Below are 57,671 nucleotides of genomic sequence, written 5' to 3'. Positions count from 1 at the left end.
GTTCCTAAATTATTTACTGCAACTGGCGGATTATTATTAACCGTAAGTTTTGCTGATGGTGCTGAAGTAATACTACAAGCATAATCTGTCTTAGATATAATTACTTGGTATTCGTAATTATTTTCTGTTGTAGATAAATTAGAAATTGTAAGTGTGTTTGTTGTTGCTCCTGCATATTTACCTCCGTTTGTAACATTTGTAAAAGTTACTCCTGCATCTGTACTTTCTTGCCATTGGAAAACAGATCCTGTAGATGTAACTTTAAAAGTTGCACTTCCTGCAATAAAACCAGATTGATCTTGAGGTTGTTGGCTAATTACTACTGGTGTTCCTGCAGTAGTAACATTTGCGTTTGTACCTGTATAAGCTGTTGTAAAACCGGTTACTTTACCGTCTGTAGCATAACCTGTACCAGCAACTTCTCCTGCTTTTGTTGTACTTACTATATGTCCTGCTTCTGTAACATCCGGACAAGAATCATTATCTGAATCTGTATCTTGATGATTTGGAATACCGTCTGAATCTGTATCGAAAGTAGCTACAATTCCGTTGGCATTTAAAGTACCAATATCTGCATCTTTATAGTCTGGTATACCATCATTGTCTGTATCTGCATCCGGATTAACGTTTCCAGGTGTTTCTGATGTATCTAAAATACCATCATTATCATCATCTAAATCTAATGCATCTGCTATACCATCTTTATCTGCATCTAAAATATCTCTATAATCTACATCACCACCAGTGTTAAGATCACCATCTTCATCTGAGAAATCTGTTTTAGGGTCATTATAAATTCCGTTTGTGTCATTATAATCATCTGCCGTTTCAGAATTAGCATCTAAACCATTAATACCTGTAGCATTATTTGTTCTACCATCTCCGTCTGTATCAGATGCTCCATTTCCAACCTCAACAATATCTTTTATTGTATCATTATCTGAGTCTACATCTAAATAATCTGGAATTAAATCTCCATCTGTATCAACTGGTTGAATTGCTGTTCCAACTCCGTTTGTAGAGTCATAAGCATCATTAAGACCATCTTTATCCGTGTCTGTTGCAGCATGAGAAACATAACCTAAAGTACTTTGTGCTTCTACATTATCTGGAATTGAATCATCATCTGAATCTAAATCTAAGTAATTTGGTAAAGCATCATTATCTGAGTTAGGAATTGTAAGTTTTTTCCCAGGGTTTAAGGCTGTATCTGCATTACCATCTCTATCATCATAAGGATCAATAGCATCTGCTAAACCATCTGAATCTACATCATTTGCAATTCCTGTTCCGTATTTACCATCTCCATCAGGGTCTATTCCTCCACCTTCAATAGCATCTACAATACCATCATTATCTGAATCTAAATCTATAAAATTTGGATTATCTGCTCCTGCAGTATTTGGTATTGCTAAATTAGAAGTTTCACTTGTTCCTGCAGTAGTAGTATCTGGTGAAACTGCTAAAGGAATACCTTTAGAGTTTACTTCTGTATTATCTAAAACACCTGTACCTGGTTGTCCATTTCCATCAGGATCATCTGTTCCTCCCGCTTCAATATAATCTGTAATACCATCATTATCAGTATCTAAATCGAAGTAATTAGGAATACCATCTCCATCTTTATCAGACGGATTTGTTCTTGGATCATTGTCTCCATCTTCATTAAAGTCTTCATCGGTATCTAAAATACCATCATTATCATCATCTAAATCTACAATATCATTTATACCATCACCATCATTATCTTGGGCAGAAGATTCTCTCCAATCTCTATTTCCTCCAGAAGGATCTACATCTGGATGTGTTTGCGGATTTTGACCTCCATTTGTAGCATTATTTGCTGTAGAAGTTCCAGAAACAGTATCAAAAATATCTGCTAAACCATCGCCGTCTGTATCTACAAAATTTGCAGGATCTATAATTCCGTCATTATCTGTATCTAAAGCTGCATCAATTAAATCTGAAACATTATTTTCAGAAATGTCATTAATTCCATCATTTTCAGAATCTGTATCTGCATAATCTGGTGCAGAACCACCATCTGTATTTGTATAACCTATACCAGAACCTCCATTATCTACATCATAATTATCATCTAAACCATCTTTATCTGTATCAACTCCAGAAGGAGCAATATATGCTGTTGTAGATTGTCCTTCAATATTATCTATAATACCATCATTATCAATATCAATATCTAAGTAATTCTTAACACCATCACCATCTCTATCTTGGTTAAAACCAAAACCTCCTAAAATATTACCTGCTGCATCTGGGTCATTTGAATCTGCTAAACCATCTGCATCTGCATCTGCTGGTATTCCTGTACCAACAATACCATTATTATCTCCATCTGTAACTTGAAAATTTCCTTCAAACGTATCTGGTAAACCATCTCCATCTGAATCTAAATCTAAATAGTTAGGATAAATGTCTTCATCTGAATTTAAAAATACAGGAAAAGTTCCTTCTGCATCAATTGTATCATGCCAACCATTATTATCCGAATCTACAAAACCATCTATAATACCATCATTTGTTGTGTCATTATATGTTGCATTATTAGAAAATGCTTCTTCTGTGTCTGAAATACCATCATTATCTGAATCTCTATCTAAAAAGTTTAATAATGTTACTTTTATGTCTGAACTAGCATCTGTGTTTATTGGGTCATTTGCTGCAACACCACTTTCTGCTGCTGTTTCTAAACCATCTGCAAAACCATTTGTTCCTGTACTTACTGCTGCTGCATCTGCAATACCATCATTATTTGTATCTGCATAACCTGCTTCAAGAACATCTGGAATTCCATCATTATCTGCATCTAAATCTAAATGATTAGGTACACCATCTCCGTCAAAATCAAAACCTGCTGCAATTCCGTTACCGTCTAAGGTTCCAGAATCTGCATCTAAATAATTTGGTGTTCCATCATTATCAGCATCTGCAGTTGGATCTATTCCTTGACCTTCAACAATATCTAAAATTCCATCATTGTCTGAATCTAAATCTGCAACATCTGCAATACCATCATTATCTGAATCTGGATTTATTGTTAGTGTTAATGTTGATGATGCTGTTCCTCCATCTCCATCTGAAATATTATAAGTTGTTACAGGAATTGCACCTGTATAATTTGCTTCAGGAATAAATGTGTAACCACCAAGAGCATTTATTTGTAAAGTACCAACTCCTGCAATAGTTGCTATTTCTCCTGCATTTTTTGTAATACCATCAACAGTAAATGTAGTAACAGTTATTGTGTTACCTGCATCTACATCAGAATCATTATTAAGAACTCCGTTTGCATCTGAAACAGTTAATGTTGTATTTTCTGTTGTAGAATTTACATCTACAACTGCAATAGGATTATCATTTACTGGTGTAATTGAAATATCTAATACCGCTTCATTTGAAGCAAAACCACTATCGTCTTTTATTGTATACTTAATATCTGCATCTCCATTAAAATTTAATTCTGGAGTAAAAACTACAGTTCCTGCAACATCTACCGTATATGTTCCTTTTCCTGCAATTACTAAAGGTGTTCCTGTTTTACCAGTATTTGCAGCGTTTGCTGGGTCTATTAAAAGTATTGTTGATGGAACTACGTCTCCATCTTCATCTGTATCATTACCTCCAATAGTTGTTAATGTTACTGGGTTATCTTCTAAAGCTGTACCTGCTTCTCCAATGGCAACCGGTAAATCATTTACTGCTGTAACTGTAATATCTGCTGTACCTGTTACTGGTGCTGCAATACCATCTGATACTGTATATGTAAAATCTCCTGGATCTGGTTTTGCTACTCCATCATAAACTGTTGGCGCATCATATGTTAAACCTGCAATTTCTGCAGATGTTAACGTTGCTCCATTTGTAACAACTGTACCGTTTGCTTTTTTAACAACACCTATGGTTGGTAAACCTGTTACTGTAATTGTTAATGTATTATTATCTGGATCTGTTGGAGCTGTTAAACCTAAAGAAGTAGCTACACTTTCTTCTGCAACGGTAATTGCATTACTACTTGCAACTGGTGGATCATTTGTAAAAACGGTTAATGTTCCTGCATCTGATGTTGTTGGACAAGCAAATGTAGATTTTGAAATTACAACTCTATATTTATAATTATTTTGAGCAGAAGTTACTCCTGTAATAGTTAATGTACTTGTAGTTGTACCTCCGTACACAGAACCGTTTAATATTGTATTATACGAAGTACCACCATCTGTACTTAATTCCCATTGAAAAATTGTACCATCTGTAGTTACAGCAAAAGTTGTGTTTTGCCCAACTAAAATATTTCTATTTGGTGGCTGAACCGTAATAACTGCTGCTGTACCTGCTGAAGATACATTTGCATTTGTACCTGAATAAGCCGTAGTAAAACCTGTTACTTTACCGTTAACAGCATCGTAACCTGTTCCTTGAACTTCTCCTGGTTTTGTTGTACTTTCTTTATGGTTTGTTTCTGTAACATCTAAACAACCATCACCATCTGTATCTGTATCAAACTGATCTATAATACCATCTTTATCTACATCATACCTATCATCTATATTATCTGAGTTTGTATCTACAAAACCTGTAAGTGCTGGATCTTGATAATCTAAAATTCCGTTATTATCTGTATCTACAAATGGGTCTCCACTTACTGCGTTTTCTGCACTATCTAAAATACCATCATTATCATCGTCTAAATCACAACCATCTGCAACACCATCATTATCATTATCTGCATTGTCATCAAAACCATTACATTTATCTACAGAGTCTAAAACGCCATCTTTATCTGCATCTCCATCTACTTTAACCTTTACTGTTGCAGTATCACAATTGGTAGTATTTCCTTTCTCACAAATTTTATATGTAATTGTATAAGTTCCTGTTGCAGAATTTAAAGGTACTTTAATATTACCTGAAGCATCAATAGTTACACCTGTAAGACCTCCATTATTTTCTACTGTTATATTAATATCTGCATCTGTTATAGCAACACCATTTAATAAATCATTTCCTGTAACATCACCAGCTGTACCTCCGGTAATACCATTTACTGCAGTTGCAGCAAAGTCATCATTTATAGCATCTATATCATTAACTGCAAAAACACTTGCAAAAGAAATATCATCTTCATGTATTGTTTCTGTATGCAAAAATGTTTGCGCTGTAGTAATTTCTGTACTTGTAACGCTAAAAGTATTATCTACTTTTGTAGCAGTAACATCTGCTGCCACTATTGTATGTGAGCCAATGTAAACCCAACATTCATCTGCGTCTAGTATTGTATTATTATTAACATCACCACTATCTAAAGTTAGTGTTGTACTCATACTACTCGAAATAGCTACGTTATTTAACGGAGTTACCCCAGTATTAGCAACCGCTACAGAATAATTTATTACATCGCCTACATTTTTAGTTCCGTCGGGAGCAGTAGCATTTACTACAATAGTTACTCCTTGTGCATACGCTGCACTTGTGGTTAAAAATGTGAATGCAATTAGTAGAAAACTAAATCTAATTTTCCTACTAATTCTATTCTCTAAGTTGAAAAGTGTGTACATTTTTTTCATCTTTTTATATTTCTTGTTAGTTATTGCTGTTAGGTGTAGAATCTGTATCAGTTTGATTACTAAAAAAGATTTCTGTTTTATTTGTAATAATTGCACCAGCTGTTGTAACTGTTCCTGCAATTTTTATTTCTATTGTTTGATTTTTTGAAATGGTAATAGCACTTAAATCCCAAATACCAGTAGCTGCAGTATAAGTAGTGTTTATTGGTATGGTTGAAGCACCCGCATTATAAGTTAAACCAACAGGTAATAAATCTTTTACTTTTACGTCTGTGGCATCCACAGGGCCATCATTTTTTAAAGTTAAAGTAAAAATTACCGTAGCTCCTTTTTTAGGAACTGCTTTATCTACTGTTTTAATAATACTTAAATCTGCTGCACATGCTGTTTTATCATTTGCATCTAAAACGGCTGCAGTTGTTGCTTGCCCTGTTGTCTCTGTACCTGTTACTGCACCACCTGTTACAGTAGTTGGTACTCCTTTTGTATTAACAATTGTACCAAAATTTAGTAGACTACCACCAGCACTTCCTCCTGTAAGAGAGCTTGTTACTTGTGCAGGTGTAAAAGTTCCTGCTCCTTCTATTGCATCTGGACAACCATCATTATCTGAATCTGTATCTAATTTATTTGGTATTCCATCCGCATCTGTGTCTGGGCATTTTGAAGCTTTTATACCTAACCATAACACTGGACCTACTCCATCTCCAATACTATCAAATGTTAAACTTGTTACATTTTTACCTATTAATGAAGGAAAGGAAATTGTACCGCTGGCTTGATTGCCATTTGCTGTTTTATCTGTTATATATGTTTTTCCATTTATAACTGTTTGACCTACTAGTTCGGCCTGTCCAACAGGGTTTACTGATATTGATACCGCAAGATTAGACATAACTGTCCCGTTTGCTAAAGTGGCTGAAAAATTTCCAAAAAGAGCTTGTCCTGCAAAATCTATTCCAGCTGTTGCTGTATTAAGATTACCTACCATTTCTGTTCCAACACTGTCGGATAATAAATTTATATTAGAAACTCCTTCTCCAAAACTTATAGTATAAGTACCGTTACCACTAGTTGTTTCATTAAACCCGAACCTACTGAATGCACCGCTTAAAAACACACCTGTATCTGTACTAATAGTAACAGTTGTTGCAGGTGTTGCTACAAATTGATATGTCTGAGGGTTGTTAATATTACCGCTTCCTACTCTAGTGGCCTGCTTATCAGTAAATATACATTCATCTGTATCTAAAATACCATCATTATCATCATCTAAATCTACCGCATCTGGCACACCATCATTATCATTGTCGTTACATGTATTTACAGTTGTATTTAAATAAAAATTATTTGGTGCTGTATAAGGTGCTGTTGTAACTTTACCTGTAGTGTCTACAGCTGGTGTACCAGAACCATAAGTACCATTATTATCTGAATCTGCATTTGCAACTGAACCAAAATAAGCTTCATCTGCATCACTACATCCATCTCCATCACTATCTGTGTCTAGGTGATTAGGGATTCCATCATTATCAAAATCATTTGCTGTACAGTATTTTAAGTCATAAAATTGCATAGTAACATTTCCTAAATTTCCATTTTGTTTACCTACTCTAATTGAAATTTGTGTAGTAGCACCTAAAACTGAAACTTGAATTGCATTGTTTGGAGCATTAGATCCTCCAGCAGAACTAATTACAGTCTGATTACCAAATTTTGCATTAGAACCTAAATTTATATCTGATAAGGCCACAAATCTATTTTCACCGTTATTGCTGGCTGTAAAATCAGCCCTATCTTGAACATCTAACCCTCCAAATTTAAATTCAATGTTATATACTGGCTTAGAAAAAGTATAGGTATAAACAACAACATTTCCATCTGGAAAACTTGTATTATTGGGTTGTGTATTAATATAAGACCCAGTTATACCTGCAGTAGTTTTACTTTCTACACCAGAGTTCCAAGTACTTGTACCTACTAACTCAAAACTAGCGTTTACATCCACACCATCAAATGCATAAATATTATTTACATTAAAAGGACTTAATGTTGCGTTTGAAAACACTTTACCTAAATCAATAAAGCCTGCTGAACAGTTAAAATCTTCATTAGTATCTAAAATACCATCATTATCATCATCTAAATCTACACTATTTGGCACTCCATCATTATCTGTATCATTACAAGCTGCAACAGAAGCATTTAAATAATATGGGTTTGGTGTATTATAAGATGCACCAGATACATTACCTTGCCCATTTACAGATGGTGTTCCTGTTCCGTATAAACCATCTTCATCGTTATCAACTCTATTTACCGATCCAAAATAAGCTTCATTAGCATCTGTACAACCATCATTATCTGAATCTAAATCTAAATGGTTTGGAATACCATCACCATCTGAATCTAAATTAGCGCAAACTCCATTGGCTAAAGTACAAAAATCTGCATCTTGATAATTTGGAACTCCATCATTGTCTGCATCTGCCGTAGGATTTAATCCATTAGACTCTATTGTATCTAAAATACCATCATTATCATCATCTAAATCTACACCATCTGGGACACCATCATTATCATTGTCGTTACATGTATTTACAGTTGTATTTAAATAAAAACTATTTGGTGTTGTGTAAGGTGCTGTTGTAACTTTACCTGTAGTGTCTACAGCTGGTGTACCAGAACCATAGGTTCCGTTATTGTCTGAATCTGCATTTGCAACTGAACCAAAATAAGCTTCATCTGCATCACTACATCCATCTCCATCACTATCTGTGTCTAATGTATTTGGAATACCATCATTATCAAAATCACAATCGTCATTTAAAATTGGAATTAATTCACTTTCTACTGTACCTGTTGGTCCTAACCAAAATTCTGCTCTAATATCTATATAATCTAAAGCACTAATTACTGTATTAAATTGTGCTTGTGTAACGCCAAAATTATCAGCTGTTAAAGCTACTGAAATAGTAAAATCACTTCCTGTAGGCTTTGTTTGCCCAAATGGTGCTTCTGTTAAATCTAAGGTTAACTGTGTTGCGCCACTACCTAAACGAATATCTGTTGTTCCTCCAAAAAAATCTTCTCCTGGGTCATCTACAAACAACCTAAAGGTTAAATTATTTCCGTCTATATAAGATAAATCATTCCCTTTAGTATTTAATCTATAGTAAGATGGATTAGCAGCTAAATCAATATATCTTAGACCTGATTCGTTATCATTTGGACCTGCATTTGTGACAAAAGGAGTTCCTGAAGCACCACCTTCTACAACAGTTATATTACCTGACCTTGCATTTCCAATAATTAAGTCTTTACTAAAATTAACATTAGGGCATTCTACATAATCTAAAATACCATCGTTATCATCATCTAAATCATTTACATCCTCTACACCATCATTATCTGTATCTATTAAAGGTTGCGTTGTAATACTTATATTATCAATTGCAATATCACTTGCAAAATCAGTACCCCTTATAGATTCGAATCTAACAATAATCGTTTGGTTTACAAAGTCTGACAAAACCGTGCTTTGCACATTCCAAATATCTCCCTTATCTCCATTGGCTGTAAAAATTTGAGAAAAAGTTGCTCCATTATTTGTACTTATAAAAACATTAAAAATCCCCATGGTAACACCAAACATGTGAAAATCGAAACTTAACTTTGCGTTTACATTAGCAGGAATAGTAAATTCTTTTTGTACCCAAGCTCTGTCTCCTGGTGTACCACCCGTTGCTTCATAATACAAATAAGAGTTACCAACAGAACCTGAACTTGGGCCTGTATTTGTTGATGGAGTTGCTCCTGATCCTCTTGACCAATTACTTTGGTCTCCGATTACATTATCCCAACCATCGAAATTTGTTTCGAAACTGTCTTGGGCTATTATATTTTGAATTCCGAATAAAACGAATAAAGAAACTAAAACAACAGAAAACTTAAACTTTGTAATATAAGTATAAGAATGTTCTAAAGAACCTAAAGTTAAGGGTACGTATTTTTTCATCATATTAAAGAATATTTATATGGTGCAACGTTTATTTTATTAAAAGAAATGTATAATAAAATAAACAGCAAGTGTTTTATAATTGCCTTACTTAAATGTGTTTCAGCAGAGAAACTAAGACGGCTCGTCTTTTTAAGAAAAAAAGGTTTTGAAAGATTTTTTTTTATTAACATACTTTTTTGGGGGTTAAAAAGGTATTAACACAAATTTAACTATTTTTTTTAACAAAAATTAACGAATGTTAATCTTTTTTTTTAAAATTAATAAAACTCTGGTATTCAATGTATTTATATTCGATAAAATGCTTTAATCCTTCGCTAGATAGACTTTTTAACTAGTTGTTAGAGTTGGGTATAGAGTCCTTATCTGTTTCATTTGCCATAAAAACCTCTGCTTTATTTGTTATTATTAATTCTACTATTGTTACGGTTGCAGCTAATTTTAATTCTATTATTTGATCTTTAACAATTGTTAAAGCACTCAAATCCCAAATACCCGTTGCTGCTGTATATGTTGTATTTGTTGGTATTATGCTTGATGCAGCATTATACGTTAAACCTGCAGGTAACAAATCTTTTACTTGAACACCTGTTGCATTTAAACCGCCTTCATTTTTTAATTGTAATGTAAAAACAACTATTTCTCCTTTTTTTATTACTGATTTACCTACCGTTTTTACAAGGTTTAAGTCTATAAAACAAGCATTAGAGTTACTAGAATCTATTACAGCCGGTGTTGTTGCTTGCTCAAAACCGGTACTGTTTACTATTGGGTTTCCTTCTGCATCTGATGTAGTTCCTAAATTATTTGAACTTCCACCGTTACTTCCTCCTATAAAATTTAGTACTTGTGTAAGCTGTATATTTCCTGCACCTTCAGCTGCGTCTGGGCAACCATCGTTGTCTGTATCTGTATCAAATTGATCTATTATTCCATCTAAATCAACATCAAATCGATCATCAACATTGTCTGAGTTTGAATCTAAAAAACCGGTTGTATTCGAATCATTATAATCTAAAACCCCATCATTATCGGTATCTAAAAGTGGGTTTGTAGCATTATTTTCTACAGTATCTAAAATACCATCATTATCATCATCTAAATCTGTTGCATCTGGTACACCATCATTATCATTATCACTATCTGTAGTATCTCTATAATCTACATCTCCTCCTGCAACACCTAAATCATTATCTTCATCTGGTAATGCGCTTGGTGTAATATTACCATCTACATCTGTTCTATCTGTAGTTGCATCTGTAGCATTATCTAAACCATCGTTATCTGTATCTGTATTAGATAATGTAATTCCTGCTTCAATAGTATCTGTTATAGAATCTCCATCTGAATCTGTATCTAAATAATCTGCATTTGCATCTCCATCTGTATTAACAGGTGTAATACCTCCTGCAAAATTAACAGGAACACCATTACTATTTACTGCTGTATTTACTGCAACAAAACCAGTAGTAGATTGTGCCTCTACATTATCTGGAATTCCATCTCCATCTGAATCTAAATCCCAATGATTCATTATACCATCTAAATCGAAATCGAAACGATCATCTACACCGTCTGAATTTATATCTACAAAACCAGGAAATTGAGGATCTATATAATCTGGAACTGTATCGCCATCATGATCTCCATTCGGATCAAATGAACCTAATTCTACTGTATCTAAAATACCATCATTATCATCATCTAAATCTACGTTATCTGAATACGTATCATTATCTACATCACAATTTGGAACCGTTATTGATGTACTTGGAGACGTAATTTCTTCTCCATAAAACCACGTATTTAACACCCTTTCATTACCATAATCATCTAATGTAGAACCTGTAGCACTACCTTTAGCTCCTGGTAAGGCTGGGTTATTTACGGTATTATCTCCCGGAGGATTGTCTCCGTTCCATTTATGAGTAGGACCTAACTGACCATCTTCTGGCGCAGATTTATCTAAACCTCCAACGGTATTATTGTTCGTTGTTACAACAATATTAGAATCGTCCCAATACATTTTTCTATTAGACAAAACAGGTGCTACAGAGTTAATTACCAATCCATTAGGGTTTAACTCAGCATCTATCATAGGCACACTTGTTCTACCTCTTAAACTTGTTAATGTTGCAGAAGATGTTGTATTTCCCAAAACAGGGTTACCAAGACCATCTATACCGTCCCATGGTATTACGATATTACCTTTTGGTTGATTGAAAGCTTGTACAATGACATCTTTAGTATTTTCTTGATAACCAAATACACCATTTAAATCTAATATAATATCTACATCTCCTACCGCTTGTGTTTTTACCGGAATTAAATAATTACCAGGACAACCAAATATTTGGCCTACAGAAACCGGAGGAACCGTAGAGCCAATAGGAAAAGCAGCTGTATCTGGCTGGGTAATAAAAACAGGATACCCGTTTAATAATGCTGGTACAGAATTACCTGTAGTACCACCATAAGAAATAGATTTTCTAGTAGTTTCCCAAACATTACCCGTAGCATTATCATCATTTACAATTCCGAATTTATTCATAGATAATAAATAACCAAAAGGTCTAAAACCTTCCTGAAATTCTACCGTTACAATTATTTTATCATCTGTATATCCAAAAAATGTTCCTTTAAAATCGAAACCAATTGCAGGTACAAATGTTGCAGGATTATAAGTTATAAAACCCCATTTCTGAGAAAAGATACGCCCTTCTACTCTGTTATTTGAAGCATCTGAAACCGTAAAATCAAAATAAGGAATTACAATATCTACACCAGCTGTAGTTCGTGTAAGACCATTGTCATTACTTTTATATATTTCTATATAATAATCTCCGTCTGCCGTAGGGTTAAATGTTATAGGCGTATAACCAGCAGGTACTAACCCTCCTATATTTGGTCCTGCAACTGCTTGGTTATAAGTACTAATATAACCTGTGCCAGATGTATTAAACCTAACTGGAGCGCCAATAGCTGTACCAGCAGCATTCTTTATTTGATAATATAAATTAGTACTTAACGCTAACGGACTTCCGTTTCTTTGTCTCGGGTTAATACCAAAATATAAATTTTCTGTTGTGTGATCTAAAATTCTAAATTGTAATCTTTGAGATGAAGGTGCATTTAGATATGGCCCATATTGCCCATTATCTGTAATATACATTGCTACACCATTATTAGCATCTGGCATAACTTGTTTTGTACCGTCTGCAAATAAGTTACATAAAAATAAAAAATAAAAAAGTATTAAAAGTAATATCCTTTTACTCATGTTTTAATTTGTTTTTTCTTAAAATAATCTTCAAATATAATTAATTAACCGTGTAAAAACGTTTACGTATAACAGAATTCGATTAAACGCTTTATTTCCACGTTAAACGACCTCTTCTATTAATTATTAGAGTTAGGAACAGAATCTTTATCCGTTTCATTTAAGAAAAAAACCTCAGCTTTATTTGTCTTTATAGATCCAACTGTTGTTATTACAGCTGCTATTTTTAATTCTATTGTTTGGTCTTTAACAATTGTTAAAGCACTCAAATCCCAAATACCTGTTGCTACTGTATATGTTGTATTTGTTGGTATTATACTTGATGCAGCATTATACGTTAAACCTGCAGGTAATAAATCTTTTACTTGAACACCTGTTGCATCTAAACCTCCGCTATTTTTTAATTGTATAGTAAAAATTATTATTTGTCCCTTTTTAACAAACGCTTTATCTATAATTTTTAAAACACTTAAATCTACTGCACAAGTATTTGAATTTGTAGCATCTGTAACTGCTGTAGTAGTAGATTGTACAAACCCAGTTGCAGCTATTCTTGCTACAATAGGACTACCTGTTGTATTTGAACTTACTCCTAAATTTTGAGAACTTCCACCTACACTTCCACCAATTAAGGTGGATAAATCTCCAGCTTTTATTGTTCCTGATGCTTCCAATGCATCTGGACAACCATCATTATCTGAATCTGTATCCAAGAAATCTGGAATCCCATCTAAATCTGTACTTATTGCAACTTGCCCTGTACCTGCAGATGTAGGGACGCCATTAGTAGCAAGATTATCTGTATTATTATTTGAATCATCTGCTTTACCATCTTTATTGGCATCTGTACCACCAGATTCTATAACATCTGTAATACCATCATTATCTGAATCTAAATCTAAATGATTCGATTTACCATCGCCATCTGTATCACAAGCTAATTTGTGTTCAAAAACAACATCATCGAATCTTGTAAAAGAAGTTGAGTTTTGATTATTATAAATATAGAATCTAAAATAATATGTTGTTCCTGCAATTAAAAAAGCATCTGAAGGAATATTATAAGATAAATACCCATTGTTTATCATGTCATCTACATGAAAGTCTTGAAACTTTATTGTTGGGTTACCAAAATTAGGATCTGTATCCATTTCTAATGTCATATCAAAATTACCATATGCACCGTCTGGAGAATTGTTACCTGTATACCAACCAAGGGTTAGTTGTTCTGTCCATAAATTTACAGCTGGAGTATATGACACTTCTACATAATTACCAGCAGCTTTAGCAGAAGAGAAATTACTTTCATTTGCATTATTAAACACATATGTATATTGACTTCCTGTTTCATTTAAGGTACCAAAAGAAATATTTGCTGCAGAAGTAAAATTTGAATTATTTACAGATTCTCTATCATTATAAGTCGCATAATCTGAGTTTCCACTATTAGTACCTACTGTTGCATTACTAGGTGTTTCTGGATCATTGTGCATCCATTCTACTCTTGTTTTCAAGCATAACTCTTCTGTATCTAAAATACCATCATTATCGTCATCTAAATCTACCGAATCTAAAAGACCATCTAAATCTGTGTCTAAACAATAGAAGTTATTAGAACTATCTATTACCGCTGCAGAAGTTCCTCTATAGCCGTTACTATTTAAAACAAGACCTTTATTAGAATAACCACTCCCATCTACTTCTCCATTATTATTAGTATCTGTATAACCCGCTTCTTTAACATCTTTACAACCATCATTATCTGAATCTGTATTTAAATAATTTGGTATACCAACTGTAGTTTCTGTTGGCACTAAAACTACACCAGAACAATCCGCTCCTCCTGAAGCTGCAATTGAATATTCTACACCATAAACTAGTAAATTATAATCGTAAGTTTGTATTTTAATATAATCTGTATTAGCATTTATTGTATACGTATAAGTTGACGGTCCAGTACCACTAACACTATATTCTTTATAATTATCAAATCCATTTCCCATAGAGTCAGTTTGTCTTAGTCGAGCATTTGCACTACCAGACGCAGTTCCTAAATACATGGTTAAGACTGTTCCTGAAGGTAATGTGCCTGCAAAATCTAAAACAATAAAAAACGGATTAGATCCTGGCCAGCCAGTTGGCCCTTTTGCAGAACTACTACCAGGAACCCCAATAGCATTACTTATATCTGTAAAATGTTGAAACGCTGTAACAGCTGTAACGTAATTTGTTGACGCAGATGATGCAGGTGTTAGACAAGTATTATCATAAATATCTGCTAAACCATCATTATCTAAATCACTTGTATTATCTACAGTTCCATCATTGTTTGAATCTGTACCACCAGCTTCTAAAAGATCATAAATACCATCATTATCTGAATCTAAATCTAAATAATCTGGAATCATATCTACATCTGTAGTTGTTGGCATTTGTCCTATTCCCGCAGAACTTGGCACTCCATTTGTCGTAGGAGAAGTACCTACAATGCCATCTGCTTCGCCATTATTATCGGCATCTACACCACCAGACTCTATTACATCTGAAATACCGTCATTATCTGAATCTGAATCTAAATAATCTGGAATACTATCTAAATCTGAATCTAGACAAGAAGGCTGAGACAAAGCTACATTATCTATTAAAACACCAGATTGCCCTAAACCTAAACTTGTAGACTGTATAATAATTTTAATAGTTCCTGTTGCGGTAGGTAATAAGTTTGTTGTATAAGTATTCCAGATTACTGCAGACGCCCTAGAACCAACTACACCAGGACTAGCTATTGTAGCAATATTATTTGGTTCTAAGGTTGCTAATAAAATGGGGCCATCACCATAATCTACTAAAACCTCTGCTTTAAATAAATTTTCTACAGAACTATAATCTACCGAAAAAGAAACCCCTAAACCTTCTGTAAAACCTGAATATGTTTTTTGAATACCTGTTGCGTTTGGCGTACCATATAAATCGATACTTTGATTGCCTTTAGAAGCATTAAAAAGATCAAATATAATATCAAAACTATTCGCATCAGTTACCGTCCAACCTTCAATACTATTTTGAGACAAATACGCATCTACTTCACCATCATTATCCCCATCTGGCCTACCATTAAGAGCATCTACACCTAAAATCTGAATAATTGGCGCTTCAAATGAATCATTAAAAGACAGCCCATCTGAACACTCAACAGTATCTAATATCCCATCATTATCATCATCTAAATCATCTATATCATCAATACCATCTCCATCCGTATCTACTCCAACATATATAACCGATTCACTTTTTAATAGTAAATTTTTAATTTCAGTAGCGTCTACTTTTATTATTTCAGAAACAATAGACCACTCTTTTTCTGTTTTTATAGCGTTAAAATATTCTTTTATTGGTAGTGCGAAAAACTCTTTATAAATAACTTCTGGTTCGATTGCTTTATCTACAACCAAAACATTAGAGGCTGCTAAACTATTTAACGAATACACATCATTAATAATAATTTTCTGAGCATTGGAGACAAAGGGGAAAAAACATATAGTGATAAAAAACACCAAGAAATAAATTAAATTAAATCTTTCTGTTTTTATTTTCCTTTGAAGAATAAATAATTTTATAGAAGAAAGGTTGTTCATTAGGCTTTTTTTTTTACAAAAACCTCAAGAGCAAATTAAGAATTATCGAATAATAAAAAGATTTTTTTTTATTAACTATTAAAACCTTGCCATTGGGGGATTAGACAACTTTAAAAATTAACTATTATATTATAAATATAAATACCTGTAAATAAAACAATTAACCATATTATAAATATAGTTAAATAAAATCAGTTTATTTATTTTTATTTAAAGTAAATTAATCTGAACTATTCGGATTAGAATCTACATCTAATTGTTCAGTTTTAAAAACCTCTGCTTTATTAAAGATTAGAGTTTCTATGCTTACAACTTTTGCTTTTATTTTTAAAACAAAAACAGCATCTTTTAGTATCTCTTTTGATGAAAAATCCCAAATACCTGTAGTAGCATTATAAGTAGTGTTTATAGGTATTACAGAACCAGCTGAAACATATTCTAAACCGCTTGGAAGCAAATCTTTTACCTGTACATTAGTAGCTGTATTGGGCCCTTTATTAGTAATTGTTAACGTAAATAAAACAGTCTCATTTAACTTTACTATGGGTTTATCTACCGTTTTAGTAAGTGATAAATCTATCTTTTTTGATACAATTGTAAAACTTTCAACCAAATCGTCTGCAGAATCATTGCTATCTACTTGGTCTTGTGTATTAGAAACTACATTTGTAAAGGTTCCTTCTTGTGGCTTGTTAGGCACTTTAGAAACAAATTTTAAGGTAAACAACTCACCTGCTTCCATGTCTCCAATCGTCCAATCTGGACTAGACCAAGTACCTTGACTTGGCGTAACACTTATTAAATCTAGTTGTGTTGGAAAGATATCTTTAATAACAAGGTTTGTAACTGGGTATAAACCAAAACTTTGCACTGTAACCGTAAAATTAACGATATCTCCATCGGTAATTGGCCCTGTAATATCAGAAGTTTTTTTAATTACAATATCCGGATCACAATTATAAACATCTACTTTTTTAGAAGAATAAGAACAGGTTCCTTCTGTAACTACCACATTATATTCTCCAATTCCTGTAGGTGTAAATATTGGAGAAGTTGCACCCGCAATTAACACATCATTTTTATACCATTGATATGCATCAAAACTCTTAGTATCTTCTTCTAAATCTCCCGCAGGAAAACAGCCACCTCCGGTTATTTGAACTCCTACGACTGGCACTGTATCAAAACCAGAAAAGTAACCTGCTAAACCTGCATTTTGCCCTAAACTCATAAAAGTACCAACTGCAATTGGGCCAGTAGAGGTAACATCTATTTCACCTGTTAGACCTGGCACATAAAAAGTTTTCCAGTCTGACGTTCCTGATGGGAAAATTGGTGTTGGTAGCGCGACTAACACTCCGTTTTCTCTTACCTTTATATTAGTATTCGCTGTTAATGTAGAGGCAATTATAGTAATTGCAGAAATATTAGAAGAAGTTCCTGCTATTTGATCGATGTCAGAAATTTCATCCATTAAATTAGGCAATAAACAATTTACGGGTGCTATAAAATTCATACCAATTGTTTGAATTTTATTACCTGTAGCACCTTGTAAACATTGGTATGCATAAGCATCTCTAGTAGTAGTTACATACATACTTGCACCAACATTAGTAGAAGAATAAAAACTACCAGGTATTTCTAAATACTCACCATCATTAATAGTTCCCACTAAAGTTCCTCCAGCAAATACTTGTGTACTATTTTGCGTAGCTACAATTATAGGAAATTCTGTTTCATTAGTTCCGTTTGCTCTTACAAACACATATTCTCTACCAAGGTTCTCTACAGCAACTGGCTGATCTATACCAGCATCTCTACTTTGGTTACCAATTCTAATACCCACATTTAAACCTCCATTACTAATAACAATAGGTTTAGTAGACTGAATTTTTGCACCCAACCAACCATCTATATTAGCTGCAGTTTCATTTTTTGCTGCTTCTAAAACAAAAGATTGTCCTTTATTTAAGGTAATTGTTTGTGTATCTGCAATAATACCGCCTCTTGCATTTCCTTTTCGAAATTTACATTCGGTATCGTAACCAGAAACAGTTACCACTGTACCATCTTCTGTAGCCATCATTCCTAAGCTTGTAGATAAACTAGAATTTGTAGCTCTATTAGGAATACCTCCCCATCTAAAATCTGTTCCTTTTGCCTTACTTCCTTTTGATGTTAGAGAACCTGCTTGTGCCCCAGATCTTCCTCTATAATTTACATAAAATTTTTGTCCTCCAGGTGAAATTATTCGAAGTCCAGAACCAGATAAAACTTCACCTGTATTTACATTTGTTACTAAGGTAATATTATTGTCTCCACTACTTAAACCATTCGAGTTATCGAATATTTTACCAACACCTTTTGCAAGACCTGTAATTGTTAAAAACGGCGTTGTACTAGTTCCTTTATATATTTCTATAGGAAAAGGAGTAGTTACTGGTGTAGAAAAATAAACTGCTTGGTCTTTAATTGCTTGATTATTAGCCACTTGTTTTAATGGCGGTAAGTAATGTTCGTTATCTAATTGTGCGTAACTATTAGAAAAACTAAGCATTATTATAAATATAACTACAAAGCTATTTAAAGGAATTAACCTAAGAAGTACTATTCTTTTCTTTTTCAAAATAATATTTTTGGGGGAAATTTATTAATCTTGATACATTTGTAATAGAATACTAAATTACATTTTTTTATTTAAAAATATAGATACAGTGATAAAATGATTGTTAGACTCTAAAAAAACATCTTATTTACATACCTCTTTCTTTTTTTATTCTATCATAAGATTCTTGGATACTTTGAAACTTTTCATTTGCTCCTTTTAAGTGTTCTTCACCTAAATCTTGTAATTTATCTGGATGGTATTTTTTAACCATTCTTCTATAACCTTTTTTAACCTCGTCATTAGAAGCTTCTTTAGTAATTTCTAGAATCTTATAAGCATTATCGGACTCGTCATAAAACATTGCTTTTATAGAAGTATAATCTCTATCGTTTATGTATAAATAACCTGCAATTTTTCTTATTTCTTCAACTTCACTTTTAGATACGAAGCCGTCTGATTTTGCAATACCAAATAAGAAATGCAGCAATTGTAAACGAGATGCATGTGGCATATGACTTCTAATTTGCATACAAACTTGTCTTGCAGAAACTTCTTTTTTTACAATACCTTTAAAAAGTTTAAACGCACTCTTTGCGCGCTCTTCGCCATACATTCCTATAAATTGTGTTCTTACAAATTCTAATTCTTTTGGGTCTATTTTACCATCTGATTTTATAACAATAGAGGCTAAGACCAACAAGCTCATTTCGAAATCTCCAGATTGTGTATTACCTCTTTCTGTACCTATGCTGTCTTGGTATTCTCTTTGTTCTTTTGTTAAATCTTCTTCAGAAAAACCGTCTACAAAACTACCTATTGCAAAACCTATTGCTGCTCCTATTGGGCCACCAAAAGTAAAACCTAATCCTGCTCCTAACCATTTTGTAAAACTTGCCATATATTTTTAATTTTATGAATGGTAAAGATACAATGTTTGAAAGTTCTAACCTGAAAAAGGTTGGATTTTGCATGAGGGATTGAAGCATTTGTTTGAGCTCTTTTTGGAGGAACGACAAAAAAGCGAGTGCGGAAAGCCCGACTATTTTTAAAAAAAGTGTAGTGCAACGAAACTTTATTTTTTTAAAAATAGGCATGCCCAAAAATAAGATGTAGAAGAACGCTGTCTTTAAAAGGTTTTTCTAGCATCAGTTTTATTGATGTTTCTATCGAAACTACCTTTTTTAGTTTGTTGAATTTTGATAAACAAATACCTATCTTTGTATTTTAAAAATAATAATTATGTATCCAGAAGAATTAGTAAAACCAATGCGCGACGAGTTAGTAAACGCTGGTTTTGAAGCATTATATACAAATGAAGATGTTGATAACGCAATGTCTAAGAAAGGAACAACTTTAGTAATGGTAAATTCAGTTTGCGGTTGTGCAGCTGGTACTGCTAGACCAGGAGCAATTGCTTCTTTAGGTGCAGAAAAAACACCTACTAACTTAACTACTGTTTTTGCTGGTGTAGAGAAAGAATCTACACAGAAAGCACGTGAGTATATGATTCCTTTTCCTCCGTCTTCACCTGCAATTGCATTGTTTAAAGATGGTAACTTAGTACACATGTTAGAAAGACATCATATAGAAGGTAGATCTGCACAAATGATCGCTCAGAATTTAGCGCAAGCTTATGATGAGTTTTGCTAGAATCCTTTTAAATTAAAAGACTTTAAAAAAAATCCACTCTATTATGAGTGGATTTTTTATTTTTACTAAAAATAATCTCATGTCACTATCTACATATACCAAAGAAGAATTATTAAAAAAATTAAAATCTCAGAAAGCAATGTTTGCTATTAAGAGTATTGTTATTCTTTTAATGATTGTTTTTGCAATCTTTTCTACTGTTGAAAACGGACTTTCTTTTCATACCTTTTTACCTTTATTTTTTATTCCTATGAGTGTTTATATGTATAATGAAATGAAAAAAATAGAAAAGGAATTAACACTAAGAAAATAATTATGAACAAAGAAAAGATTATTACAGCTACTATTGCTTTTGTAAAAGAAGAATTAAAAGGAGCTGAAGGTGGACATGATTGGTTTCATATAGAACGTGTTTTAAAGAATTCTATTTTAATTTCGAAGGAAGAAAAAGTAGATGTTTTTGTGGTTTCTTTAGCGGCACTTTTACATGATATTGCAGATCCTAAATTTTATGATGGTGATGAAACTGTAGGACCAAAAGTAGCTACTAAGTTTCTTAAAGAGCAAGAAGTTACAACCGACATTATAGAACATGTTGTAAATATTATTAATTATATTTCTTATAAAAATTCTTTCGAAAGAGGCGTTAAGAAATTTACCTCTAAAGAATTAGAAGTTGTACAGGATGCAGATAGATTAGATGCAATTGGTGCTATTGGTATTGCACGTTGTTTTAATTATGGTGGTTTTAAAAACAGCGTTTTGTATAACCCAGAGATTATTCCTAATTTAGAAATGTCTAAAGAAGAGTATAAAAAAACAGAAGCGCCAACAATTAATCATTTTTATGAAAAATTATTATTGCTAAAGGATAAAATGAATACTGTTTCTGGAAAAAAAATTGCTGCACAAAGACACCATTTTATGGAATTATATCTAGAACAATTTTATGATGAATGGAATGGTGCTAAATAAGTTTTACTTATACGTATTTTAAATCTATAAGTTAAAGCTATTAAAAAAGAGCTTTTTAAATCGCTTTAAATAGAGTTTAATTTTAATTTAATACAATTACAAGTAGATTAAATTTTAAAAACCCTAAAACACCTTATATTAGTTATTAGGCTTTTTATTATTATTTAGCTGCACTAACTTTGTAATTTTGTTTTTTAAACAAAAAAAATGTCTTAGATGTTAGTTCATCTAAAGACATATTAAAATTTAAGTCAGTATAATTTTTTGACTTCGGAATTTAAAATTTCTTCTATTTTATATTTTACGCTTTTAACTTTAATATTTTTACTGAACAAGGTTTAACATTCCGCTTCTATATTTAGATGCAGATTTACCTGTAAATTCTTTAAACAATTTATTAAAGTGAGAAAAATTATTAAAACCACACTCAAAACAAATATCTGTAATACTCATATTACTTTCTGTTAGTAATTTTGTAGCATGTACAACTCTATACTCATTTACTAATTTTGTAAATGTCTTAGAAGTTGTTTTCTTAAAAAACCTACAAAACGCAGGTACAGTCATACTTACCAAACTTGCAATTTCGTCTAAACTTATATGCTGATTAAAGTTCTCATTTATATGTTTAAAGATTACATCTATTTTACTACTATCTTGCGGTTGTGTTTCAAAAGCAAAACCATCTGCATTTAATATTGTATAATCGTCTGTTAAAGCTAACTCTTTTAATATATGTAAGAAAGAAATAATTCTAGTTGGCCCTTCTAAATCTGCTAGCTCTTCTATTTTAGCACCAATTCTTTTCTTTATCTCTATGTTAAAACGAATTCCTTTTTTAGCGCGTTCAAAAAGCTGCTCTATAGCAACCATTTCTGGAATCTTAAAAAATTCTGCTCCTAAAAATTCTGGTTTAAATTGTATTAATGTTTCAGAACCATTGGTTGTTAAACGATCCATAAAACCTAAGTGTGGTAAATTAGAACCAATTAAAACTAACTGGCTATTATTAAAATAGCTAATATGATTTCCAATATGCCTTTTTCCTTTTCCTTTATTTACATAAACAATTTCAATTTCTGGGTGAAAATGCCAGAAAGCCTTATTCTTCTTTAAAAACTGAACGTGTTTCTTAACTAACAAAGAACTACCAAAATTTGGTGTAATTTTCTCTAATGTCGGTTTTGTTATCATTTCAAAATAATTTTATGGCAAAATTACAATACTAAAAAGAAATAAAATATATAAAATTAACTTTATTATGCACTAAATTAACTTAATGACAATTCAACACCAACTAACATGATAATTTAGCACATATATTTGTCAATATTGATGTATAAAAAAACTTAAATCTGTTATAAATTTGCAGTGTACATTTTTATAAGCTTAAAAAGCTAACATAAATAATTACTTTACAAACGAAAAATGAGACCTTTTTATAGGGTTTAGTAAAAATAAACAACTAGTTAATTGTTCATCATATTACTGCTATAATATGATGTAAAAAGCGAGCCTAATAAGGCTCGCTTTTTCTATTTAAAAAACCTACAACACATATACATAGTATATAAAATTACCAATATTATATACTATATTAACTCATTGTTTTTTTACCATTTTTAATAATGATAATATAGAACACATATTTATTAATCTAGATGTTTTCCGCCTTCTAAATCTGCCATAAATTTGTAGTGTCGAAAACAAAGAAATAAACAAGATGAAAACAATATTTAAAAAGTACCTAGTAGTAACATTTATGATGTTAGTAACATCTATAAACTACGCAAACGAAAACACTGCTGTTAAAATAGTAGACGGTAAGAAAGTAAGAATAGAATTTGAAACAGTAAAAAAAGGACATACATTATCTATTAAAGATAAAAATGGTACTGTAATATATAGCCAAGAGATTGAAAACTCTGGTACATATTCTAAAGTATTAGATTTATCTAAATTAGAAAAAGGATATTATACAACAGAATTAGAAAAAGATTTCGAAATTATTATAAAACCTTTTACTGTTTTAGATGGCCAAGTTTCTTTTGATGAGGAAAAGACCATATTTAAACCAGTTATTAGAGCTGAAAATAATTTAGTACTAATTTCTAAATTAGCTTTCGATAATCAACCTTTAAAAATAGCTATATATTATAATGATGAAGTTATTTTTTCTGAAACTGTAACAGATGAAAAAAACATTTTAAAAAGAGTTTATAAATTATCTAAAGAAGAAAAAGGAGATTATAAAGTTGTTATTAATAGTAATAATAGATCTTATATAAAAGACTTTAATATCTAAAAAACAATTAAGTATTCATTAAACAAACATTTAAATTTAATGTAGAAAGCGAACCATTTATGGTTCGCTTTTTTTGTTTACAAAAAAACCAAATATGTGTAATTACCTTAAAAATACACTAAATTAACATTAAAATAACTTAATGTTTTTTAATAATGATAATATAGAATACATATTCATTAATTCTGATGTTTTCCATTTTCTAAATCTGCCATAAATTTGTAGTGTTGATAACAATAAATTTGAATAAGATGAAAACAACAATTAAAAAGTATTTAGTAGTAATAGTTATGATGTTAGTAACATCTATAAACTACGCAAACAAAAACACTGCTGTTAAAATAGTAGACGGTAAGAAAGTAAGAATAGAATTTGAATCAGTAAAAAAAGGACATACATTATCTGTTAAAGATAAAAATGGTACTGTAATTTATAGCCAAGAGATTGAAAACTCTGGTACATATTCTAAAGTATTAGATTTATCTAAATTAGAAAAAGGAAATTATACAACAGAATTAGAAAAAGATTTCGAAATTGTTATAAAACCTTTTACTGTATTAGATGGCCAAGTTTCTTTTGACGAGGAAAAGACAATATTTAAACCAGTTATTAGAACAGAAGATAATCTAGTTCTTATCTCTAAGTTAGCTTTTGACAAGCAACCTTTAAAAATAGCTATATATTATAATGATGAAGTTATTTTTTCTGAAACTGTAAAAGATGAAAAAAATCTTTTAAAAAGAGTTTACAAATTATCTAAAGAAGAAAAAGGAGATTACAAAGTTATTATTAATAGTAATAATAGATCTTATATAAAAGATTTTAACATCTAAACAAATAGTTAATTGCTCATTAAACGAACGCTTAAGTTTAATGTAGAAAGCGAACCATAACTGGTTCGCTTTTTTTTGTTTACACAAAAAAAAATACACCTAATTACCTTAAAAATACACTAAATTAACATTAAGTAAACACATGTGTTTTTAATTAAGGTAATATAGAATACATATTTATTAATTCTGATGTTTTCCATTTTCTAAATCTGCCATAGATTTGTAGTGTTGATAACAATAAATTTGAATAAGATGAAAACAACAATTAAAAAGTATTTAGCAGTAGCAATTATTATGTTTGTAACATTTACAAACTACGCAAACGAAAAAAACACTACTATTAAAGTAATAGAAGGTAAAAAGGTTAGAATAGAATTTGGAGCAGTAAAAAAAGGGCATACATTATCTATTAAAGATAAAAATGGTACAGTAATTTATAGCCAAGAAATTAAAAACTCTGGTACATATTCAAAAATATTAGATCTATCTAAATTAGAAAAAGGAAATTATACAACAGAATTAGAAAAGGATTTCGAAATTGTTATAAAACCCTTTACTGTATTAGATGGCCAAGTTTCTTTTAACACAGAAAAGACAATTTTTAAACCAGTTATTAGAACAGAAGATAACATTGTGTACATTTCTAGAATTTCTTTCGATAAAGCAGCTTTAAATGTATCTATTTATTATAATGACGAACTTATTTTTTCTGAAACTGCAAAGGATGAAAAAACACTTTTAAATAGAGTTTACAAATTATCTAAAGAAGAAATAGGAAATTATAAAGTTGTAGTAAACAGCAACAACAAATATTATAGTAAAAGTTTTAAAATTTAATAAAATAAAAGTTTAAAATAAAAAGCGAACCTTAATTGGTTCGCTTTTTTTATTTTTACTTGTTAATTTCCAGAGAAATTAGGTTTTCTCTTTTCTAAGAAAGCAGTAGTTCCTTCTTTAAAATCTTGTGTACCAAAACTCGCACCAAATGCTTCAATCTCTGTATTAAAACCATTAACACCATCTTTAAAGTTAGCATTAATAGCAACAATTGCTGCACTTATTGCAACAGGAGAATTTCTTAAAATTTTACTCGCAATCTTTTCTGCTAACGGTAACAATTCTTCTTGTGTTGTCACATGATTTACCAAACCACAATCTTTAGCATCATCTGCAGAAATCATACCGGCAGTCATAATCATTTCCATAGCTTTTCCTTTACCAACTAATTGAGGCAAACGTTGTGTACCACCATAACCTGGTATTACACCTAAAGATACTTCTGGTAAACCCATTTTCGCAGTATCAGCAGCAATTCTAAAATGACAAGCCATGGCCAATTCTAAGCCACCACCTAAAGCAAAACCATTAATTGCGGCAATTACTGGCGTTGCTAAATTCTCTACAAAATCAAATAACATTTCTTGTCCTGCTCTTGCTAACGTACTACCTTCTTCTACAGAAAAATTTGCAAATTCAGAGATATCTGCTCCAGCAACAAATGCTTTTTCTCCACTACCGGTAATAATAATTGCTTTTATATTTTCATCGCTCTCTAAAGCATCAAAAGCATGGTGTAGCTCTTCTATAGTTGCTTTATTTAAAGCATTTAATTTTTTAGGTCTATTAATTGTTATTTGTGCTAAAGCAGCCGTTTTATTTACTAAAATATTTTCAAAATTCATTTCTTATATATTTAAGATGTTACTATAAAAATTAAGGAATCTAGTTTAGGCTAAAATAGATTCTAAATTACAATTACTACATTTTATTTTTTTGGAAGAACAACGGTAAAAACTGTTCCTATACCTTCTTTAGAAGTAAAAGATATATGACCATCATAAGCTTCAATAATATTTTTTATCATTGCCAAACCTAAACCCATACCGCTAGATTTAGTTGTAAATTTTGGCTCGAATATTAAATCTTTTACATCGTCAGAAATCCCTTTTCCATTATCTGAAACTACTATTTTCACTTTACTTCCTTCAGATAAAACTTCAACATTTATTAAAGGATTTTCCTCTTTCTCCGTTGCCTGAAGTGAGTTTTTAATTAAATTAGTTACAATTCTTATAAGTTGAGTTTTGTCTAAAAAAGCATGTAATTCTTGTTCTTTGGGTTGATATTTTACCGATTTTTCATTGAAAATATCTAATGCTAATTTTACAACGCTAATTACTTCTATTTTTTCTTTTTTCTGAGTTGGCATTTTTGCAAAATCTGAAAAAGCTGAAGCAATAGAACTCATAACGTCTATTTGTTGAATTAAAGTCTGGCTATACTCTGCCAACTTCTCTTTAATATTTTCATCTTTCGGATTAAATTTTCGCTCGAAACTCTGAACCGATAAACGCATTGGTGTTAATGGATTTTTAATTTCATGCGCAACTTGTTTTGCCATCTCTCTCCAAGCCTGCTCTCGCTCACTTTTTGCTAATCTAGCTGCACTTTCCTCTAGTTGATCTATCATATTATTATAGGCATCAACTAAAACCTCTATTTCTGAACTTGCTTTATTTAAAATAATCTTCTCATTTCTCTCATTTAAACGCGTTTGTTGCATTTTATCTGAAATAGTTTTTATCGATTGGGTAATATAACTAGACAAGAAATAAGCAAATGAAATTGCTAATAAAAACATCAATAAATAAACAATACTTAATCTGTAAATAAACTCTTTTAGTTCATATTCTATTTCTGAATTGTCTTGTGTAAACTGTAATTCTAAAATACCAATTCTTTTAAATTTAGGATCATTGATATAAGAATAAGATGTCTGATAACTAATACCTTCTATTTCATTGTTTTTTAATATTCTATGGTTAGAATTTTGAGCTAAATCTGACACAATAATATCTGTTAACGGTGTACTGTCTATTTTCTCAAAAGCATTACCAAAAGAGGTCTTTAACAGCCTTCCTTCTAAATTATAAATGGTAATGTTTAATTTGTTTATAGAAGAAATCTCATAAATTCTATTCTGAAAAATTTTAGATAAATTTTCTGTATTTACAGCGTATGTAGTTTTATTTGTAAGCTCTAATTCAATTGTTTTTTTTGCAATTGCTTCTTTTCGTTCAAAACGCTGAATATTGTAGTCTTTTGTCTGCTCATCATATTGATAAACTGTTACTACCAAAATTAAAATTGATGCCAATAACACCAATAATATCATTGATAAAAAAATGCGAATTTTTAAGGAAATATTTTTAAAACGCTTCAAATTTTGTAGTTTTTATAGTTCTCATCAATAATTGTTCCTAAAGAACAAGCTTTTTTAATATTTAGCTAAAGATAACTAAATATTAAAGCCATTACAAATACTGTAATAGCTTTACTGTTTCATCTACTTGTACTTTAACTTCATTATTATTAAATATAAAGAAGAAGTTGCTGTAATACTGTTTGCTAAAATCATTGGCAAACTGTTTAAGTAAATTCCGTAAATTAACCATAAAATTATTCCAATAAAGAAAACTACAAACATTGTTAAAGACAACCCAGAAGTATCTTTTGTTTTCCATGTTTTATAAACCTGCGGTAAAAAAGATATTGTTGTTAAAAGTGCCGCAACTAAACCTATAATTTCATAAAAATTAATCATTTATTTTTTGTTTTTCAAGTGAATAAACTTCTTGTTTTATAAACAGAAATTCTACTATAAATAAGTAAGGAATCTAATGTTTAAATATTAGACTCCTTACTATTAAAATATATTTATTATTGGTTTATTAATTAACCAACGATGTTTACAATTTTACCCGGTACAATAATTACTTTTTTAGGAGTTCTACCTTCTAACTGCGCAATTGTTTTTTCATTCTCTAGTACTGCTTTTTCTATTTCTTCTTTAGATAAATCTAAAGGAAGTTCTAATGTGAAACGCATTTTACCATTAAAAGAAATAGGATAATTTTTAGCACTTTCTACCAAATGACTAGCCTCAAAAACAGGGAAATCTGCTGTAGAAATAGACTCTTTATTACCTAATTTATTCCATAATTCTTCTGCAATATGTGGTGCATAAGGAGACAATAAAACCAATAAAGGTTCTAAAATTTCTTTCTTATTACATTTTAAAGCAGTTAGTTCATTTACAGCAATCATAAATGTAGAAACAGAAGTATTAAAAGAGAAATTCTCTATATCTTCTTCTACTTTTTTAATTGTCTTGTGTAAAACTTTTAGTTCGTCTTTTGTTGCTTTTTCTTCTGAAACCTCAAAAACTTCGTCGTTAAAATAAAGTTTCCATAATTTCTTTAAGAATGATGATACACCAGAAATACCAGAAGTTTTCCAAGGTTTTGCTTGTTCTAAGGGCCCTAAAAACATTTCGAACAAACGCAATGCATCTGCACCATATTCTACAACAATATCATCTGGGTTTACAACATTGTACTTAGATTTAGACATTTTTTCTACTTCACGCCCAACTTTATAAACTCCGTCTTCTAAAATAAATTCAGCGTTTTTATAATCTGCATTTAAAGCATGATTTTTAAACCCATCTACATCTAAATCATCAGAAGCATTTACTAAAGAAACATCTGCATGTAAAGCTGTTTTAGTAATCATTACTAAATCTGCAAAATTAGGGTTCAATAATTTATTATCTAATAAATAATTTTTAACAACCGTTTCAAATTCATCATCTGAACTAAATAAGTTCTTAGAAACGAATACTGTTGGTATTTTCTCTAAAACATCATCATTAGATTTCTCTATAGAACAGCCATTTTTAACAAAAGCAGTTGCTCTATAAACAAAAGCAGAAGTTCCTAAAATCATTCCTTGATTAATCAGTTTTTTAGCAAACTCATCTACAGGTACAATTCCTTTATCGAACAAAAATTTCTGCCAAAAACGAGCATATAACAAATGCCCAGTTGCATGCTCAGAACCTCCAATATATAAATCTACTTCTTTCCAATACTCTAAAGATTCTTTACTTGCAAATTCAGCTGTGTTTGTAGCATCCATGTATCTATTAAAATACCAAGAACTTCCTGCCCACCCAGGCATTGTATTTAGTTCTAAAGGAAAAACAGTTTTGTTTTTTAACTTATCGATAGAAACAACTTTCTTCCCACGAGAATCCCAAGCCCATTCTGTTGCGTTTCCTAAAGGTGGTTTCCCGTCTTCGGTTGGCAAATATTTTTCAACTTCTGGCAACACAATTGGCAAGTGTTCTGCATCAATCATTTGTGGCATTCCGTCTTTGTAATATACAGGAAAAGGCTCTCCCCAATAACGTTGTCTACTAAAAACAGCGTCTCTTAATCTATAGTTTATTTTTCCGTAACCAAAGCCACGTTTTTCCATTTCGAAAATGGCTAACTTTAATGCTTTCTTATATTTTAATCCTGATAAAAAATCTGAATTTGCAATTTTAGTCCCGTCTTTTCCTGTGTGTGCAGCTTCAGAAATATCTACATCCTCAAAAATATTAGGAATCGGAATTCCAAAATGTTTTGCAAAATCATAATCACGTTGATCTCCACAAGGAACTGCCATAACTGCACCTGTACCGTAATTTGCTAAAACATAATCTCCAATCCAAATTTGTACCTTTTCTCCAGAAAAAGGGTGAATTGCAAATGCACCTGTAAAGGCACCCGAAATGGTTTTTACATCTGCCATTCTATCACGTTCAGAACGCTTTGCAGTTGCTTTAATATATGACTCAACATCTGTTTTTTGAGCATCTGTTGTAATTTTAGACACCAATTCATGTTCTGGTGCTAATGTCATAAAACTTACTCCGTAAATAGTATCTGGTCTTGTTGTAAAAACATCAATTTTATATTGATTTTTTACTTTTACAGCAACTTCTTTTTTAGCATTTTTATCAATTGCTTTTGGAAACTGAATTGCTGTATTTATTGTTGCAACAACTTTAAGAACGTTTTCTATTACTTCTTCATTTGTAAAATGAACTACGTTAAAACCTTCTTCTGCAAAATAACTTATTCTTGCTGCTTCATCTTCTTTACCAGAAAATTCTACAATTATATTTTTTGCTAAACAGACATAATCTACTAAAAATGTACCAATAGTATATTTTTTTCTAAATTTTGCTGCTCCTTTTTTATTCTTTAATTCGTCCCAAAGTACTGTTTCTGCTTTCGATAAATTCTGACGTAATTCTTTTAAAGCTTCTAATTCTTTGTAAGATAATTTTACTTCAGAAGAAACTGTTTCAGAGCCATTTGCCACATCAAAAGAAACCATTGCTCCTTGCGATCTACCAATCCAATTTGTTTGAGAATCTTTTAAAGGTTGTGGCCAATCGATTGTTTCTAAACCATCTAACAAACGTTGTGCATACGCAGAAATTCGCATAGACCATTGTGTCATCTTTTTACGAACAACTGGGTGACTTCCTCTTTCAGATACTCCGTTTACAATTTCGTCATTTGCCAAAACCGTTCCTAAACCAGGACACCAGTTTACTTCTGTATCCGACAAAAATGTTAAACGATATTGTAATAAAATTTCTTCTTGTTCTTTTGTTGAAAACGCTTTCCATTGTTCTGCAGAAAAAACAGTTATGTCTTCATCTGAAACTGCATTTACAGCTTTATTACCTGCTGTTTTAAATATTTTTTCTAAAGTAGAAATATCTTCTGCTTTATCTGTGTCTTTATTATACCAAGAATTAAAAAGTTGAATAAAGATCCACTGAGTCCATTTATAATATTCAGGGTTTGAAGTTCTCACTTCTCTGCTCCAATCGAAAGAAAAACCAATCTTATCTAATTGTTTTCTATACGTTGTAATATTTGCTTCTGTAGTTTTTGCTGGGTGTTGCCCTGTTTGAATTGCATATTGTTCTGCTGGCAAACCAAAAGAATCATACCCTTGTGGGTGTAATACGTTAAACCCTTTATGACGTTTGTAACGCGCATAAATATCACTTGCAATGTACCCTAAAGGATGCCCTACATGTAAACCTGCTCCACTTGGATAAGGAAACATATCTAACACGTAATATTTTGGTTTTTCAGAATTATTTTCGGCTTTAAAAGTTTCGTTTTCTGCCCAAAACTTTTGCCAATTTTCTTCTATTTCTTGATGATTGTATTGCATTTGATTCTTTTGTTAAAGTGCGCAAATTTACATTTATTCTAGTAAAGATTATAATTTGTAAACTGCTAAATTTTAGACAAAAAAAAACCACAAACAAAGTTTGTGGTTTTTTAAATATTATTAAGAAAAAAAATTATTCTTCTATAATTTCTTGGCTAATTGCTACAGAAACTACTGTATTTGCCCAACCCATTTTTAAAGTCATGTCTTTATCAAACATCATAGAAAATGCTTCTATCTTTTTTTCTGATTTAGAAACTGTTCCTGGAACTCGAACAACATCTTCTTCTTGTTTGTAAGAATAATGACCCCAAACATTTTTTGCTGTACTTAAAATAACTGTCCAATCTCCTTCTGTAGTTGGTATTGTAAATAGAGAATAAGAACCTGCTTTTACTTTTTCACCTCCAAAAACAACATCTTTATAAAATGTAATTTCTGCTGCTTCGTTTGCTCCTGTTCTCCAAACCTTATCTACTGGCGCTAATTTTGCTAAATCTCGTCCTTTTAATTGAGGTCTACCATATACTACCTTCGCTACTTTGTTAGATTCTCTCCAATTATCTGGAAACGTAGAAGCATCCATAGGGCTTACATCTAATTTTTTCCAAGATTGTGCAAAAGTTTCTGTTGAGCTAATTAATGTAATTGCAAAAACTGCAATTGCTAAAATTGATTTTTTCATTTTTAAATGTTTTTTATTAAGTTGTATATTTCAAGTCTATCAAAAGTATAAATCATTACAAGAAAATGCTATTATTTTCTGTTAACTTTCTAATGGCAATCGCAACCTGTACTACAGTCTCCTTTTTTCTTTGATGAAAATACGTATTTTTTCAACAAAAAAAGTACTGCTAAAATTAATAATAAGTAAACAATAATTTCTTGCATTAGCTTAATATTTGATACACAATAAATGAGGAAACATATGCCAATAAAGCCATACCAAACAGTTGTATTAAAGGCCATTTCCAAGTTTTAGTTTCTCTTTTTACAATAGCCAAAGTTGCCATACATTGCATTGCAAAAGCGTAAAAAACCATTAAAGACATACCTACAGGAAAGTTAAAACGACTTTTACCTGTATCTGGGTTTATCTCTGAACGCATTTTCTCTTTAATAGTTGCCGTATCTTCATCATCTGAACCTACACTATAAATAGTTGCTAAAGTTCCTACAAAGACCTCACGAGCAGCAAAAGACGTAATTAAAGCAATACCAATTTTCCAATCATAACCCAAAGGTTTAATTGCTGGTTCTATAGCTTTACCCATAATACCAATGTAAGAATTTTCTAATTTTACAGAGGCTATTTTCTGATTTAACTCGTCTTCATTTAGATTTTTGTTTTCTAAATTAGCAATAGTATTTTTTTCTGCATTTTTGTAAGAATCTGGCCCGTTAGATGCTAAAAACCATAATACAATAGACAATGCTAAAATTATTTTTCCTGCTCCAAAAACAAATGCTTTTGTCTTTTCTATAACATCGAAAAATACATTTTTTACAGATGGTATTTTATAATTAGGCATTTCAATTACAAAAAATGATTTCGATTTTACCTTTAATGTTTTATGTAAAATGTATGCCGCAATTATAGCAGTTGCAAAACCTAAACCATATAAAGACAATAAAACTAAGCCTTGTAAATTTAAGAAACCAAATATTTTTGTATTGGGTATTATTAAGGAAATTAAAATTGCATACACTGGCAAACGTGCAGAACAGGTTGTAAAAGGTGTTACCAAAATGGTAATTAAACGCTCTTTCCAACTAGAAATAGTTCTGGTTGCCATAATTGCTGGTATTGCACATGCAGTTCCAGAAATTAACGGAATTACACTTTTACCATTCATACCAAAGCGACGCATAATTTTATCCATTAGAAAAACTACACGACTCATATAACCAGTTTCTTCTAAAACAGCTATAAATAAAAACAAAATAGCTATTTGAGGTATAAAAATTATAACACCTCCAATTCCAGGTATAATTCCTTCTACTAACAAGTCTGTAAAAACGCCTGGTGATAATTTATTTCTAACAAAGTCAGATAATTCTGCAAAAGTACCGTCAATAAAATCCATAGGTACAGTTGCCCAATCGAAAACAGATTGAAAAATTACCAATAAAATAAGGAAGAAAATTGCGTATCCAAAAATCTTATGAGTAAAAACTTTATCTAACTTAGCTCTTACATCTGTAGCTTTACTTTTATCTACAATATAGGTTTTCTTTAAAATTTTATTAATTTCTTGATAACGGTAAATAGTTTCTTTATGTTGATATTTTTTTAACTTCGAAACGTCTTGTTTAAAAGCTAAAAGTTTCTCTTTTTCTTCTTTACTAACCGTTTCTGGATAGTTATTTTGAGTAACCATTAACCACAATTCGTACAAAGAATAGTTTGGACTAATTTCTTTTAATTTTGAAAAATAATCTGGATCTATTTTAGAATTTATTCCGCATAAAGGAGAAGCTTTTGCTGCAACATGGCAACGAATTATTGCCGCTTTTACGCTATCTATTCCTTGGTTTTTTCTTGCACTAATTAAAACAACTTCTGTATTTAATTCTTTTTCTAATGCAGATAAGTCTATAGTAATTCCTTTTTTAGTCATTTGATCTACCATATTGATAGCCAAAACCGTTGGAATTTCTAAATCTTTAATTTGTGAAAAAAGTAATAAGTTTCTTTTTAAATTCTCTACATCTGCAACTACTAAAATTACATCTGGCGATTCTTTAATATCTTTTTTAAGTAATGTTTTTAAAACAATACTTTCATCTATAGAAGTTGGGTTTATACTGTACGTTCCTGGTAAATCTGTAATTAATGCATTTTGGGTTGCAGATAATTTACTTGTACCTTGTTTCTTGTCTACAGTTACTCCTGGGTAATTACCAACTTTCTGATTTAAACCTGTAAGTTGATTAAATAGTGAGGTTTTACCTGTATTTGGGTTACCAATTAAAGCAACTTTTATATCGTTTTTAGACATTACAAACTTGCTTTTAAGATTTTTATTTTTGAGGCGGTTTCTTTTCTAATTGCCAAATGACTTCCGTTTACACAGATATACAAAGGGTCTTTTAATGGCGCTATTTGCACCAATTCTACCTCAGCTCCTGGTAAACAGCCCATTTCCAGTAATTTTAACGGAATAAAATCTAAAGATTCTTCAGAAATATACCCCATTTCACCAATATGTAAAGATGCAATTGTACTCAACGTTTTTTATTTGGAAAGCAAAGATAACCATTTAGAATCATTCTAAACAATTTTATTGAGAAGCATATTCTTCCTTTAACAAAACAATATCATTTTTCAACTTTGCCATATCTTCTTTTTCAGTACCATCGTAATACCCACGAATGCGTCTTTGTTTGTCTACCAAAACAAATTGTTCTGTATGAATAAAATCGTTTTCATCTCCATTTCCTTCATCTAAAACAGCAAAGTAACTTTTTCTAGCAAGCTCGTAAATATGTTTTTTAGAACCTGTTGTAACGTTCCATTTTCCATCAACTACTCCTTTTCTTTCAGCATATTCTTTTAACACAGAAACACTGTCTATAACAGGTGTTACAGAATGAGATAAGAACATAATATCATCATCATTTTTATAAAAATCTTGCAGTTCGCTCATATTATAAGCCATTGCAATACAAATTGTTTGGCAACGTGTAAAAAAGAAATCTGCTACATAAATTTTATTTTCATAATTTTTATTAATGATAATTTCTCCGTTTTGGTTGGTTAATTTAAAATCTGCAATTGTATGGTCTTTAGTAATATGCTTCATAGAAAAATCTACCAAACGTGGGTTTACATCTGCAGGATTATAAATTTTTAATTTTGAATCTACTTTTAACAAATGATAAAAAACAGGAATAACAACAGCAGAAAATACTATTAAAAATATAATTGTAGGTATTGATTTTTTAAAGAATTTAATCTCCATAATATGCGTTTATTTTACAAAAATACGACTTAAAAAACCGCTAAAAAAGCAAACAAAAACAAAAGCTATCTAAAATCTTTGTTAAAATAAAAAAGCAACCTTTAATAGTTCTTTTACAACTACCTTGAAAACCTTACATTTGTTTCTTTTTTAAATCTGATTTAACGCTGAATGGAAATATTAATAAAAGCATCTCAATTTATACTAAGTTTATCTTTACTAATTGTTTTGCACGAATTAGGGCATTTTATCCCTGCAAAATTATTTAAAACAAGAGTAGAAAAATTCTACTTATTCTTCGATTATAAATTTTCAATTTTCAAGAAAAAAATTGGTGATACCGTTTATGGTATTGGTTGGATTCCTTTAGGAGGTTATGTAAAAATCTCTGGAATGATAGACGAAAGTATGGATACTGAGCAAATGGCTTTACCACCACAACCTTGGGAATTTCGTTCTAAACCTGCGTGGCAACGCCTAATTATTATGTTAGGTGGTGTTTTTGTAAACTTTGTCTTAGGAATATTTATCTACATTATGTTAATGTGGGTTTATGGTGAAAGATATTTACCAAACGAAAATGTAAAAGATGGGGTTTGGGTAGAAAATAAATTAGCAGAAAATTTAGGTTTAAAAACCGGAGACAAAATATTGACTGTTGATGGTCAGAAAGTTAAAAAATTCTCTGGTTTATCTTTAGAATTTATTAACGGAAACAATTACCAAGTTGAAAGAAACGGAGAAGTTTTAGACAAAGAAATTCCAGAAGACTTTATTTCTCAATTAATGGATAGAAGTAAAGATGCCGGTCGTTTTTTAAATGTAAGATATCCGTTTGTAATTGCACAAGTACAAAAAGACTCTTTAAATGGAACCTCGAATATTCTGCCTAAAGACATCGTTACAGCAATTAATGGAAGCCCTATTAAGTATTATGACGAAGCTAAAGGAGAATTAGCAAAATACAAAGGGAAAGATATCTCTATAACAGTAAAAAGAGGAACAAGTTCAAAAGAAATACCTGTTAAGGTTTCTAACTACGGAAACATTGGTGTTGTTTTTACAGCAATTCCTTTTAAAGATTTAGAAAAATTAGGTTACTATAATTTAGCAGATAAAGAATATACTTTTGCAGAAGCAGTACCAGCAGGTTTAAATAAATCTTGGAAAACTCTTACAGACTATATTAAACAATTAAAAAAGATTTTTAACCCAAGCACTGGTGCTTATAAAGGTTTAGGTGGTTTTATTTCTATTGGAAGTATTTTTCCTGATGAGTTTAGTGCAGAATCTTTTTGGAATATTACAGCTTTCCTATCTATTATGTTAGGGTTTATGAACTTATTACCAATACCAGCTTTAGATGGTGGTCATGTAGTTTTTACCCTTTGGGAAATGATTACGGGTAGAAAACCTGGAGATAAATTCTTAGAATATGCACAAGTAACTGGTTTTATCCTTTTAATAGCATTATTACTTTTTGCAAACGGAAATGATATTTTTAGACTCTTTAAATGATAATTTAAAGTTCTAAACTTTATACAAAAAAGCCTCACATTTATAATTGTGAGGCTTTTTTATTTTATATTTTTAATGATATATTAATAATAGAAAACCAAGTATACTCTGTGTTACATTTATCACAAGCATACCCTTTACTTCCCGGTATTAACCTTGCAATTCCTTTTCTTCTCATTCTGTGCTTAGACTCAGATTTACACTTTGGGCAAGCTTTCATAATAAAATATTTAATTTAGTTAGCGCATTATAATTAAAACGACGCACGTAATTTTAAGTAAAATCACCCAATTTTAAATCTTATTCTCTTTATTTGTTTTAAGTATTGCTTTTTTATTTTTCCAATCAATCCATTTCTGTCCTTTAATTCTTCTCATAAGATTATCAATAACTCTCATTACAAGTACATTGTAAATTGCCTTCGACAAGTTTTTAGGCTTTCTTGTAATTGCTCTTAAACTCATAGAAAAACCTGGCGTAATGTATTTCATATAATGCCAATAACCTTCTGGCATATATAAAATTTGACCATGTTCTAAATTTGTTTTATAGCCTTTTGCTTGCTTTAAAGCTGGCCATTTATTAAAATCTGGCTTAGAGAAGTCGATATCTTCTCTCACAATTAAAGAATACGGAATCTTATACAAATGCTTGTTTTGCTTTTGATCGAATAAAATAACTTCTTTTTTTCCTTCGAAATGAAAATGAAAAATATTCGCCAAATCGATATCATAATGCATAAACGTATGAGAGTTAGTTCCACCAAAAAATAGCATTGGTAAACCTTTCATTAATCGTAAACCAAAATCTGGAAACTTAAAATCTTTTTGTAAAACAGGCACTTCTTTTAAAATATTCCATAAAAAGATTCTAAACTTTGTAGGTTCTCGTTTTAGCAAATCTACATAATCAGACATTTTCATTTTTGCATGTGGCTCATTAAAACCATCTTTAAAATCTACTGGTCTATCGTCATACAAAGGCACTACTTTGTCTCCTGCAACCTGTTTTATGTATTCTAAATTCCATTTAGAATATGCAGGCCAATCTTTTATAAAGGCTTCTATTACCAAAGGTTTCTGTGGCTTAAAATAGTTTTTTATAAAATCTTCTTTGGTTATAGTTTTTACACGATCTATTTCAGATAAGTTTAACCTCATAATCTCAAAAATTAAGATGCAAAGTTAATAAATTGTATAGTAAACAGTTTAAAAAAAAGAAAAACCATCATTCAGAATATGAATGATGGTTTCATTAGAACTTCTATTTTTAATAGCTTAGTTATCTTTAGTATCAATAACCTCTGCAGGTAATTCTGTAGAAATATCTTTTCCTTTTAAATAACTTGGTAATTCCATACCTGCCATATTAAACATTTCTTGTAATGGTGGTACTGCTTTATACATTCCAGAAATAAAGTTAGAAGTTGATGTTTTTCCATCTGCTCCTCCTCCGTTTTCCCAAACAGTAACTTTATCAATCTTAATATTCTTAATTGCTTCGGCTTGTATTTTTACTAATTCTGGTAACTTATCTGCAATTAATAACAATGCAGCGTTTTGAGAATCGTTTCCTGCTGCTTTTACAATTTGATCTAAACCTGCTGCTTGTTTTGTTAAAACTTCATATAAACCTTGTGCTTCTGCTTGTGCTTTAAATAAAATTGCATCTGCTTCTCCTTTTGCAATTCTTCTAATATTTTCTGCGGTTGCTTCTGCATCAATTTCTACTTTTCGTTTGTCTATTTCTGCCGGTACAATAATATCTGCTAATTGAGAAGAACGTTCTCTTTCTGCTCTTGCAAGTTCTGCTTCTTGCTCTGCTGCATAAGATTCTTTTAATGCGTTTGCTGTTTGTACTTTTTCTGATGCAATTGCTGTACGTTCTGCCTCTGCTTCTCTTTGTCTTCTTAAAGAATCTGAATTTGCAACCGCAATTTTCGCTTTATTTTCTCCTTCTACTGCTTGTGCATTTGCTGCTGCAACTTGGCTTCTTTCATCTTGTACCGCATTTGCTTCACCAATAGAACCATCTCTAGTTTTTTCTGCTACAGACTTTCTTGCTGCGTTAATTGCATGCGCTGCTGCTTCTTTACCTAAAGCTTCGATATAACCAGATTCATCAACTATATCTGTAATATTTACGTTAATTAATTTTAAACCTACTTTCTTTAACTCTGTTTCTACACTTTGCGAAATGTTGGTTAAAAACTTATCACGATCATTATTAATTTCTTCAATATCCATTGATGCAACCACCAAACGTAACTGACCAAATATAATTTCTTGTGCTAAATCTTGAATTTCATTTTGCCCTAAACCTAATAATCTTTCTGCAGCATTTTGCATAATTCCTGGTTCTGTAGAAATACCAATTGTAAATCTACTTGGTACATTTACACGAATATTTTGCTTAGAAAGTGCATTTACCAAATTCACTTCAATAGAAATTGGTGTTAAATCTAAAAATTCATAATCTTGAATTACGGGAAAAATAAACGCGGCTCCACCATGAATACATTTAGCAGATTCGCCTCCACTAACTTTTCCATAAACAACCAAAATTCTGTCTGACGGACATCTCTTATAACGTTTTATCATTGCAATTAACAATATAAAAACAAAGAGAATTGCAATTCCAATTCCTATTAATCCGGCGTATTGACTAGTTTGTAATACAATAAAATTTAGCATAGTTTTTTTTTAGTTTTGAGGTTCGATAATTAATGTTCCGTTGTTAGTTACTTCTATTACTTTTATAATTTTTCCTTGTCTTAAATCTTCATTATGGTCTGTTAAAGCTTCTAATTCTCTTAAAGCTCCCTGAATTTTAATTTGAATTTTACCTGTTCTAGACCTGTTTGCTCCTACGGTTAAATAAACTTCACCAATAGAGTTTAAGGCATTCTTCATTTTTAAAGTTCCGCTAGAAGTTAATTTACTGATGTAATAAAATAATGCTGCCATTACAAACATCATTATCAAACCACAAAACACAGAAATAATTACAGTAACTACTTTAGAATTTCCTGCATCCATACTAGCAATACCACTCCAACCAAAAATAGCAAAAAAAGCAACTAAGTTTTTCAATGTAAAAAACTGAAAACCGGCTCCTGTATCTCCATCTATTTCTGCATCGACATCTCCAATATCATCTGTATCTGCACCAATTATTGTGGTTATTAAAACCAACAAAAACATAAATGTAGAAACTCCTGTAATTACCCAATAAGTCTTTTGAAAAGATGTTAATTCTTGAAACCATTCCATCATAGCAGTTTGTTTTAAAAAGTGAATAAATATAAAGTTTTTTGACTGAATAGAACACGTTATTCTATCATTATAAAGAGAAACTCCTTTTTACTAAAATCAATTTTTAAAAACGCTGTTTGGTTGGTTTTAAATTTTAATGAGCACCTTTTTTATTCTAGAAATAATAAGATTAAAGTGTTTAAGTATTGTTGAGCTTCTCTTATTAGTAGCCTAAAGTTTTATTTTGTTACATAATTTTTCAAAAAAAAGAAGCCTTAATAAAAATATCAAGGCTTCTTTAAATTATATAATTTTCTAATTGTAAAATAAATAGTCTCTTTTTTTAACCTTTTAGAATCTTACCTTTTTGTTTCGCTGCTTCATTTCTAACTATTTTATGGTCTGGTCTAGTCCATTTTGGCTTTTCTTCTAAAGATTTATACTTAGAATCTTCTGCAGCAACTGTTTCTGGTTGAACCTTTTTAGTAAATGGCTTTTGAGGGTTTAAACCTAATAACTTAAACATCTTCATATCTTCATTTACATCTGGGTTTGGAGTTGTTAATAATTTATCTCCAGCAAAAATAGAATTTGCCCCAGCAAAGAAACACATTGCTTGCCCTTCTCTACTCATTTGAGTTCTACCTGCAGATAAACGAACCTGTGTTTCTGGTAAAACAATTCTAGTGGTAGCAACCATTCTAATCATGTCCCAAATTTCTACTGGTTTTTCATCTTCTAAAGGCGTTCCTTCAACCGCAACTAACGCATTAATTGGTGTAGATTCTGGTTGCGGATTTAAAGTAGACAAGGCAACTAACATGCCTGCTCTATCCAATGCAGATTCTCCCATACCAATAATTCCGCCAGAACAAACCGTAACATTCGTTTTACGCACATTACTTATAGTATCTAATCTGTCTTGGTAACCTCTTGTAGAAATTACTTCTTTGTAATATTCTTCAGACGAATCTAAATTATGATTATATGCATACAAACCTGCTTCTGCCAATCTTTTAGCCTGATTTTCGGTTACCATACCTAAAGTACAACAAACCTCCATATCTAAATTATTTACGGTTCTAACCATATCTAAAACGCTATCAAATTCTGGCCCATCTTTTACATTTCTCCACGCAGCTCCCATACAAACACGAGAACTTCCGCTTTCTTTTGCTCTTAATACTTGTGCCTTTACCTGGTTTACGGTCATTAAATCATTACCCTCTACATTGGTATGATATCTTGCTGCTTGTGGGCAATACCCACAATCTTCTGAACAACCACCTGTTTTTATAGATAATAAAGTAGATACCTGCACCACATTAGGATCATGTTGTTTTCTATGAACTGTAGCAGCCTCATATAACAACTCCATTAATGGTTTATTATAAATTTCTAAAACCTCTTCTTTTGTCCAATTATGCCTTACTTCACTCATAATTAATTTTTTATTTATTAAAAACCGTAACGCAACCCGAATAAAACATTACTTGGTGGCATTGGTACAAAACCAGATTCTATATAATCTGCATTAAAAATATTATTAGCAGTTACTGTAAAACTAATTTTATTAACATCTACAATTATAGAAGCATCCCAAACATTATAACTTGTACCAACAGTTCTTTGTGCATGTTTGTAAATAATATTTTGTCTTACATTTTTAAATAATTTTGAAGAAAAACGTGTTATAAATTGATGTTTTAACGTGTTTAAAGAATAACGAGATAAATCTTTATTTTGTTCTAAAATATTATCATTTAAATAGTTGTAACCAAAAGATAAAGTTTGATTAAACTCATTTAATTTAAAACGATAATCTGTATTTACCTCAAAACCTTGGGTATTTACTTTTGCTATGTTTGTTGCTGTAAATTTAGAATCTGTTGTATTCTGACGAATAAAATCAATTAAATTAGTAGCATCTCTATTAAAAACAGCAATAGAAGACGTAAACCTTCCTGTATTATATTTTAATCCTATTTCCTGAGCAAAAGCTTCTTCTGGTTTTAAATTTGGGTTTCCAATTGTACTTCTATCATTATAATACAAATCTGTGTATGTAGGTATTCTGTATGTAATACCTAAGTTCCCATACGCTTTTAAGTTATCTGTTAATTTAAAACCAATATCTAAACCAGGAAAAGCTTGAAATTTAAAATCAGAGAAATAAGTAACAGCAACACCTGGTGTAATATCTATTTTACCATCTGCCAATTTAAAACGGTGCTCTAAGAACAAGTTTGCCATGGTTCTGTCTCTCTTACCTAAATTATTACTACTAATAGAAACTCTAGAAACATCTATACCAAAACCTGTAATACCTAAATTAGATGTGTAAGAAGCATTTGTTTCTACACCTACTTTATTTGTAGTATGTAGATTTCTAAAAAAACTTGGATCGTCTCTTTTCAAAAGAAAAATATCCTGTCCTCTTCTCCAATAAACTCTAGGTGTAATCTTAAATTTTTCTGTTCTAAAAGTTGTAGAAACTCCTAATAAACTGTTTTGTGTTTCTTCATATTCATTAAAACCAAAAGCTTCTGGTGTATAGAAATTTTGTGCTCCAAATTTTTTATCGAAAAAAGTAGCTAAAACTTCTATTGCTTGTTTTTTCTTATTAAAAACTCCTTTTAATACATAGTTATAATTGTTATAATCAGAATTTTCTCTATACCCATCTGAAGTTAAAACACCAACATGTGCTATTATTGAAGCATTTTCGAATTCTTTACCAACCGTTACAGAACCATTTAATTGCCCAAAAGAACCTGCTTCAATATTTGCAGAAACCGTATTTTCTAACTTCTTTTTAGTTACAATATTTATAGCTCCTGTAAATGCATTCTGTCCAAAAACTCTTGCTGCAGGACCTTTAATAATCTCTATTCTTTCGATAACTTCAATTGGTAAAGCTGCATTTAAGGTATGATGTCCTGTTTGTGCATCATCCATCTTAATACCATCAATTAAAAGTAATGTTTGATCGAAACCACCACCTCTAATGTATAAATCTGCTTGACTTCCTGCTGTTCCTCTTCTTCTAATATCTACACCTGCAACTTGTTGTAATAAATCTGCAACATTTGTAGCAGCACTATTTTTAATAGCTACAGCACTAATTACTTCTATAGTTCTAGAATTTTCTTTAAATGGTAAATCTATTCTAGTAGATTTTATTAAAATAGTATCTAATCTTTGTACTTCTTTTTTTTCTTGGGAAAACAAAGTGGTTTGCAATACTAAAAATGCGATAAATAAAATTTTATTTTGATTCATTTTAATTGTTATTTTAATTTTAAAACGCTGCAAAAGTCGTAACTTTCCGGACGACTAAACTAGTCCAGTTTTAAAATGATAGATAGTCCGGTTATTGCGCTTTTTAAACAACTAATCGATTTTGATAAATCGATACCTCAACCTGTTTACATACAAGTATCTCAGCAAATTATAAATGCAATACAACGAAGGTATTTAGTTAAAGGTACCATTTTACCAGGAACACGTATCTTAGGTAAAACCTTAAAAATTCATAGAAATACGGCAGTTGCTATTTACGAAGAGTTGGCCTCACAAGGTTGGGTAGAAATTATACCTAATAAAGGCACGTTTGTTTTAGAGCCAGAGGAAAAATCATCAAAAATAAAAGCACCTTCTCAAAAAATAAATCAGGCATATACATCTGCAAAATCAACCGGTTTTCCTTTTCAAAAATCATTTCATTTAGCATCTACAACTCAACTAACAACAGCGAAGTATACTATTAATGATGGAAAACCAGATTTACGTCTACATCCTGTGCATGAATTTACAAGATGGTACAGCGCTGCTATGAAGCGAAAAACGCTGATAAAAAAATGGAACAGACCTAATGAATCTTCCTATTCTTTATTTCAAACGCAACTTTGTAACTATTTAAATGCAACGAGAGGTTTTCATATAAACCCAAATAACTTAATAAATACACGTAGTACAGAAATGAGTTTGTACATCGTTTCTCAATTATTAATAAAACAAAATGACCTTGTTTTAGTGGGTAATTTAAGTAATTATGCCGCTAATATGATTTTTCAAGAAGCCAACGCAACTATTAAAACAATTCCTGTAGACGCTAATGGTTTAGATGTAGATTATATTCGAAAACATTTTATAAAAGGAAGTATTAGATGTGTGTATGTCTGTGCACATAGAGATTACCCAACCATGGTAAAATTAAGTGTAGAGCGCCGTTTGGCTTTATTACAATTAGCTGCAGCATATGGTTTTGCTATTATTGAAGATGATTACGATTACGATTTTCAGTTTGAAGGTTCTGCAATGTTACCAATGGCAAGTGCAGACACAAACGGAATGGTTATTTACTTAGGAAAACTGGGCCAATCCTTATTCCCTAGTTTTCAAACAGGATTTGTAGTTGCTCCAGAAAATTTAATTTCGGAAGCAAACAATTATTTACAGCTACTAGACAAACAAGGCGATTTAATTCAAGAACAAATGTTGTCTGAATTAATTAATGAAGGTGAAATTTATCGCCTCATGAAAAAAAACATTGTTATCTATAAACAAAGACGAGATTGTTTGTGTAAACTCTTAAAGCACTATTTTTCTGAAACGGCAAAATGGGAAATTCCTTCTGGCGGATTATCAATTTGGTTACAATTTCAATCTAAAATATCGTTAGTAAAACTAGCTGAAGAAGCAGAAAAAAACGACTTGTTTCTACCAAAAACAATTTTGTATCAAGATAAAAACACGTGTGCAATCCGTTTTGGTTTTGGTCATTTAGCGGTAGAAGAAATAGAGATTGTTATTATAAAGTTAAAAAGTGCTTATAATAAGGTTACTAAGAAATCTATAAAAAATTAGTTTCCTTTCGAAGATTAAGATATTAACAATGCCATTTCGCTTGCTATTTTTTGATACTTTTATAGCATGTTTGCACTTATAGATTGTAATAATTTTTATGCCTCTTGTGAGCGGGTTTTTAACCCAAACTTAAAAGGAAAACCAGTTGCTATTTTAAGTAATAATGATGGTTGCGTTATTTCTATGAGCGATGAAGCTAAGAAATTACAACTGCCTTTTGGTGCGCCTATTTTTAAGTGGGATACTTTTTGTAAAGCAAATAATATTACAGTTTTATCTTCAAATTACCCTTTGTACGGAGACATGAGTGCTCGAGTAATGAATATTTTGGCAGATTTTTCGCCAGATGTAGAAGTGTATTCTATTGATGAATCTTTTTTAGAATTAAAGGGTTTCGAAAATTATAATTTAGAGGAATATGCTACAAAAATTAGAAGTCGGGTTTTAAAATGGACAGGAATACCAACTTGCGTTGGCATTGCACCAACCAAAGCACTTACTAAAGTTGCCAACAAAATTGCGCGTTCTAACATAAAACAGTCGAAAGGTATTTGTATTATAGATTCTGATGAAAAAAGAATTAAAGCTTTAAAGTGGACAAAAATTGGTAACGTTTGGGGAATTGGAAGTCGTTTAAAAAAACGCTTGCAAGACAAAGGTTGCATCACTGCATATGATTTTACACAACTTTCTAGCGATTGGGTTTTAAAAGAATTTTCTATTGTAGCATGGCGTTTGCAAAAAGATTTACAAGGCATTTCTAAAATACCTTTAGAAGATGCTGTTTCTTCTAAAAAGATGATTGCAACCACAAGAAGTTTCGAGTATACTTATTCGGATATTGATAATATAAAAGAACGTATTTCTACCTTTGCAGCTAGATGTGCAGAAAAATTAAGAAAACAAGAATCGAGTTGTCACATGTTAATTGTACAACTTTCTAGCGATCGTCATAAAAAAGATTTTCAACAACATAGAGAAAGTACAACCGTTGTTTTTTCTTCTCCTACAGATTCTACTTTAACCATTGCGAATGCTGCTGTAGAAGCTGTAAAAAGTATTTTTAAAACGGGTATTAAATATAAAAGAGCAGGTGTTATTGTTACTGGTTTAGTGCCAAATGATAATTTTCAGTTGAATTTATTTTCAAGCGAAAACCCAAAACACAAACCTTTAATGTCTGCAATTGATAAACTAAACAAAAAGTTTAAATCAGATAAAATTAAATTAGGTAATCAAGATTTAAATCGCACTTGGAAAATGCGTCAAGAGCGTTTATCAAAAAAATTTACAACCAATATTAATGACGTTTTAATTGTAAAAACGTCTAAATAACCTTTCCTATAAGTAATAATTACAAGACAATATTTTAATTATAAAATAATAGTGAGAACATTTAAAGAAAAGTTATAATTTGCATTCAAATGGAAACATCTAAAACACTTACTTTTTTTACACCTAAAACATCGTCTGGTAATGGTGCTGTTTTTGTTGATGTTGGCATTTCTGCTGGTTTTCCTTCTCCTGCAGACGATTTTAGAGAAACTAGAATTTCTTTAGATGACGAACTTATACAAAATAAAGATGCTACTTTTTTTGCTAAGGTAAAAGGACAATCTATGATTGGTGCTGGCTTAGATGATAACGATTTATTAGTAATAGACAGAAGTTTAGAACCTGAAAACAATAAAATTGCTGTTTGTTTTTTAGATGGCGAGTTCACTGTAAAAAGACTTCGTGTAGAAAAAAATGAAGTTTGGTTACAACCAGAAAACATTAATTATCCTATTATAAAAATTACAGAAGATAATGATTTTATGATTTGGGGAATAGTAACAAGCGTCATAAAAAAAGTATAATTTTCTACTTCCTTTCCTATTATTTTCAAGAAAAATAATACCTTTATTTCTAAAATTAAAAACTATGGAAAACACTTTTGATAACAAAGTATTATTAATTGAATCTACAGACCAAGTTCGTGTAGAATTCTATAAAAAAACCTATGCACATGTTGCTGGTGGTGTTTTATTATTTGTTTTGTTTGAATATTTACTACTACAAAGCGATACTATTGTTAACTTTATGATGTCTATGACACAAGGTTGGCGTTGGTTGGTTATGTTGGGTGGTTTTATGCTAGCAACTAACTATGCAGAAAATACTATAATGAAAACTGCTGATAAAAACATACAATATATGGCGTATGCATTATATGTTTTTGCACAAGCAATAATTTTTGTACCGCTTTTATATATTGCTGTTATTTATACAGATGGTGCTGCATTAGTACAACAAGCAGCCATTGTAACATTAGCATTATTTGCAGGTATTTCTGCTGTTGTTTTTGTAACTAAAAAAGATTTTTCTTTCTTAAAAGCAGGTTTAACTGTTGGCTTTTTTATTGCAATAGGTTTAATAGTTGCAGGTGCTTTGTTTGGTTTCGATTTAGGTTTATGGTTTTCTGTTGGTATGTGTGTTTTGGCTGGAGGTTCTATTTTATATCAAACTTCTAACTTAGTAAACAAATACGGTACAGAAGATTATATACCAGCTTCGTTAGGTTTATTTGCTTCTTTAATGTTACTTTTTTGGTACGTTTTACAAATATTTATGTCTAGAGATTAATCCTTAATTAAAGAATATAAATTATTACAGACCTCACAGGTTTTAAAAACCTGTGAGGTCTTTTTATATCAGATTATTTTTTTCTAAAATTGAAATAATTACCTTTTTTTAATATTTTATTATTGTTTTTCGATATTTTTTATATATTTGCAACGTCAAATTATAAATAATAAAAAGATGAAAAAAGGTTGGGTTTGGTTTTTAAGTATTGTTCTTATTCTTTTTACTTTAGGTTATGGAGTTAAATTTTTTTTTTCAGAAGTATCTGAGGGATTACATAATTCTGAACCCTATAATTATGCTATTAAAAAAGCAAGTAATAATAATGAAGTTCTATCTATTCTCGATAGAAATATTCAATTTACAAAAGAAAAGAAAGAAAAAGATGAGAAAAAAGCATCTACTTTTAAATTAAGTTTTGGATCTGAAGGAGTAGATTTTGGTATTACTAAAGTAGATTTAAAAATTGTCATGAAAAGTGAAAAAGGAAAAGGCTTTTTAATTGTTAAAGGAAAAAAAGAAAAAGATAAGTGGAATTACGAAGAGATATCTTTTACCGAAAATAATACACATAAAAAGATAAAATTATTAAAGATTTAACATGAGAAAAATTAATATTTTAAAAGCGATTGTAGATTTACTTTGGATATTCTCCATGCCAGTAGTATTAATAATTGTGGGGTTCTCTGTTGCTATTTTCTTTGTAGATTTAGGGGAATTAAACATCAAAATAAACTCAATAGGTCTTAATAACGATACGTTATTATCAAAAGTATTATTTGTTATCTCTGCTCTAAATTATTTATTAATTATTGCGGCATTATATTTTTTCAGAAAAGTACTAAACCATTTTATAAGAGTAAAAATATTTGAAGTAACTGTTATAAGATCGTTTCAAAAAACAGGAAACTTATTAGCAATTTCTGGTTTCATTTCGTTAATAGTTTCAATAATAAGTAACGTTTATTACGAACAAAAAATATCTTTAGAGTTTGGTTTAAATCAGCATTTAGTAATTATTTGTTTAGGCTTATTCTTTTTAGTATTAAGTGAGGTATTTAAAATTGCAAAAAACCAAAAACAAGAAAACGACTTAACAATATAACATGGCAATTATAGTAAACTTAGACGTAATGCTTGCCAAACGTAAAATGCGAAGTAAAGAGTTGGCAGAAATAATTGGTATTACAACTGCAAATTTATCCATCTTAAAATCTGGGAAAGCAAAAGCAGTTCGTTTTTCTACATTAGAAGCAATTTGTAAAGCGTTAGATTGCCAACCTGCAGATATTTTAGAATATGTAGAAGACTAATTAAAAATTTAGCATAAAAAAACTCCGAATTTTCATTCGGAGTTTTTTGTTATTATCAAAAGCTATTTAATAGACAGATTATCTATTCATTGGCTTATCTAAATTCATAAACAGAATATCTGCATCTGTAGCTTCTTTTCCTAGCAAGTACTTACTAAAATGATCTGCTCTTAACCAGAAAGAGTACTCTGTCATGCTTCCAAAACCATGTCTTTGTCCTGGCATAACCATAAATTTAAAACGTTTGTGTGCTTTAATTAATGCATTTGCCATTCTTATAGTTCCTGCAGGGTTTACGTTATTATCCATATCTCCATGAATTAACATTAAATGTCCTTTTAGATTTTTTGCTAAAGATTGATTGTCATCAATTTTATATTTGTGAGAAATTTTTCCTTTCGCATCTATTTCTTCTTTAACACCATGATGTGTTTCACTCCACCAAGAATTGTACACATTATTATCATGATTTCCTGCAGAAGAAACCGCCGCTTTAAAGAAATCTGGATATACTAACATTGCTGCTGTAGACATAAAACCTCCACCAGAATGACCGTAAATTCCTACTTTTTCGATATCGATAAATTTGTGTTTGTTCGCTAATTGTTGCGCTACATATTTTTTATCTGCAAGTCCATAATCACGTAAGTTTCCATAACCATAATTGTGGTACCATTTAGATCTATCTGGATGACCACCTCTGTTTCCTAAAGTAATTACCACAAAACCAACTTGCGCCATTCTATCTAAACGATCCATTCTGTAAGAAAAAGATTTGTTTACAGCTTCTGTTTGTGGACCAGGATACACATATTCTAAAAGTGGATAAACTTTGGTAGAATCCATATCGAAAGGCTTATACATAACACCATAAATATCTGTAATTCCATCATCTGCTTTTACTTTAAATGGTTCTGGAAATTTGTAACCAGAAGCCATTAATTGAGATAAATCTGCAGTTTCTAAGTCCATTACTTTTTTACCATTAACATCCCTAAGTTCAGATTTTGGCACTGTATTTACTCTAGAATAGTTACTTACAAAATACTTATTAGAATCTGACATAGATGACGTTGCAGTAAAATCTCCTTTATCTAAAGTACGCATTCCACTTCCGTTTAAATTAATTTTAAACGTATGTAAATAATAAGGATCTTGTTCTTTATTAACTCCATTTGCTGTAAAATATAATGTTCTAGATTTTTCGTCTAAACCAGCAAAACCACTTACATGAAAATCGCCTTCTGTAACTTGGTTTTTTAAGTTTCCTTGAGCATCATATAAGTAAAAATGTGCCCAACCATCTCTTTCTGCCCAATGCAACATTTCTGTTTCGTTGTTTAATAAAACTAACGGACGAGATTCTATATACGTATTAAAACGCTCTTCAATTAAGGTTTTATATTCACCAGTATTTAGATCTGCAACATTAATATCGTACTTTTTACGATCTCTAGAAATTACGCTAAAATAAATTTTCCCTTTTTTAGAAAGTAATAAAGAAGGTGTAAAATCATCATCTCTACTAGATTGTTTTCTAGGAGCATTAAAAACAGATATACTTTGTTGTTTAATTGTATCTAAAGCAACTTTTACATGCGATTTTGTAGGAATATCAAAAATTAACAATTCAGATTTGTAATATTCTTGCTCACCTGGCATATGATATTTATACGTTTCTAACGTTGGTCTTTTCTTACCTGTAGAGTTAATTACCCATAAATCTTTAATATGTCTAGAGTCAGATTTTTGAAAAACAAACTTTTTAGAATCATGAGACCAAGTACCCCAAACTCCTTTTCTTTTGTCTTTATTTTTTTCTTTATCTACATTATCTCCTCTAGAACCACCACCATAACCGTAGTTTTCTTCTCCATCTTTAGTCCATTGGTTTTCTACAACTGTACTATCTTTTTCATCCTTAATAAACTTTTTAAAGTTTATTTTATCCATCCAATACAAGTTATAATTTTTAGAATATAGAACTACAGAACTATCTGGCGCAACATTTGCCCAACGTTTCCATTCTTCTTTTTCTTTCTTCTTATTATCTAAAATAGTTAATCCGTTACTACCCAATCTGTATTCAAAATGGTACACTTTCTTCTCCATCTTAGGTTTCTTATCTTTTGCTTTTTTCGTAGCAACAGAATCTTTTTTAACCTCATCTTTCTTTTCGTCTTTTTTATCATCTACAACAGCAACTTCTTCTGTAGCTGTTACTCTAAAACGAATGGCATTTTCTGCTTCATTAAATTTAAAACTGAAACGTGGTAAGTGTTTTGCGTCATAAGGATCTTTGGTTATTTGTGTTAACCATTTTGCCATTTTAACATTATCGAAAAGTAATTTTTTAGATTTTTTGTCTGCATCTACTAAATAGTAATTAGATCCTTCAGATGTTTTATAAGAATACCAAAAACGGTTTCCTTTTTCTAACCAATGCGGACTAACATTTGTAGAATGCACCATTTTCGCCAAGTTTGTTGGAGAATATTTAGCAGCAGCTCTGTAATTTGGTTTTGGAGTTTCTTGTGCTGAAATTGCTAAAACAGCAAAAAAAGATAAGAAAAAGAGTAAAAAATTTTTCATTTAGTAAGAGAATTTGATTAGTTAACGTAAAGTTCTCTAAAACAAACTATCTCACAAATTTTTGTGATTTTTTTATTAAATATTTAACATTTTTAGAATCGTTCTTTTTTAAACATAAATTGCACTTTTAACAAAATAAGTTTAAAAACTCTATAAAAAATTTGGTTGTATTTAAAATTGAATAAACTATCAATTAAAACGTCTATTTTAAAATTTTCATAAAAAAATAGAACTCTATTCTCTATTTGATTATCTGTGTATTTGCTATACATTCTTTGACTAGAAAATTCACTTAAACGCCATTTAAAAAGTTTTTTTCTGCGCCATTTTTTTCTATAATTATTAAAGTTTGTTTTACCATTTACCAAATATTCATCAATATAAACACATGCTAAATCTGCACTTTGCATTGCATAACGTATTCCTTCACCACCTCTTGGGTTTATCGCAGAAACAGCATCTCCTACAGCAACTACCTTATTCTCATAAAACTTATCTTTTAACCCTTCACTATATCTAATAATTCCACCATGTTTATCTAACAATTTATACGATTCACATTTTAAATATTCTTTAATAATTTGCTCGGTAATTTTCTTTGTAGTTATATCTGTATTTTTCTGATTAAGAGACTTTAAATGTGTTTTTCCTGCACCTACTTTTAAAATATTTTGTTCCATAGGAAAGATCCAAGAATAACCTTTAATAGCCCATTTATGTCCTAAAAAAAACACCAATTGATCTTTGTATTTCTCATAAATTTCTGGTGCTACTTCAATTAAATATTCTGTACCACTTCCTAAATTCATAGTAGGTTGTACTTCTTTATCATCATACATAACCTTTCTAAGTGGTCCTGTAGCATCAACAACTAACTTACATTCTACTTCAATAATTTCTTTAGATTTTGATTTTTGCAGAGATACTATTACAGTTTTTTCGTTTACTTTTTTACTGATATATTTATAACCAGTTAAAATTTCTCCGCCAAAGCTCTTTGCATCATCAGCTAAAAATTGTTTTAATTTTCCATAATCTAAAACAACACCTTTATTTGTATTTCCTTTCCAAAAATAACTATTTTTTGTACATTGAATTGTAATGTTTTTCCAATATGCGCCAATAACTTTATCAGGCAAATTAAATTCTTTTAAAGGTTCTAATGTCATACCAGCACTAGAAAAATTGTTATCTAAAAAAGAAGGAAAACGCTCTACTAATAAAACTTTACGCCCTTTTTTAGACAAATTTCTAGCAACTTGTCCTCCTGCAGGACCTCCACCAATTACAACTACATCGAATATTTTTTCTGCCATTATTTGTCTTAATTTAAATTACGCTTTTCAAGAAAAAAACGTTTTAAAAGTTGCGAACATTCATCTTTTAGAACTCCGCCAACTACTTTTGTTTTAGGGTGTAATGTTGTTTTTAAGTTGATAAAACCTCTTTCTGGTTCTGATGCGCCATAAACTATTTTACCAATTTGGGTCCAATAACTTGCACCAGCGCACATTTGGCAAGGTTCTAAAGTTACATACAATGTACAATCTTTTAAATATTTGCCTCCTAAAAAATCTGCAGCAGAAGTAAATGCTTGCATTTCTGCATGTGCTGTTACATCATTTAACATTTCTGTTAAATTGTGTGCTCTTGCTATTATTTGATCTTTAAAAACAATAATTGCTCCTACAGGTATTTCGCCTTTATCGAAAGCATTTTCTGCTTCTTGAAAGGCTTTTTTCATAAAATAAATATCGTCGAAAGGTTGAATCATGTGTTATTGATTATGAATCACAAAATTAAGTAAAATATTTGCGATAGATTTGTATTTATTAAAGGCTGTTTTACAAACTCACAAAGTTATATTGTATTTTTGTATTCGAATGAAGAACTTGTTAGAAAACATATCAAATCCAAAAGATTTACGAAAATTAAATCCTGCTCAATTGCCTCAGTTGGCAAAAGATTTACGCGAATTTATTATAGATATTGTCGCTACAAAAGAAGGTCATTTAGGTGCAAGTTTAGGCGTTGTAGAACTTACAATTGCAATTCATTATTTATTTGACACTCCTAATGATTTGTTAGTTTGGGATGTTGGCCACCAAGCATACGGCCACAAGATTTTAACAGGTAGAAAAGATGTTTTTCATACCAATAGACAATTTGGTGGTATTGCAGGTTTTCCTTCTAGAAAAGAAAGCAAATTCGATGCTTTTGGTGTTGGCCATTCATCTACTTCTATTTCTGCTGCTTTAGGAATGGCAATTGCATCAAACTTAAAAGGAGAAACAGAAAAACAACATATTGCAGTTATTGGAGATGCTTCTATTGCTAGCGGAATGGCTTTTGAGGCTTTAAACCACGCAGGCGTTTCCAAAGCAAATTTATTAATTATTTTAAATGACAATGCTATTGGAATCGATCCTTCTGTTGGTGCTTTAAAAGAGTATTTAACGAAGGTAAAAACAGATAGAAAATTAGCGGCTCAGAATAACATTATAAAAGCTTTAAATTTTGATTATTCTGGTCCTATTGATGGGCATAATTTACCAAAAGTTTTAGCCGAATTAGAACGATTAACAACAGTAAAAGGCCCTAAATTTTTACATGTAATTACTACAAAAGGAAAGGGTTTACAGCAAGCTGAAGAAGACCAAGTTACGTATCATGCTCCTGGAAAATTTGATAAAATTTCTGGAGAACGCATACCAAAAGCAGCAAGTTTATATACAAAATACCAAGATGTTTTTGGAAAAACAATTGTTGAATTAGCAGAACAAAACGATAAAATTGTAGGTATAACACCAGCAATGTTAACAGGAAGTTCGTTAAAGTTGATGTTAGAAAAGTTTCCGAAAAGAACGTTTGATGTTGGTATTGCAGAACAACACGCAGTAACTTTGGCTGCAGGTATGGCAACACAAGGTTTAATGCCATTTTGCAATATTTATTCTACATTTTTACAGCGTGCTTATGACCAAGTAATTCATGATGTTGCTTTGCAAAATTTACCTGTTATTTTTTGTTTAGACAGAGCCGGTTTGGTGGGGGAAGATGGTGCAACACATCATGGTGTTTTCGATTTGGCATATTTACGCTTAATTCCTAATTTAATTATTTTTGCGCCAAGAAATGAAATTGAATTACGTAATATTTTATACACTGCTCAATTAGGTTTAAAAAACCCAATTGCTATTCGTTACCCAAGAGGAACAGGTACAATTATCCACTGGCAACAACCTTTTAAAAAAATAGAAATTGGCACAGGAGTTGCCTTAAAAGAAGGTACTAAAACAGCTGTTTTAGCTGTAGGTACAATTTCTAAAAATGTTTCTGAAGCTATTAGTCTTTTAAAAAATAAAAGTGAGATTTCTCATTTCGATATGCGTTTTGTAAAACCTTTAGACGAAAATTTATTACACACCATTTTCAAAAAACATACAATTATATTTACAGTTGAAGATGGCACTGTAAAAGGTGGTTTTGGAACTGCTATTTTAGAGTTTGCCTCTGAGAACAACTATCACCATAAAATAAAAACAATAGGTATACCAGATAATTTTATAGAACATGGAAGTGTTTTACAGCTTCAAAATAAAATTGGTTTAGATGCTAAAAGTTTAGCAAACCTATTTTCTAAAGCATAAAAAAAGACGCTAATTAAAGCGTCTTTTTTATTATATCTAATTGTTAAATACTATTCTATTACAATCTTTTTAGAAGATTTTTTATTGTTTTCATCTACTAAATTTACAATATAAATACCTGAACTTACATTTATTGAAACTGCTTGTTTTTCATTCACATTAAAATCTAGGTTAGATGTATAAACTTGTCTTCCAGAGATATCAAAAATATTCATTTTAGCTTTCCCTAAAGAACTTTTAGCAAAAACAGTAAAGTTTCCTTTAGAAATTGTTGGATACACTGTAAAAGCCTTGTTATCTAATAAAACATCGTCTACAGAAGCTGTACCATCTGTAAAGTTACTAGTAAACATACCTCTACCATGTGTAGCTGCTAAAACTAAATTATCTGAAGCTCTGTATTGTAACATATCTACTCTCACATTTCCCATACCAGAAGATGTAGACTCCCAAACAACAGGTGTTGCTGTTACATCATTTGTTTTCCAGATACCTATTTCTGTTGCTAAAATAACTTCTTTTCTGTTTAAAGGATTAAATAAAGACCATCTAACAGGAATATCTGGTAAATTTCCTTCTACATCTATCCAATTTGTTCCTCCATCCATTGTGTACCAAACACTTTTTACACCGTAATTAGAATAGGTAAGTAACATTTCTTCTTCTGAAACACCTATTTCTATACAAGAAATAGCACCAATTACATTTGGTGTTCTAATTAAAGAAGTTGTTGCATCATTTGCATTAATAATTAAAAAACGACCTCTATCCGTTCCTAAAAAAACTTTTCTATTATCTTTATTATAAGGTGAAACTCTAATATGAGTTACAGCTGCACTACCTATAAAAGGTGCTGTTATTATATCTTTTACACCACTAAAAACCTCTCTATCTCCTTGGTATTCAAAATCGGCTTTTAATGTTGCTCTTGTAATTTCATTGTTACTATTAAATGAATAGAAGGCATTATTCTCATCATCATAATCTGATGCGTTTATAAAACTACCTAATTTGCCATTATTTATTAAAGTAACATATTCTGAGTCTGGATCTGAAGAATCATATAAATAAGCAGAATTTTGTTGTGTAGAAGCTATATAATAAATACTTTCTGTACCATTTGTTGCTGTTTGATCTATAAAACTAAAACCTCCATCTCCACCTAGAACTTCTGTAGTATTGCTTATACCTGGTTCTGAGAAACGATTTGTTCCATTATCTTGAGATCCTCCCATAAAACCGTTTATGTTTACAGGATCTATTGCTCCAGAATAAAACTGGGTAATATTAAGATTTAAGTTTCTTGGAACAATACCAATTCTAGTTTGTATTATAGCGTTATTTGGCGAATAAAAAACTCCTCCATCTGTTGCTATAAGAAGTTCATTATGATTAGGTCTAAACACTATATTATGAATATCTGCATGCACATAACTTACAGAACTATCAAAAAAACTAGCCCAACTAGAAGTTTTAAACCAAAAACCACCACTGTCTAACGTTTTAAAAGTATTAATACCACCAACATATACTTCATTTTCATTGGTAGGGCTTACATTTATAATTAAATCATACCAAGCTTGTCCACGAGTAAAATCGTCATTTGGTATTGATGAATCTCTAACATCTGAAGGTTCATCAATATTAGTCCAAGTTGCTCCTCCATCAATTGTTTTAACAATTTCACCGACTGTCCTAGCACTAGTAATTATAGCGTAGACTACATTGGCATTAGACTTTGCTGTTGCAAGTTCTACTCTACCTAAAGAACTTAATGCAGATGTGTATTTAGATGTAAAAGTTGTACCGTCTGAAGATGAAAAGATAGAACCTCTAGAATTTCCTGCCCAAATTTTACTGTCTGCACCTAATTCTAAATCTCTAATTTCTTCTGTTGAAACGATAGACCA

The 57,671-nt window shown here is 30.8% G+C and carries 41 protein-coding genes (2 of these 41 cut by a window edge); 15 read left to right on the top strand and 26 right to left on the bottom strand.

Annotated features, from left to right (window positions below; all coding sequences use genetic code 11):
• The 6 genes from SHK09_RS02790 to SHK09_RS02765 form a co-directional block, all read right to left on the bottom strand.
• On the bottom strand, nucleotides 1-5,582 hold the 5' portion of the coding sequence (locus SHK09_RS02790) for a tandem-95 repeat protein (RefSeq protein ID WP_319809248.1). 18,472 nt of this gene lie to the left of the window's left edge; only the first 5,582 of its 24,054 coding nucleotides appear in the window; the start codon lies at nucleotides 5,580-5,582; its stop codon lies off the left edge, out of view.
• Between the two features lie 16 nt (nucleotides 5,583-5,598).
• On the bottom strand, nucleotides 5,599-9,603 hold the full coding sequence (locus tag SHK09_RS02785; protein WP_319809247.1) for a hypothetical protein: 4,005 nt from the start codon (nucleotides 9,601-9,603) through the stop codon (nucleotides 5,599-5,601).
• Between the two features lie 331 nt (nucleotides 9,604-9,934).
• Nucleotides 9,935-12,880, bottom strand: a complete 2,946-nt coding sequence (locus SHK09_RS02780) for a DUF11 domain-containing protein (RefSeq protein ID WP_319809246.1) — start codon at nucleotides 12,878-12,880, stop codon at nucleotides 9,935-9,937.
• A gap of 119 nt (nucleotides 12,881-12,999) precedes the next feature.
• The gene (locus SHK09_RS02775; protein WP_319809245.1) at nucleotides 13,000-16,515 is read right to left on the bottom strand and encodes a hypothetical protein; all 3,516 of its coding nucleotides are present in this window, start codon (nucleotides 16,513-16,515) and stop codon (nucleotides 13,000-13,002) included.
• A gap of 220 nt (nucleotides 16,516-16,735) precedes the next feature.
• Nucleotides 16,736-19,141 carry a DUF11 domain-containing protein gene (locus tag SHK09_RS02770; protein WP_319809244.1) on the bottom strand — a complete coding sequence of 802 codons (2,406 nt, stop codon included), beginning with the start codon at nucleotides 19,139-19,141 and terminating at the stop codon, nucleotides 16,736-16,738.
• Between the two features lie 127 nt (nucleotides 19,142-19,268).
• Nucleotides 19,269-20,021 carry a TerB family tellurite resistance protein gene (locus SHK09_RS02765; RefSeq protein WP_319809243.1) on the bottom strand — a complete coding sequence of 251 codons (753 nt, stop codon included), beginning with the start codon at nucleotides 20,019-20,021 and terminating at the stop codon, nucleotides 19,269-19,271.
• Between the two features lie 341 nt (nucleotides 20,022-20,362).
• On the opposite strand from SHK09_RS02765, the gene SHK09_RS02760 reads away from it, so the two are divergent.
• The 3 genes from SHK09_RS02760 (at nucleotide 20,363) to SHK09_RS02750 (ending at nucleotide 21,748) form a co-directional block, all read left to right on the top strand.
• Nucleotides 20,363-20,773: a BrxA/BrxB family bacilliredoxin gene (locus tag SHK09_RS02760; protein WP_319809242.1), complete on the top strand. Its 411-nt coding sequence runs from the start codon at nucleotides 20,363-20,365 to the stop codon at nucleotides 20,771-20,773.
• Nucleotides 20,774-20,852: 79 nt separating this feature from the next.
• Nucleotides 20,853-21,086: a hypothetical protein gene (locus tag SHK09_RS02755; RefSeq protein ID WP_319809241.1), complete on the top strand. Its 234-nt coding sequence runs from the start codon at nucleotides 20,853-20,855 to the stop codon at nucleotides 21,084-21,086.
• Nucleotides 21,087-21,088: 2 nt separating this feature from the next.
• Nucleotides 21,089-21,748, top strand: a complete 660-nt coding sequence (locus tag SHK09_RS02750) for an HD domain-containing protein (RefSeq protein WP_319809240.1) — start codon at nucleotides 21,089-21,091, stop codon at nucleotides 21,746-21,748.
• Nucleotides 21,749-22,072: 324 nt separating this feature from the next.
• Here SHK09_RS02750 and SHK09_RS02745 read toward each other — a convergent pair whose 3' ends face one another.
• Nucleotides 22,073-22,942 (bottom strand): AraC family transcriptional regulator, encoded by an 870-nt coding sequence (locus SHK09_RS02745; protein WP_319809239.1) that lies wholly within the window; start codon nucleotides 22,940-22,942, stop codon nucleotides 22,073-22,075.
• A 529-nt stretch (nucleotides 22,943-23,471) separates the two neighbouring features.
• Here SHK09_RS02745 and SHK09_RS02740 point away from each other — a divergent pair.
• The 3 genes from SHK09_RS02740 to SHK09_RS02730 all read left to right on the top strand — a co-directional run bounded on the left by SHK09_RS02740 (nucleotide 23,472) and on the right by SHK09_RS02730 (nucleotide 25,723).
• Nucleotides 23,472-24,053 (top strand): DUF3244 domain-containing protein, encoded by a 582-nt coding sequence (locus SHK09_RS02740; RefSeq protein ID WP_319809238.1) that lies wholly within the window; start codon nucleotides 23,472-23,474, stop codon nucleotides 24,051-24,053.
• Between the two features lie 251 nt (nucleotides 24,054-24,304).
• Nucleotides 24,305-24,886: a DUF3244 domain-containing protein gene (locus SHK09_RS02735; protein ID WP_319809237.1), complete on the top strand. Its 582-nt coding sequence runs from the start codon at nucleotides 24,305-24,307 to the stop codon at nucleotides 24,884-24,886.
• 252 nt (nucleotides 24,887-25,138) lie between these two features.
• Nucleotides 25,139-25,723 (top strand): DUF3244 domain-containing protein, encoded by a 585-nt coding sequence (locus SHK09_RS02730; protein WP_319809236.1) that lies wholly within the window; start codon nucleotides 25,139-25,141, stop codon nucleotides 25,721-25,723.
• A 62-nt stretch (nucleotides 25,724-25,785) separates the two neighbouring features.
• Here the strand turns inward: SHK09_RS02730 and SHK09_RS02725 are convergent, their stop codons facing one another.
• From SHK09_RS02725 to SHK09_RS02685, 9 genes are all read right to left on the bottom strand, one after another.
• A complete protein-coding gene (locus SHK09_RS02725) occupies nucleotides 25,786-26,568 on the bottom strand; it encodes an enoyl-CoA hydratase/isomerase family protein (RefSeq protein ID WP_319809235.1) in 783 nt (260 codons plus the stop codon).
• A gap of 83 nt (nucleotides 26,569-26,651) precedes the next feature.
• The gene (locus SHK09_RS02720) at nucleotides 26,652-28,061 is read right to left on the bottom strand and encodes a sensor histidine kinase (protein WP_319809340.1); all 1,410 of its coding nucleotides are present in this window, start codon (nucleotides 28,059-28,061) and stop codon (nucleotides 26,652-26,654) included.
• A gap of 171 nt (nucleotides 28,062-28,232) precedes the next feature.
• Nucleotides 28,233-28,490, bottom strand: coding sequence for a SemiSWEET family sugar transporter (locus SHK09_RS02715; protein ID WP_413774269.1), 258 nt, complete (start codon nucleotides 28,488-28,490; stop codon nucleotides 28,233-28,235).
• Between the two features lie 131 nt (nucleotides 28,491-28,621).
• Nucleotides 28,622-31,975: a leucine--tRNA ligase gene (locus SHK09_RS02710; RefSeq protein WP_319809234.1), complete on the bottom strand. Its 3,354-nt coding sequence runs from the start codon at nucleotides 31,973-31,975 to the stop codon at nucleotides 28,622-28,624.
• 133 nt (nucleotides 31,976-32,108) lie between these two features.
• Nucleotides 32,109-32,660 carry a DUF2911 domain-containing protein gene (locus tag SHK09_RS02705; RefSeq protein ID WP_319809233.1) on the bottom strand — a complete coding sequence of 184 codons (552 nt, stop codon included), beginning with the start codon at nucleotides 32,658-32,660 and terminating at the stop codon, nucleotides 32,109-32,111.
• 89 nt (nucleotides 32,661-32,749) lie between these two features.
• Nucleotides 32,750-32,866 (bottom strand): FeoB-associated Cys-rich membrane protein, encoded by a 117-nt coding sequence (locus tag SHK09_RS02700; RefSeq protein ID WP_319809232.1) that lies wholly within the window; start codon nucleotides 32,864-32,866, stop codon nucleotides 32,750-32,752.
• On the bottom strand, nucleotides 32,866-34,977 hold the full coding sequence (gene feoB, locus SHK09_RS02695) for a ferrous iron transport protein B (protein WP_319809231.1): 2,112 nt from the start codon (nucleotides 34,975-34,977) through the stop codon (nucleotides 32,866-32,868). Before feoB ends, SHK09_RS02700 begins: the two co-directional genes overlap by 1 nt.
• On the bottom strand, nucleotides 34,977-35,207 hold the full coding sequence (locus tag SHK09_RS02690; RefSeq protein ID WP_319809230.1) for a FeoA family protein: 231 nt from the start codon (nucleotides 35,205-35,207) through the stop codon (nucleotides 34,977-34,979). Before SHK09_RS02690 ends, feoB begins: the two co-directional genes overlap by 1 nt.
• Before the next feature lie 52 nt (nucleotides 35,208-35,259).
• Complete coding sequence (locus SHK09_RS02685; protein ID WP_319809229.1) at nucleotides 35,260-35,940, bottom strand: SCO family protein; 681 nt, start codon at nucleotides 35,938-35,940, stop codon at nucleotides 35,260-35,262.
• 171 nt (nucleotides 35,941-36,111) lie between these two features.
• Between SHK09_RS02685 and rseP the strand changes: the two genes are divergently transcribed.
• On the top strand, nucleotides 36,112-37,458 hold the full coding sequence (gene rseP / locus SHK09_RS02680; RefSeq protein WP_319809228.1) for an RIP metalloprotease RseP: 1,347 nt from the start codon (nucleotides 36,112-36,114) through the stop codon (nucleotides 37,456-37,458).
• A gap of 64 nt (nucleotides 37,459-37,522) precedes the next feature.
• Here rseP and SHK09_RS02675 read toward each other — a convergent pair whose 3' ends face one another.
• From SHK09_RS02675 to SHK09_RS02650, 6 genes are all read right to left on the bottom strand, one after another.
• Nucleotides 37,523-37,678 carry a hypothetical protein gene (locus tag SHK09_RS02675; protein ID WP_319809227.1) on the bottom strand — a complete coding sequence of 52 codons (156 nt, stop codon included), beginning with the start codon at nucleotides 37,676-37,678 and terminating at the stop codon, nucleotides 37,523-37,525.
• A 73-nt stretch (nucleotides 37,679-37,751) separates the two neighbouring features.
• A complete protein-coding gene (locus SHK09_RS02670) occupies nucleotides 37,752-38,618 on the bottom strand; it encodes a cupin-like domain-containing protein (protein ID WP_319809226.1) in 867 nt (288 codons plus the stop codon).
• Between the two features lie 117 nt (nucleotides 38,619-38,735).
• Nucleotides 38,736-40,151: a flotillin family protein gene (locus tag SHK09_RS02665; protein WP_319809225.1), complete on the bottom strand. Its 1,416-nt coding sequence runs from the start codon at nucleotides 40,149-40,151 to the stop codon at nucleotides 38,736-38,738.
• Nucleotides 40,152-40,160: 9 nt separating this feature from the next.
• Nucleotides 40,161-40,733 carry a hypothetical protein gene (locus tag SHK09_RS02660; RefSeq protein WP_319809224.1) on the bottom strand — a complete coding sequence of 191 codons (573 nt, stop codon included), beginning with the start codon at nucleotides 40,731-40,733 and terminating at the stop codon, nucleotides 40,161-40,163.
• A gap of 322 nt (nucleotides 40,734-41,055) precedes the next feature.
• Nucleotides 41,056-42,153, bottom strand: a complete 1,098-nt coding sequence (bioB, locus tag SHK09_RS02655) for a biotin synthase BioB (RefSeq protein ID WP_319809223.1) — start codon at nucleotides 42,151-42,153, stop codon at nucleotides 41,056-41,058.
• Between the two features lie 17 nt (nucleotides 42,154-42,170).
• A complete protein-coding gene (locus SHK09_RS02650) occupies nucleotides 42,171-43,994 on the bottom strand; it encodes a TonB-dependent receptor plug domain-containing protein (protein ID WP_319809222.1) in 1,824 nt (607 codons plus the stop codon).
• A gap of 75 nt (nucleotides 43,995-44,069) precedes the next feature.
• On the opposite strand from SHK09_RS02650, the gene SHK09_RS02645 reads away from it, so the two are divergent.
• The 7 genes from SHK09_RS02645 to SHK09_RS02615 all read left to right on the top strand — a co-directional run bounded on the left by SHK09_RS02645 (nucleotide 44,070) and on the right by SHK09_RS02615 (nucleotide 49,519).
• The gene (locus SHK09_RS02645) at nucleotides 44,070-45,581 is read left to right on the top strand and encodes a PLP-dependent aminotransferase family protein (RefSeq protein ID WP_319809221.1); all 1,512 of its coding nucleotides are present in this window, start codon (nucleotides 44,070-44,072) and stop codon (nucleotides 45,579-45,581) included.
• Nucleotides 45,582-45,647: 66 nt separating this feature from the next.
• Complete coding sequence (locus tag SHK09_RS02640) at nucleotides 45,648-46,916, top strand: Y-family DNA polymerase (protein ID WP_319809220.1); 1,269 nt, start codon at nucleotides 45,648-45,650, stop codon at nucleotides 46,914-46,916.
• Between the two features lie 89 nt (nucleotides 46,917-47,005).
• On the top strand, nucleotides 47,006-47,440 hold the full coding sequence (locus SHK09_RS02635) for a translesion error-prone DNA polymerase V autoproteolytic subunit (RefSeq protein ID WP_319809219.1): 435 nt from the start codon (nucleotides 47,006-47,008) through the stop codon (nucleotides 47,438-47,440).
• Between the two features lie 64 nt (nucleotides 47,441-47,504).
• Nucleotides 47,505-48,206: a Bax inhibitor-1 family protein gene (locus tag SHK09_RS02630; protein ID WP_319809218.1), complete on the top strand. Its 702-nt coding sequence runs from the start codon at nucleotides 47,505-47,507 to the stop codon at nucleotides 48,204-48,206.
• 177 nt (nucleotides 48,207-48,383) lie between these two features.
• Nucleotides 48,384-48,806 carry a cytochrome c oxidase assembly factor Coa1 family protein gene (locus SHK09_RS02625; RefSeq protein WP_319809217.1) on the top strand — a complete coding sequence of 141 codons (423 nt, stop codon included), beginning with the start codon at nucleotides 48,384-48,386 and terminating at the stop codon, nucleotides 48,804-48,806.
• Between the two features lies 1 nt (nucleotide 48,807).
• Nucleotides 48,808-49,311, top strand: a complete 504-nt coding sequence (locus SHK09_RS02620) for a DUF2975 domain-containing protein (protein ID WP_319809216.1) — start codon at nucleotides 48,808-48,810, stop codon at nucleotides 49,309-49,311.
• Nucleotide 49,312: 1 nt separating this feature from the next.
• Nucleotides 49,313-49,519 carry a helix-turn-helix transcriptional regulator gene (locus SHK09_RS02615; protein ID WP_319809215.1) on the top strand — a complete coding sequence of 69 codons (207 nt, stop codon included), beginning with the start codon at nucleotides 49,313-49,315 and terminating at the stop codon, nucleotides 49,517-49,519.
• Between the two features lie 78 nt (nucleotides 49,520-49,597).
• Here the strand turns inward: SHK09_RS02615 and SHK09_RS02610 are convergent, their stop codons facing one another.
• The 3 genes from SHK09_RS02610 to SHK09_RS02600 all read right to left on the bottom strand — a co-directional run bounded on the left by SHK09_RS02610 (nucleotide 49,598) and on the right by SHK09_RS02600 (nucleotide 53,885).
• Nucleotides 49,598-52,111, bottom strand: a complete 2,514-nt coding sequence (locus SHK09_RS02610) for a S9 family peptidase (protein WP_319809214.1) — start codon at nucleotides 52,109-52,111, stop codon at nucleotides 49,598-49,600.
• Between the two features lie 92 nt (nucleotides 52,112-52,203).
• Nucleotides 52,204-53,427 (bottom strand): NAD(P)/FAD-dependent oxidoreductase, encoded by a 1,224-nt coding sequence (locus SHK09_RS02605; protein WP_319809213.1) that lies wholly within the window; start codon nucleotides 53,425-53,427, stop codon nucleotides 52,204-52,206.
• Nucleotides 53,428-53,435: 8 nt separating this feature from the next.
• On the bottom strand, nucleotides 53,436-53,885 hold the full coding sequence (locus SHK09_RS02600) for a nucleoside deaminase (protein WP_319809212.1): 450 nt from the start codon (nucleotides 53,883-53,885) through the stop codon (nucleotides 53,436-53,438).
• 109 nt (nucleotides 53,886-53,994) lie between these two features.
• On the opposite strand from SHK09_RS02600, the gene dxs reads away from it, so the two are divergent.
• Entirely contained in the window at nucleotides 53,995-55,761 is a 1,767-nt protein-coding gene (gene dxs / locus SHK09_RS02595; RefSeq protein WP_319809211.1) for a 1-deoxy-D-xylulose-5-phosphate synthase, read from the top strand.
• A gap of 50 nt (nucleotides 55,762-55,811) precedes the next feature.
• On the opposite strand, the gene SHK09_RS02590 is transcribed toward dxs, so the two are convergent.
• Nucleotides 55,812-57,671 carry the 3' portion of a T9SS type A sorting domain-containing protein gene (locus tag SHK09_RS02590; protein ID WP_319809210.1) on the bottom strand. Its footprint extends 813 nt past the window's final position, so only the last 1,860 of its 2,673 coding nucleotides appear in the window; the start codon falls outside the window, past its right edge; it ends in the stop codon at nucleotides 55,812-55,814.

Source organism: Polaribacter sp. PL03 (assembly GCF_033875165.1).
Taxonomy (GTDB): Bacteria; Bacteroidota; Bacteroidia; order Flavobacteriales; family Flavobacteriaceae; genus Polaribacter.
This window is presented reverse-complemented; position numbering and strand designations above follow the sequence as displayed.

What these genes read in the sequence shown, in the direction of transcription:
- SHK09_RS02785 (WP_319809247.1), bottom strand. Translation starts at nt 9,603, where the DNA reads ATGATGAAAAAATACGTACCCTTAACTTTAGGTTCTTTAGAACATTCT.
- SHK09_RS02780 (WP_319809246.1), bottom strand. Translation starts at nt 12,880, where the DNA reads ATGAGTAAAAGGATATTACTTTTAATACTTTTTTATTTTTTATTTTTA.
- SHK09_RS02775 (WP_319809245.1), bottom strand. Translation starts at nt 16,515, where the DNA reads ATGAACAACCTTTCTTCTATAAAATTATTTATTCTTCAAAGGAAAATA.
- SHK09_RS02765 (WP_319809243.1), bottom strand. Translation starts at nt 20,021, where the DNA reads ATGGCAAGTTTTACAAAATGGTTAGGAGCAGGATTAGGTTTTACTTTT.
- SHK09_RS02760 (WP_319809242.1), top strand. Translation starts at nt 20,363, where the DNA reads ATGTATCCAGAAGAATTAGTAAAACCAATGCGCGACGAGTTAGTAAAC.
- SHK09_RS02755 (WP_319809241.1), top strand. Translation starts at nt 20,853, where the DNA reads ATGTCACTATCTACATATACCAAAGAAGAATTATTAAAAAAATTAAAA.
- SHK09_RS02750 (WP_319809240.1), top strand. Translation starts at nt 21,089, where the DNA reads ATGAACAAAGAAAAGATTATTACAGCTACTATTGCTTTTGTAAAAGAA.
- SHK09_RS02745 (WP_319809239.1), bottom strand. Translation starts at nt 22,942, where the DNA reads ATGATAACAAAACCGACATTAGAGAAAATTACACCAAATTTTGGTAGT.
- SHK09_RS02740 (WP_319809238.1), top strand. Translation starts at nt 23,472, where the DNA reads ATGAAAACAATATTTAAAAAGTACCTAGTAGTAACATTTATGATGTTA.
- SHK09_RS02735 (WP_319809237.1), top strand. Translation starts at nt 24,305, where the DNA reads ATGAAAACAACAATTAAAAAGTATTTAGTAGTAATAGTTATGATGTTA.
- SHK09_RS02730 (WP_319809236.1), top strand. Translation starts at nt 25,139, where the DNA reads ATGAAAACAACAATTAAAAAGTATTTAGCAGTAGCAATTATTATGTTT.
- SHK09_RS02725 (WP_319809235.1), bottom strand. Translation starts at nt 26,568, where the DNA reads ATGAATTTTGAAAATATTTTAGTAAATAAAACGGCTGCTTTAGCACAA.
- SHK09_RS02720 (WP_319809340.1), bottom strand. Translation starts at nt 28,061, where the DNA reads ATGATATTATTGGTGTTATTGGCATCAATTTTAATTTTGGTAGTAACA.
- SHK09_RS02715 (WP_413774269.1), bottom strand. Translation starts at nt 28,490, where the DNA reads ATGATTAATTTTTATGAAATTATAGGTTTAGTTGCGGCACTTTTAACA.
- SHK09_RS02710 (WP_319809234.1), bottom strand. Translation starts at nt 31,975, where the DNA reads ATGCAATACAATCATCAAGAAATAGAAGAAAATTGGCAAAAGTTTTGG.
- SHK09_RS02705 (WP_319809233.1), bottom strand. Translation starts at nt 32,660, where the DNA reads ATGAAAAAATCAATTTTAGCAATTGCAGTTTTTGCAATTACATTAATT.
- SHK09_RS02700 (WP_319809232.1), bottom strand. Translation starts at nt 32,866, where the DNA reads ATGCAAGAAATTATTGTTTACTTATTATTAATTTTAGCAGTACTTTTT.
- feoB (WP_319809231.1), bottom strand. Translation starts at nt 34,977, where the DNA reads ATGTCTAAAAACGATATAAAAGTTGCTTTAATTGGTAACCCAAATACA.
- SHK09_RS02685 (WP_319809229.1), bottom strand. Translation starts at nt 35,940, where the DNA reads ATGGAGATTAAATTCTTTAAAAAATCAATACCTACAATTATATTTTTA.
- rseP (WP_319809228.1), top strand. Translation starts at nt 36,112, where the DNA reads ATGGAAATATTAATAAAAGCATCTCAATTTATACTAAGTTTATCTTTA.
- SHK09_RS02675 (WP_319809227.1), bottom strand. Translation starts at nt 37,678, where the DNA reads ATGAAAGCTTGCCCAAAGTGTAAATCTGAGTCTAAGCACAGAATGAGA.
- SHK09_RS02670 (WP_319809226.1), bottom strand. Translation starts at nt 38,618, where the DNA reads ATGAGGTTAAACTTATCTGAAATAGATCGTGTAAAAACTATAACCAAA.
- SHK09_RS02665 (WP_319809225.1), bottom strand. Translation starts at nt 40,151, where the DNA reads ATGCTAAATTTTATTGTATTACAAACTAGTCAATACGCCGGATTAATA.
- SHK09_RS02660 (WP_319809224.1), bottom strand. Translation starts at nt 40,733, where the DNA reads ATGATGGAATGGTTTCAAGAATTAACATCTTTTCAAAAGACTTATTGG.
- bioB (WP_319809223.1), bottom strand. Translation starts at nt 42,153, where the DNA reads ATGAGTGAAGTAAGGCATAATTGGACAAAAGAAGAGGTTTTAGAAATT.
- SHK09_RS02650 (WP_319809222.1), bottom strand. Translation starts at nt 43,994, where the DNA reads ATGAATCAAAATAAAATTTTATTTATCGCATTTTTAGTATTGCAAACC.
- SHK09_RS02645 (WP_319809221.1), top strand. Translation starts at nt 44,070, where the DNA reads ATGATAGATAGTCCGGTTATTGCGCTTTTTAAACAACTAATCGATTTT.
- SHK09_RS02640 (WP_319809220.1), top strand. Translation starts at nt 45,648, where the DNA reads ATGTTTGCACTTATAGATTGTAATAATTTTTATGCCTCTTGTGAGCGG.
- SHK09_RS02635 (WP_319809219.1), top strand. Translation starts at nt 47,006, where the DNA reads ATGGAAACATCTAAAACACTTACTTTTTTTACACCTAAAACATCGTCT.
- SHK09_RS02630 (WP_319809218.1), top strand. Translation starts at nt 47,505, where the DNA reads ATGGAAAACACTTTTGATAACAAAGTATTATTAATTGAATCTACAGAC.
- SHK09_RS02625 (WP_319809217.1), top strand. Translation starts at nt 48,384, where the DNA reads ATGAAAAAAGGTTGGGTTTGGTTTTTAAGTATTGTTCTTATTCTTTTT.
- SHK09_RS02620 (WP_319809216.1), top strand. Translation starts at nt 48,808, where the DNA reads ATGAGAAAAATTAATATTTTAAAAGCGATTGTAGATTTACTTTGGATA.
- SHK09_RS02615 (WP_319809215.1), top strand. Translation starts at nt 49,313, where the DNA reads ATGGCAATTATAGTAAACTTAGACGTAATGCTTGCCAAACGTAAAATG.
- SHK09_RS02610 (WP_319809214.1), bottom strand. Translation starts at nt 52,111, where the DNA reads ATGAAAAATTTTTTACTCTTTTTCTTATCTTTTTTTGCTGTTTTAGCA.
- SHK09_RS02605 (WP_319809213.1), bottom strand. Translation starts at nt 53,427, where the DNA reads ATGGCAGAAAAAATATTCGATGTAGTTGTAATTGGTGGAGGTCCTGCA.
- SHK09_RS02600 (WP_319809212.1), bottom strand. Translation starts at nt 53,885, where the DNA reads ATGATTCAACCTTTCGACGATATTTATTTTATGAAAAAAGCCTTTCAA.
- dxs (WP_319809211.1), top strand. Translation starts at nt 53,995, where the DNA reads ATGAAGAACTTGTTAGAAAACATATCAAATCCAAAAGATTTACGAAAA.